Source organism: Prevotella sp. P3-122 (assembly GCF_002251365.1).
Classification (GTDB): Bacteria; Bacteroidota; Bacteroidia; order Bacteroidales; family Bacteroidaceae; genus Prevotella.
This window is the reverse complement of record NZ_NPJH01000020.1, coordinates 1-57,671: the sequence shown is the minus strand read 5'-3', so window position 1 is coordinate 57,671 and position 57,671 is coordinate 1. Positions and strand designations below refer to the sequence as shown.

At 45.7% G+C, this 57,671-nt stretch carries 61 protein-coding genes, 2 pseudogenes and 1 riboswitch; of the genes and pseudogenes, 40 read left to right on the top strand and 23 right to left on the bottom strand.

The genetic code is table 11. The features are described 5' to 3' along the window. Nucleotides 1–50: 50 nt before the first annotated feature. The 8 genes and pseudogenes from CIL02_RS16645 to CIL02_RS03720 form a co-directional block, all read right to left on the bottom strand. Entirely contained in the window at nt 51–491 is a 441-nt protein-coding gene (locus CIL02_RS16645) for a hypothetical protein (protein ID WP_240513518.1), read from the bottom strand. Nucleotides 492–566: 75 nt separating this feature from the next. Further along, a pseudogene (locus CIL02_RS16640) lies at nt 567–1,250 on the bottom strand (TIGR02452 family protein); the annotation flags it as partial. 113 nt (nt 1,251–1,363) lie between these two features. After that, nucleotides 1,364–1,969, bottom strand: coding sequence for an NADAR family protein (locus tag CIL02_RS03740; RefSeq protein ID WP_094399189.1), 606 nt, complete (start codon nt 1,967–1,969; stop codon nt 1,364–1,366). A gap of 5 nt (nt 1,970–1,974) precedes the next feature. Continuing rightward, nucleotides 1,975–2,640 carry a hypothetical protein gene (locus CIL02_RS03735; protein WP_094399187.1) on the bottom strand — a complete coding sequence of 222 codons (666 nt, stop codon included), beginning with the start codon at nt 2,638–2,640 and terminating at the stop codon, nt 1,975–1,977. A 6-nt stretch (nt 2,641–2,646) separates the two neighbouring features. Further along, on the bottom strand, nt 2,647–4,155 hold the full coding sequence (locus tag CIL02_RS03730; RefSeq protein ID WP_094399185.1) for a DUF2130 domain-containing protein: 1,509 nt from the start codon (nt 4,153–4,155) through the stop codon (nt 2,647–2,649). Nucleotides 4,156–4,164: 9 nt separating this feature from the next. Continuing rightward, entirely contained in the window at nt 4,165–4,521 is a 357-nt protein-coding gene (locus CIL02_RS16930; protein WP_371588908.1) for a 5-fold beta-flower protein, read from the bottom strand. A 418-nt stretch (nt 4,522–4,939) separates the two neighbouring features. Further along, a complete protein-coding gene (locus tag CIL02_RS03725; RefSeq protein WP_141210116.1) occupies nt 4,940–5,245 on the bottom strand; it encodes a hypothetical protein in 306 nt (101 codons plus the stop codon). A 20-nt stretch (nt 5,246–5,265) separates the two neighbouring features. After that, nucleotides 5,266–5,580, bottom strand: coding sequence for a hypothetical protein (locus CIL02_RS03720; RefSeq protein WP_094399181.1), 315 nt, complete (start codon nt 5,578–5,580; stop codon nt 5,266–5,268). Between the two features lie 195 nt (nt 5,581–5,775). Between CIL02_RS03720 and CIL02_RS03715 the strand changes: the two genes are divergently transcribed. From CIL02_RS03715 to CIL02_RS03695, 5 genes are all read left to right on the top strand, one after another. Next, nucleotides 5,776–6,024: a hypothetical protein gene (locus CIL02_RS03715; RefSeq protein WP_094399179.1), complete on the top strand. Its 249-nt coding sequence runs from the start codon at nt 5,776–5,778 to the stop codon at nt 6,022–6,024. Between the two features lie 87 nt (nt 6,025–6,111). Then, nucleotides 6,112–6,218: riboswitch (SAM-I-IV-variant riboswitch) on the top strand. Further along, the gene (locus tag CIL02_RS03710) at nt 6,218–7,282 is read left to right on the top strand and encodes a hypothetical protein (protein ID WP_141210115.1); all 1,065 of its coding nucleotides are present in this window, start codon (nt 6,218–6,220) and stop codon (nt 7,280–7,282) included. Its footprint overlaps the riboswitch before it by 1 nt. Nucleotides 7,283–7,297: 15 nt before the next feature. After that, nucleotides 7,298–7,606, top strand: coding sequence for a hypothetical protein (locus tag CIL02_RS03705; protein ID WP_094399174.1), 309 nt, complete (start codon nt 7,298–7,300; stop codon nt 7,604–7,606). Between the two features lie 24 nt (nt 7,607–7,630). Continuing rightward, nucleotides 7,631–8,242, top strand: a complete 612-nt coding sequence (locus CIL02_RS03700; protein WP_094399172.1) for a DUF4919 domain-containing protein — start codon at nt 7,631–7,633, stop codon at nt 8,240–8,242. Further along, nucleotides 8,223–8,939, top strand: a complete 717-nt coding sequence (locus tag CIL02_RS03695) for a metallophosphoesterase (protein ID WP_094399170.1) — start codon at nt 8,223–8,225, stop codon at nt 8,937–8,939. Before CIL02_RS03700 ends, CIL02_RS03695 begins: the two co-directional genes overlap by 20 nt. Before the next feature lie 368 nt (nt 8,940–9,307). On the opposite strand, the gene CIL02_RS03685 is transcribed toward CIL02_RS03695, so the two are convergent. From CIL02_RS03685 to CIL02_RS16250, 9 genes and pseudogenes are all read right to left on the bottom strand, one after another. Next, entirely contained in the window at nt 9,308–10,198 is an 891-nt protein-coding gene (locus tag CIL02_RS03685; RefSeq protein ID WP_094399166.1) for a leucine-rich repeat protein, read from the bottom strand. A gap of 596 nt (nt 10,199–10,794) precedes the next feature. Beyond that, nucleotides 10,795–11,421 (bottom strand): DNA-processing protein DprA, encoded by a 627-nt coding sequence (locus CIL02_RS03680; RefSeq protein ID WP_094399164.1) that lies wholly within the window; start codon nt 11,419–11,421, stop codon nt 10,795–10,797. Between the two features lie 565 nt (nt 11,422–11,986). Continuing rightward, on the bottom strand, nt 11,987–12,547 hold the full coding sequence (locus tag CIL02_RS03670; RefSeq protein ID WP_094399160.1) for a hypothetical protein: 561 nt from the start codon (nt 12,545–12,547) through the stop codon (nt 11,987–11,989). Between the two features lie 11 nt (nt 12,548–12,558). Beyond that, complete coding sequence (locus CIL02_RS03665; RefSeq protein ID WP_094399158.1) at nt 12,559–12,771, bottom strand: hypothetical protein; 213 nt, start codon at nt 12,769–12,771, stop codon at nt 12,559–12,561. A 467-nt stretch (nt 12,772–13,238) separates the two neighbouring features. Next, nucleotides 13,239–14,561 carry a hypothetical protein gene (locus tag CIL02_RS03655; RefSeq protein WP_141210114.1) on the bottom strand — a complete coding sequence of 441 codons (1,323 nt, stop codon included), beginning with the start codon at nt 14,559–14,561 and terminating at the stop codon, nt 13,239–13,241. 83 nt (nt 14,562–14,644) lie between these two features. Beyond that, nucleotides 14,645–14,791, bottom strand: a pseudogene (locus CIL02_RS03650) (RyR domain-containing protein); the annotation flags it as partial. 12 nt (nt 14,792–14,803) lie between these two features. Then, nucleotides 14,804–15,337: a hypothetical protein gene (locus CIL02_RS16635; protein ID WP_240513514.1), complete on the bottom strand. Its 534-nt coding sequence runs from the start codon at nt 15,335–15,337 to the stop codon at nt 14,804–14,806. Nucleotides 15,338–15,342: 5 nt separating this feature from the next. Continuing rightward, nucleotides 15,343–17,949, bottom strand: coding sequence for a protein kinase (locus CIL02_RS03645; protein WP_094399152.1), 2,607 nt, complete (start codon nt 17,947–17,949; stop codon nt 15,343–15,345). Between the two features lie 28 nt (nt 17,950–17,977). Beyond that, nucleotides 17,978–18,148, bottom strand: a complete 171-nt coding sequence (locus CIL02_RS16250) for a hypothetical protein (protein WP_170935006.1) — start codon at nt 18,146–18,148, stop codon at nt 17,978–17,980. Nucleotides 18,149–18,601: 453 nt separating this feature from the next. Here CIL02_RS16250 and CIL02_RS03635 point away from each other — a divergent pair, with 453 nt between their 5' ends. Next, a complete protein-coding gene (locus tag CIL02_RS03635; protein WP_094399148.1) occupies nt 18,602–18,781 on the top strand; it encodes a helix-turn-helix domain-containing protein in 180 nt (59 codons plus the stop codon). Nucleotides 18,782–18,994: 213 nt separating this feature from the next. Continuing rightward, a complete protein-coding gene (locus tag CIL02_RS03630) occupies nt 18,995–19,615 on the top strand; it encodes an HU family DNA-binding protein (RefSeq protein WP_094399146.1) in 621 nt (206 codons plus the stop codon). A 65-nt stretch (nt 19,616–19,680) separates the two neighbouring features. On the opposite strand, the gene CIL02_RS03625 is transcribed toward CIL02_RS03630, so the two are convergent. Both CIL02_RS03625 and CIL02_RS03620 read right to left on the bottom strand, forming a co-directional pair. After that, nucleotides 19,681–20,190 carry a hypothetical protein gene (locus tag CIL02_RS03625; protein WP_094399144.1) on the bottom strand — a complete coding sequence of 170 codons (510 nt, stop codon included), beginning with the start codon at nt 20,188–20,190 and terminating at the stop codon, nt 19,681–19,683. After that, the gene (locus CIL02_RS03620; RefSeq protein WP_141210113.1) at nt 20,187–20,561 is read right to left on the bottom strand and encodes a hypothetical protein; all 375 of its coding nucleotides are present in this window, start codon (nt 20,559–20,561) and stop codon (nt 20,187–20,189) included. Before CIL02_RS03620 ends, CIL02_RS03625 begins: the two co-directional genes overlap by 4 nt. Nucleotides 20,562–21,031: 470 nt before the next feature. On the opposite strand from CIL02_RS03620, the gene CIL02_RS03615 reads away from it, so the two are divergent. The 7 genes from CIL02_RS03615 (at nt 21,032) to CIL02_RS03585 (ending at nt 28,129) form a co-directional block, all read left to right on the top strand. After that, entirely contained in the window at nt 21,032–22,162 is a 1,131-nt protein-coding gene (locus CIL02_RS03615) for a site-specific integrase (RefSeq protein WP_094399140.1), read from the top strand. A gap of 5 nt (nt 22,163–22,167) precedes the next feature. Further along, the gene (locus CIL02_RS03610) at nt 22,168–23,313 is read left to right on the top strand and encodes a site-specific integrase (protein WP_094399138.1); all 1,146 of its coding nucleotides are present in this window, start codon (nt 22,168–22,170) and stop codon (nt 23,311–23,313) included. Nucleotides 23,314–24,466: 1,153 nt separating this feature from the next. Then, entirely contained in the window at nt 24,467–25,174 is a 708-nt protein-coding gene (locus CIL02_RS03605; RefSeq protein ID WP_094399136.1) for a hypothetical protein, read from the top strand. A 161-nt stretch (nt 25,175–25,335) separates the two neighbouring features. Further along, the gene (locus tag CIL02_RS03600; RefSeq protein ID WP_094399134.1) at nt 25,336–25,671 is read left to right on the top strand and encodes a helix-turn-helix domain-containing protein; all 336 of its coding nucleotides are present in this window, start codon (nt 25,336–25,338) and stop codon (nt 25,669–25,671) included. A 15-nt stretch (nt 25,672–25,686) separates the two neighbouring features. Next, nucleotides 25,687–26,139, top strand: coding sequence for a helix-turn-helix domain-containing protein (locus CIL02_RS03595; RefSeq protein ID WP_094399132.1), 453 nt, complete (start codon nt 25,687–25,689; stop codon nt 26,137–26,139). Next, nucleotides 26,136–27,239, top strand: coding sequence for an AAA family ATPase (locus CIL02_RS03590; RefSeq protein ID WP_094399130.1), 1,104 nt, complete (start codon nt 26,136–26,138; stop codon nt 27,237–27,239). Before CIL02_RS03595 ends, CIL02_RS03590 begins: the two co-directional genes overlap by 4 nt. Nucleotides 27,240–27,241: 2 nt before the next feature. After that, nucleotides 27,242–28,129: a toprim domain-containing protein gene (locus CIL02_RS03585; RefSeq protein WP_094399128.1), complete on the top strand. Its 888-nt coding sequence runs from the start codon at nt 27,242–27,244 to the stop codon at nt 28,127–28,129. 582 nt (nt 28,130–28,711) lie between these two features. Here CIL02_RS03585 and CIL02_RS03580 read toward each other — a convergent pair. Further along, nucleotides 28,712–30,130, bottom strand: a complete 1,419-nt coding sequence (locus tag CIL02_RS03580) for an ATP-binding protein (protein ID WP_094399126.1) — start codon at nt 30,128–30,130, stop codon at nt 28,712–28,714. Between the two features lie 546 nt (nt 30,131–30,676). Between CIL02_RS03580 and CIL02_RS03575 the strand changes: the two genes are divergently transcribed. The 25 genes from CIL02_RS03575 (at nt 30,677) to CIL02_RS03455 (ending at nt 53,682) form a co-directional block, all read left to right on the top strand. Further along, nucleotides 30,677–31,099, top strand: a complete 423-nt coding sequence (locus CIL02_RS03575) for a hypothetical protein (protein ID WP_094399124.1) — start codon at nt 30,677–30,679, stop codon at nt 31,097–31,099. Next, the gene (locus CIL02_RS03570) at nt 31,095–31,421 is read left to right on the top strand and encodes a DUF4134 domain-containing protein (protein WP_240513517.1); all 327 of its coding nucleotides are present in this window, start codon (nt 31,095–31,097) and stop codon (nt 31,419–31,421) included. Before CIL02_RS03575 ends, CIL02_RS03570 begins: the two co-directional genes overlap by 5 nt. Before the next feature lie 62 nt (nt 31,422–31,483). Then, a complete protein-coding gene (locus CIL02_RS03565) occupies nt 31,484–31,852 on the top strand; it encodes a DUF4134 domain-containing protein (RefSeq protein WP_094399120.1) in 369 nt (122 codons plus the stop codon). Nucleotides 31,853–31,856: 4 nt separating this feature from the next. Continuing rightward, on the top strand, nt 31,857–32,156 hold the full coding sequence (locus tag CIL02_RS03560; RefSeq protein ID WP_094399118.1) for a DUF4133 domain-containing protein: 300 nt from the start codon (nt 31,857–31,859) through the stop codon (nt 32,154–32,156). Between the two features lie 3 nt (nt 32,157–32,159). After that, complete coding sequence (locus CIL02_RS03555; RefSeq protein WP_141210112.1) at nt 32,160–33,626, top strand: hypothetical protein; 1,467 nt, start codon at nt 32,160–32,162, stop codon at nt 33,624–33,626. 26 nt (nt 33,627–33,652) lie between these two features. Further along, complete coding sequence (locus CIL02_RS03550; RefSeq protein ID WP_094399114.1) at nt 33,653–34,120, top strand: hypothetical protein; 468 nt, start codon at nt 33,653–33,655, stop codon at nt 34,118–34,120. Next, nucleotides 34,117–36,684: a TraG family conjugative transposon ATPase gene (locus CIL02_RS03545; RefSeq protein ID WP_094399112.1), complete on the top strand. Its 2,568-nt coding sequence runs from the start codon at nt 34,117–34,119 to the stop codon at nt 36,682–36,684. Before CIL02_RS03550 ends, CIL02_RS03545 begins: the two co-directional genes overlap by 4 nt. Nucleotides 36,685–36,696: 12 nt before the next feature. Next, a complete protein-coding gene (locus CIL02_RS03540) occupies nt 36,697–36,999 on the top strand; it encodes a hypothetical protein (protein ID WP_094399110.1) in 303 nt (100 codons plus the stop codon). 20 nt (nt 37,000–37,019) lie between these two features. Continuing rightward, nucleotides 37,020–39,554, top strand: a complete 2,535-nt coding sequence (locus CIL02_RS03535) for a hypothetical protein (protein ID WP_094399108.1) — start codon at nt 37,020–37,022, stop codon at nt 39,552–39,554. Next, nucleotides 39,551–40,291 carry a hypothetical protein gene (locus tag CIL02_RS03530; protein WP_094399106.1) on the top strand — a complete coding sequence of 247 codons (741 nt, stop codon included), beginning with the start codon at nt 39,551–39,553 and terminating at the stop codon, nt 40,289–40,291. The genes CIL02_RS03535 and CIL02_RS03530 overlap by 4 nt, the downstream gene beginning before the upstream one ends. After that, the gene (locus tag CIL02_RS03525; RefSeq protein ID WP_094399104.1) at nt 40,288–41,019 is read left to right on the top strand and encodes a DUF5045 domain-containing protein; all 732 of its coding nucleotides are present in this window, start codon (nt 40,288–40,290) and stop codon (nt 41,017–41,019) included. The genes CIL02_RS03530 and CIL02_RS03525 overlap by 4 nt, the downstream gene beginning before the upstream one ends. A gap of 43 nt (nt 41,020–41,062) precedes the next feature. Beyond that, a complete protein-coding gene (locus CIL02_RS03520) occupies nt 41,063–42,193 on the top strand; it encodes a hypothetical protein (protein WP_094399102.1) in 1,131 nt (376 codons plus the stop codon). 41 nt (nt 42,194–42,234) lie between these two features. After that, entirely contained in the window at nt 42,235–42,849 is a 615-nt protein-coding gene (traK, locus tag CIL02_RS03515) for a conjugative transposon protein TraK (RefSeq protein ID WP_094399101.1), read from the top strand. A gap of 2 nt (nt 42,850–42,851) precedes the next feature. Continuing rightward, complete coding sequence (locus tag CIL02_RS03510; RefSeq protein ID WP_094399100.1) at nt 42,852–43,223, top strand: hypothetical protein; 372 nt, start codon at nt 42,852–42,854, stop codon at nt 43,221–43,223. Further along, complete coding sequence (gene traM / locus CIL02_RS03505; RefSeq protein WP_094399099.1) at nt 43,192–44,415, top strand: conjugative transposon protein TraM; 1,224 nt, start codon at nt 43,192–43,194, stop codon at nt 44,413–44,415. The genes CIL02_RS03510 and traM overlap by 32 nt, the downstream gene beginning before the upstream one ends. A 4-nt stretch (nt 44,416–44,419) precedes the next feature. Further along, on the top strand, nt 44,420–45,214 hold the full coding sequence (locus tag CIL02_RS03500; RefSeq protein WP_094399216.1) for a site-specific DNA-methyltransferase: 795 nt from the start codon (nt 44,420–44,422) through the stop codon (nt 45,212–45,214). 5 nt (nt 45,215–45,219) lie between these two features. Then, nucleotides 45,220–46,059, top strand: a complete 840-nt coding sequence (gene traN, locus CIL02_RS03495) for a conjugative transposon protein TraN (RefSeq protein ID WP_094399214.1) — start codon at nt 45,220–45,222, stop codon at nt 46,057–46,059. An 18-nt stretch (nt 46,060–46,077) separates the two neighbouring features. Beyond that, nucleotides 46,078–46,569 carry a hypothetical protein gene (locus CIL02_RS03490; protein ID WP_371588905.1) on the top strand — a complete coding sequence of 164 codons (492 nt, stop codon included), beginning with the start codon at nt 46,078–46,080 and terminating at the stop codon, nt 46,567–46,569. A 135-nt stretch (nt 46,570–46,704) separates the two neighbouring features. After that, a complete protein-coding gene (locus CIL02_RS03485) occupies nt 46,705–47,364 on the top strand; it encodes a DUF1566 domain-containing protein (RefSeq protein ID WP_094399212.1) in 660 nt (219 codons plus the stop codon). A 13-nt stretch (nt 47,365–47,377) separates the two neighbouring features. Next, nucleotides 47,378–48,151 (top strand): hypothetical protein, encoded by a 774-nt coding sequence (locus CIL02_RS03480; RefSeq protein WP_141210111.1) that lies wholly within the window; start codon nt 47,378–47,380, stop codon nt 48,149–48,151. A gap of 3 nt (nt 48,152–48,154) precedes the next feature. Further along, a complete protein-coding gene (locus CIL02_RS03475; RefSeq protein WP_094399096.1) occupies nt 48,155–50,341 on the top strand; it encodes a type IV secretory system conjugative DNA transfer family protein in 2,187 nt (728 codons plus the stop codon). Further along, entirely contained in the window at nt 50,331–50,852 is a 522-nt protein-coding gene (locus tag CIL02_RS03470; protein ID WP_094399095.1) for a glycoside hydrolase family protein, read from the top strand. The genes CIL02_RS03475 and CIL02_RS03470 overlap by 11 nt, the downstream gene beginning before the upstream one ends. 222 nt (nt 50,853–51,074) lie before the next feature. After that, nucleotides 51,075–51,680 carry a TetR/AcrR family transcriptional regulator gene (locus CIL02_RS03465; protein WP_094399094.1) on the top strand — a complete coding sequence of 202 codons (606 nt, stop codon included), beginning with the start codon at nt 51,075–51,077 and terminating at the stop codon, nt 51,678–51,680. Nucleotides 51,681–51,758: 78 nt separating this feature from the next. Further along, a complete protein-coding gene (locus tag CIL02_RS03460) occupies nt 51,759–52,895 on the top strand; it encodes a beta-ketoacyl-ACP synthase III (protein ID WP_094399093.1) in 1,137 nt (378 codons plus the stop codon). Nucleotides 52,896–53,181: 286 nt separating this feature from the next. After that, the gene (locus CIL02_RS03455) at nt 53,182–53,682 is read left to right on the top strand and encodes a hypothetical protein (RefSeq protein ID WP_094399092.1); all 501 of its coding nucleotides are present in this window, start codon (nt 53,182–53,184) and stop codon (nt 53,680–53,682) included. A gap of 70 nt (nt 53,683–53,752) precedes the next feature. On the opposite strand, the gene CIL02_RS03450 is transcribed toward CIL02_RS03455, so the two are convergent. Both CIL02_RS03450 and tnpB read right to left on the bottom strand, forming a co-directional pair. Beyond that, nucleotides 53,753–55,762 carry an IS66 family transposase gene (locus CIL02_RS03450; protein ID WP_094399091.1) on the bottom strand — a complete coding sequence of 670 codons (2,010 nt, stop codon included), beginning with the start codon at nt 55,760–55,762 and terminating at the stop codon, nt 53,753–53,755. A 39-nt stretch (nt 55,763–55,801) separates the two neighbouring features. Next, entirely contained in the window at nt 55,802–56,167 is a 366-nt protein-coding gene (tnpB, locus tag CIL02_RS03445; RefSeq protein WP_170935005.1) for an IS66 family insertion sequence element accessory protein TnpB, read from the bottom strand. Here tnpB and CIL02_RS16245 point away from each other — a divergent pair. Then, nucleotides 56,153–56,410, top strand: a complete 258-nt coding sequence (locus tag CIL02_RS16245) for a hypothetical protein (RefSeq protein ID WP_170935004.1) — start codon at nt 56,153–56,155, stop codon at nt 56,408–56,410. The two genes, tnpB and CIL02_RS16245, sit on opposite strands and share 15 nt — an antisense overlap. A gap of 957 nt (nt 56,411–57,367) precedes the next feature. On the opposite strand, the gene CIL02_RS16240 is transcribed toward CIL02_RS16245, so the two are convergent. Beyond that, the coding region (locus CIL02_RS16240; RefSeq protein ID WP_170935003.1) for a hypothetical protein at nt 57,368–57,671 on the bottom strand (304 nt) is incomplete at its 5' end.

The following is a 57,671-nucleotide window of genomic DNA, read 5'->3' as shown; positions in this document are numbered from 1 at the left end:
AAGGTAATATACACACACCATGCAGCAATAAGTGGTAATCACTCGAAATGTCAGATGAACCTTTTCTTTTCTATCACATCAACGAATTCTTTTGGCAGTATTATGTTTCTTACACTTATTGCATCTGCAAACAGAGGTGCAATTTCTTCTATGGAGAATCCTGCGCTGCCACAGGCAATTTTTGTCACAAGGAATTCCTTTTCAGGATGAGCTAATGCATAAGAGATAAATTCCTCCACTTTCTCACCAATATAACTGGTGCCTCCTTCCATGGTAGGAATAGCATAGCATTGACCTGTCATGCCTTCACCAACACCATATTCTGCTCCGAATCTTTGGTGGGCTAATCTTGCTGCGCCACCACCATGCTTTCCTTTGATATTACTTCCAAAAACGAACACCTGATTAGGGAGCAGGCTGCTGATGTGATTGTCTGTATATTTGCGGTTGTACTCGCTATTGGGCTTCTTGGCAGAATCGCAGGTATTCATCAGAGCACGCGCAAAGCTGTTATTGCTCAAATCCCCACGATGTGAAAGCGCGTATTCTACAATGGCGAAATTGTAATTCTTAAGTTGTTCGCGGAATACTCGTGCCACGATGTCTGCCGGATTTCTGAACGCGCCACAGCCCCAAGCACCGAGGACAAGAACGTCTGCGTTCGCCAGTACTGCAGCCGCATCAAGAATCTGCTTTATGCGTGAAGTTATCTGAGCTTCATAATCTGATGGCATACGGTTGCCATGCCACAATTCTGGAGCAGCGCAGGTAATGACATCCACCTCGAACCATTCATTCGTCATCTTTGGATATATAGGGTCTGTAAGCTCGTCAGACTTAAAAACGACAACACATGGTGTATAAATCAGGTCATCATTGCCCATATAATTCATTTCGCCTTTCTCATACGCTATGCGATGTCTGTCGTAGAATTCCTCCTTCATAGCCTGCAGGCAAGGATAAAGCGTTGAGCAGCGGCATAATGACTCTTCCTGAGCGCCAGCACTGAATGGAGCACCGCCAATACTATGGTTATTGGCGAAGTTCAACACTGCGACTTTTCTCCCCCTATAGGCCTTTGCGGCTTCAAAGGTTCTCTTGCCTGAGATGACGAACTGAGTTTTATGTTCTTGTATGTTTACATACTCAAGGTCATAACCATGCTTTACAATCTGCTGGTTTTTAATGGAATGCCATATAGCATCTTGAAGTTCGGGATTTGTCTGGCACTGATGTACAGTGTCCATCATAACTTTACGATTAATTTGTGCGTAACTTGCCATAATTTTCGTATATTTGGGTGTTAATTAGTGTAGATATGAAATTTGTCAGACCAATTATGATACCTGTAACAGGTGGTATATTATGATTCCTTTATTATACGTATAAACTCCAGAGCATCTTTTGGCAGGTTGTACTCCAGTTTGCCGTTGTTACGGAGTTCCATGAGCAATCTGCCTGTGAGATTTGAACCTACCCACTTGTCGCCTTCGAGTTTTGCGCTCCAGGTGTCGGCAGGTTTCTTAGGGTTAGCCTGTTGCTCTACAATAATCTTGCCCTTGCTTCGCTCCAGCTCGTTACGGAATGCTTCGCATTGCTCGTACTTCTGCTGCATGGCAAACTTCAAGGCATCAACTATCATGCTGCCCCAATCAGTGCGACGATGATCAGGCTCATAGCTCTTGGCTGTCATCTTTATGAAGTTACTCTTCTTGCCAGGGGCAGTAATACCATTCCAAACCCTCAGGACATACTGAGGATCGTTGAACTTCATCATCTGAAAGATATGTTCGGCACTCTTAAACTTCACACCGTCAATGGTTATAGGAGTAGCAGCCATATTGCCCAGTACTCCCCATTCTTCATGAGTAGAACAAAATACTACGCAATCCTCTGCTGGATAGGACTCCCACTTGTAATACTGAGGATAGAACTCCTCTATCAGATGTCTTACACTTGTTCTTGCCATATATTTTATAAAGCGTCAATATCTATTGTTATTCTCTCGGAATTCTTCTTCTCAATGCAGGTGACCTTATCAGGAGTGTTCTTGCTTTTTGCCTTGAACTCCACCTCTACACGCTCTACCTTTGTGATGTGTATGTCACTGCCATGGAACATTGCGACATTCAGATTCTCTACAGGCATCATTAGACCACGTTGTGGCCATTTGCCTTGTGGCCAGGCAATTCCGATGATGCCATGCTTGTAGAACCAGTCGGCACAAAGTTTCTGTGCTGTTCCCACTTCACTCTTACCCTTTGGCTTTCGACCATATTCTCTAATAAAAAGCATGGTTTCAAGCTCTGTACGAAAATCGTTACCCCATTCTAAGGCAGAGCGATCTTTTATCTGTCCTATTTCTTTTTCTACTAGTGAGGAAACCTGACTTGGCACTGGCTTATGAAGAACAAAGTACTTGGATTCGTTTGTTACTGGGTTAGGAATCTCAACAGAGTACACGTAATGACCGGCAGCTTCACGTCCCGGGCCTTTGCCACTGTAAAGTACTGCTGTGGCAAAAGCTGAGGTTAAATAAGTACCCCATCCGAACTTCGACTTACCTTCACCAGTTCCTATTGTATCTTGTGGGCGAAACTCTTTGAAAAGTTTGGTTGTCCCGTGGAAAACAGTAATCATATATGCTTAATCGTTAATCACTTCTATTTTATTAGCTTTACGAGCTTCATCAAGCTTAGCTCTCATTGTAGGATTCTTGTAGGTAAGCTTACGAATAGTGATATCTTCGAAGTTGTTTTCTGCCTTGTAAAGGTGATCAACCCAAAGGCGTAGATTTTCCTTCATGTTCTGCAGTTGTTTGATTGCCTTGTCTATGTCTTCAAGCGCACTGTTGTATCGGGAGGCAGCATCTTTAACGTGTTTGCCAAATACTCCCTTGAAGTTTTCAAGTCTTTCCTCGAAGTGTGTCACATCAATCTCACGATTCTTTGCATCTGCAAGTTCCTTCTTCACTTTTACGGTGTTTCTGCCTGTCTGAACAAGAAGGGAAATGATGGTCAGGAACTGCTGAGGACGAACGACATACATCTTTTCATAACCTGGTACGGCATAGATGCCATTGTTGTACAGATCATTGTCGAGTTCCAGCAGAGATACCAATACTGCATATTCGCAGTTCTTCTTTGTGCGATCCAAATCCAGTTTCTTAAAGAAATCGGAGTTTTTGTGCTTTGCCTGAGTTTCATCCGCTTCATTCTTCATCTCAAACATGATAGATACTGATTCTATGCCGTCAACGATGTCGCGGAACACAAAGTCACCTTTGGTTCCATCAACAATATCATTATCCTTCCCAAACTCAGCTGTTGGCAGATAAGGATGTACCAAAGTCTCAAATTGGTTGTTGCAATACACTTCCAATGACTCACCAATCATCTTGGTAGACAGTTTCGCCTTGAAGTCCTTGTACTGAGCAATCACTTCGTCCTTCATCTCAAGCTCACGTTTGTGCTGCTCTTCTGTCTGGATAATCTGATTCTTATACTTTTCGTGAATAGCCATCTCGCTGTTCTTTGACTTCTGCTCATTTAGTTCAGCCTCATTCTTCAGACGAGCAATTTCATTTTCCTTTTCACGAAGATTCTCACTGGCCATCTCTTTAGCGTGCTGTAATTCTTGATTTGCTTTGTCCTTTGCAAGCATGAGTTCCTCACGAGCTTTCTGTTTTGCCTCCAAAACAGCCATCTGCTTCTCCGTGTCACTCTTTGAAACTTTTGCAGTTAATTCGGTTATCTCGTTAGTTTTCTTTGCTAACTCGTTGTTCAGGCGCTCCTCCTTTTCTGCGTATGCTTTTGCCATTTGCTGTTCCTTCTGACTCTGTGCCGTCATCAGTTCCTGCACCTTCTTTGATACAGCCAACTCAACCTGAGTGCTCAATGACTTTTCTGCACTCTCCAATTTTTGTTGTAGTGACAGGATAAGGGCTTCCTTTTCTGCCTTCTCCTTTTCACTTGCACGAGACAGTTCTGCCAGGGCAGCTTTTCGTTCTGCTTCCTTGGTTTCCTGCATCTCTGCAATTCTGCGATTCAATTCCTCATTGAAGGAATCGGTACGTACCTGACTGAGAAGTTCTGCATACTCGGATTCATCAACACTGAATACCTGATGGCAATGTGGACATTTTATTTCTTTCATAACTTTGAACTATCTTAAATTGAAAACTCCGTAAAAAAACACCAATGCAACTATGTTGTTCGACACGTCTTTTGATCGACCAATCGTAGAACCTGATCGGTCATAAACTTGTCCATTACTTATGCTGCCTATGTATGAACCGCTTCTGTCATAGTAACGTCCATTATTGCAACAACCTATATAACTACCAGAGCGATCGTTGAATTTGTCATCCTTCATATAGCCTATATAGCTATCATAATGGTTATACCATTTATCTGACTCTATTTTGCCTTCATAAGAGCCAGAACGGTTGTATATTTTCCCAATTTCGTATTTCCCTATCAGTGTACCTGAATGGTCGTAGATTTGCTGACCGTATGCCATTAGAGGAAACACAAGGCTTAAAAGCAGATTTCGGATTCTATTCATAAAGATGTGGCTTGTAATCTAATATGTGAACAATATTAATAAAATTCTTTGAATTTTAAGTCAAAAAGTTATTGCTTAATTGTGTTTTTTTTGATTTTTTATAGAAAAATATCAATTACACATACAATTTGGTCTATCTAATGTAAAACATTGGATTCCTAATGTACGCTCGTGCTTCTTCAATTTTGTCAGTCCGTTCTCCGTTTTTATCCATAAATCCCCATTTGCCATTAAGCATAAATCTAATGAAAGATAGAGAACGTCCAATCTTGTATTGTTCAAATCTCGGAGCTGCGTTAAATTCAGTATCATAGAAACCAAACCTATTACCTGTTCTGGTGATAATGTGATGATAGTCCTCCTTTTCTATGAGTTAATTGTATATTGGTTCTAAAAGATATTTGTCTTCAAATGTGTCATACAATCCATACTTCTCGTTTTCACAAGTAATAACTGCAATGTCGTCTTCTTCAGTATATTCGTGATAGTCTGATTCTGACGCATCCTCCACAAACGGCTTTTCAAACAAATTATACTTACAAAGCAGATGACGATAATACTCCTGTAATTCATTATTTTCTGAAGGATCATGGCACATGTCTAGCTCCATATCTAATATTGTAGCTTCTGTTACCACCTTGCGGTCAATCTGCTTGAAATCATCATTTTCGTTGTTCATATCTAATATGATTATCTTATTCAAATTCCTTTAACATTTCTTTCTTGTAATTTTGCCCATTCGTCTATAGACATACAGCCATGCTTCAACCACATATATAATGATTCTTGCCAATATTTTGCAAATGAAGGCTTTTTCGCCTTATACATAATATCTGCATAGTATATACTATCATAGGCTGCTACTGGGGCTAAAATTGGAATGATTGAGAAATTCAATGGCCATCTCAAATCTTGTTTCTTTTTTGTTAATATCCAACTGCCAATAATCTCAGCGCAGGAAAATATATAAACCACGCCACACAAGGAAATAAAGACATTCAAAATCATACTCATTCTTATTTACTTCTAATTTCCGGCAAAGGTATTGAGAACTTTTCAGCTATAGAAGCCTATTATACGTATAGTGTTATAAGCGTTACAGAACATCATGATGTTTGTTTCGTTATACGTATATAGAGATTGATTTCACCGGCAAAATTTCGTAATTTTGCACTCAAAATAATAACGAACCATCAATTCTGGACTGTTATGAAGTTTGACATTGAAAACGAAATTTGTCTCGGAGTCTCACATTCCGGTGCTGTTAAGACAGAAGGTATAGGCATCCTTGAATTGGATGACAACGAAGTTTCTCTCCTTATTGATATTATTAAGGAAAAGAAAAATTGTGACGTGGATGAACTTGAAATCGAAGAGTCGCATCCTGATCTATATGAGAAACGGCGTCAGGCTTATTATGATATGGCTTACAAAGCAGAAGAACTGCATTGGCTATGATTACTTCATGGCTGTTTCTTCAGTGCTATGTGTGCTTGTCCAAACTGTTCTGGCTTTTTATCTATCATATCCAGATTTATAATTTAATAGCATCATCAAGAGTTCCTGTAAGACGGGATGCCAACCGAGCAAATGCCAATGCTACGGTGGACAAGTTATGATGAGAATGTTTAACATTAAAAATTTTAGAATTATGGCAATAGTTGATTTAGATGCATTATCTACTGAGTTTCCTGACAATCGCATAGTGTTAATTAATGGTTCGGAACTTGTATGTTATCCGAAAGTGGTCCAACCTGAAATCTATAGTGAAGATAATCTTTCACTTGACAAATCCGAAGAATACTTCACAGTAGGCTCAAAGCCTGTAGTAAAGAACGCAGAGACTGGCAAAGATGAAATGAAAGACTTTTTCTATAAGAATGCTTTCCTCTTCTTCCGTAATGCTCATCGCATACTGAATGATAGCCGAATGTTCTTGGCCCCAGTACCAGTACAGAATGGTTTGGCATATACGGGAACGTCAGGTTTTTACTATCCAACACTCGGAGTATATATAGAATGGTGGCTGAACTGTGATGCTAACGTTGCAAAGGACCGGAAGGGTAGGGATGCTCTGACATGCCGAATAGCAGGAAGCCCTCTAAGTGGAAGCAATCATTGTACCTGCGTATATCCTGATGGTAAAATAGGTGACATTTCTCATTCCCCTTTCATTAATGTGTGGAGTACGTTCATGAAGATCAACAAGCGTTACACTAAGGCAAAACAGATGTATGAAGCCTATACTCTTCCTGAGGTGGTTGATCTTTTGCTGGCTGTAGGTCAAAGCCGTGAATCTGAGTTGGAAACGCAGTTGGATATTGCAGAAGGAAACACCAATATACTTAAAAGATTGTATTGCAGTCTTAAGGAACAGTATTACAAGTTACAGAATCAGTATAAAGACCTTGGAATATTGCATTACAAGGAAGAACTGGAAGCGTTTCGTGTCGAGTATCGTACAAGAAAACACAATGCGGAACTTGAGATAGAGTCTCTTGTTGCAGCAAGGGGTGAGTTCAAATCACAGATGAAACAGGGAATCATCAATAATGTTGAATACCAACACGCTATCACTCCTTTGACCAGACGCAGAAAAGCCATAGAGCATGATTTGATTACGTTCAGAGCAGAAAAAGAAGTTGCTCTCGTAAAGAAAGGACATATTACTTATTCACAAATTGATAATTACTTGAATCAAGACGATGAAAAATAGCATGACTGAAGAAGAATGATGGCCGTAAATTGCTCATTCGAGAGACATCGAAAAGCGATGATACGTGCAGGGAGAGATAAAAAGCATGTTGTTGAACAAGCTGGCAAATCCTTGTTTATCCTGGAACGTACCCACAATGACAATATGATAAATCGCTGGATAAGCACTCCGATAGCTGTTTCTGAGTCAAAAGACGAACTTATTGCATTTTGCCATAAGTTGTATGGAGCAGGGGTTGAATTTGATGAGAAGGATCGTTCAAAATCCTTTGAAACCGATATGGGAGAGGCCTATTTTCGTATTGAGATAATAGCATTAGTATAACAATCATAATTATAATAATATACAATGAAAGAATTCAAAAAGGTAGATTACACTAAGTACAAAGACAAATACGACGAGGATGTGAAGCTGAAGCTACATACATCTCCTGCTGATATTGACGTTGAAACTATGCGAGCTTATATCTATGGCTACACTTTTACGGATAAATACGCAGAAGGAATATTGCCAGATGAGCTGAGCATGGACTATTGGGCATATGAAAGCGAGGATGTGGCGGATGAGGAGTACGAAGAATTCAATCTTCAGTCTTTGGAAGATTTTGAAAAGGAAGTTATGGATTCTGTCACCAATGGTACTATAGATATGTATGATGTATCGACGGTACAGGAGAGACGAATCTTGGAAGCCATCGATAGTACAGGTGACGGCAAAACTCCTGAGACTGCTCTTTGTGTTATAGATGTTGGACAGGAGTATGAATATATTAGCAGAGTGTTTCCATATTCAGAATTAAGACAGTTGAAACAAAGCGTTTGTAATGGAATAGACTGTCTGGAATTTGAACCTGCCTATGGTGTGGATAGAATCTATTTTGATATAGGACGACGTTTTGAAGTAGGCTATCCTGGTATTGATGAACATTTAAACTTAAACGATGATGATAATAATCCCTGATATACACGGAAGAAGTTTCTGGAAAGACGCTGTAAAGGGACGTGAGAACGAGAAGATAATTTTTCTTGGTGACTATACTGATCCTTATTCCCATGAGGGTATTGAGTTCTGGGAGGGATTACAATCTCTTCGGGAAGTTATAGAGTTTAAGAAACAACACTTGGATAATGTAGTTTTACTTTTGGGAAATCACGACCTAAGCTACATTAGTAACTACCTTCCACAATGCCGTCATGACGATGATAATCATGACGAAATAAAATCTCTTATCAAAGATAATCTCTGCTTATTTGATATTGTTCATGAAGAAAGGGTAGGGAAGAAACGTGTTGTTTTCTCTCATGCAGGAATAATTCCCGACTGGCTGAAGGAGAACGAAATGATATTCGGTCAGATTAAACGTGGAAATGAAGTCAAACATCTCAATAAGATGTTCCATGAAGATCACATATATGCTGCGTTGGGTGATGTGTCTTGGTATAGGGGCGGTCACCTAACTACAGGATCGTGTGTATGGGCAGATATAGAAGAGTTTATCGATACTCTTCCGAATCATCTGCCTGGATGTTTTCAGGTGTTCGGTCATTCACAGATGCCAGAACCGATGATTACGGATTGGTTTGCTTGTCTAGATTGCCATACAGCATTTATTCTTGATGATAACTTTCAATTTACGCAAATAGGACATGGTCAGTAAGAATTATTATTTCCATGGTTTGAGCGATTCTTACCATGGATTAGCAGAAAGCGTTACAGCCGTTTCATGGGGCGTATTCTTTCGAGTAAGTCCTTAATAGCTATTGATAGAGCTGACTTCAATTGCCTATTTGAAAACTCAAAGTATATCTTCTCACGCAAGTATTCAATTTCTGCTTATGCTCCTGACCGAATGAATTTGCTTGTGTCTGAAGCCAAGAGTGATATACAGAAATTATCATCTGATCGTTGTAAATATCTGCTGTTTTACATCTTTTCTCCAAAATGTAATGAAGTGATGATGGATGAGATGTACGAGATATACAGAGCATGACAAACTCTTCCAATATACTTCCATATTCTTCATCGTCAAACAGATACACTTTGTGTGCATTCTATATTGTAATTCTGCCAGAAAGAATGTTTTTTATAATCGTCCAGCAAGTTCGAAGGTACAATGATTTTGCAATCGCGAGGCACATCGTCAAAATCAACGGAAGCATCAAAAACGTGATTAGTTCTGATGATGATGGTCTTAAGATTAGAACAACCGTAAAGACTGTCTGTTAGTTTTTTTAGTGTAGAAGGCAAGTCAAGATATTCAAGTCCCGTACAATCCATCAGACCTTGTACATCAAACGTTTCAAATCCTTCAGGAAATACCAATCGCCTTATATTGGGGTTATTTGACAAACCATTATCACCCACGACTTTCAACGTACTTGGAAGAATAACCTCCTCCAGTATTTTATTCCACCACATTGCACAAGCGTAAATCCTTTCAACCCCTTCTGGAATAATATAACTGCGACAACGCTTCATTGTACACAATACAGTTTTACCATCACCTGTTAGTATTAAGTTGTTCTGTGTTTTAAGATACAGATTTTTAGGATTAATCAAAAGTGGCACATTACTTTTTTCTCTTCGAAAATGCCAATCTGTTAGATGCTTTAATCCTTTTCCTATATATATGCTTCTTAGTTTGGACATAAATAGGAATTCATCTTCGTCAACATACTCAATACTGTCAGGAATGGAAAGATGCCTAAGGGTTCTTGGATTGTTGAATGCCCCCATTTCTATACTGGTAATTGTATATCTTTTGCCATCAATATCAACACTATTAGGGATTTTGTATCGCTTGCATCTTCCTATGTGCCCCTTGGCAATCCATGCAGTTTTATCATCATCGTCAAGCAGATAGCTCCAATTCTTGAATTTAAACAAACGGCGTTTGTTATATGGCTTACTTTGCATTATTCTTATATCAAATTGAACATTTCTATTACGACATGTATTTTCTGCATCTTTTGTTGGTATGAAAGTCGTTCGTCTGACATAACAGAATTAATAAATTTCTGTCTTCTTGCTCTTCTTTCTACCTCATATGGGGAATTATACTTTGAAATAGGATAATAATTGGTGCAAGATTTGACTGGTGCTCCGTTGTTCAGTCGAGACATTTCATAATCTCCACACTTATCATTCCGCTTAATACATTTCCTGCATCTCTTTTTTTTAGTCAATTTTTCTTCCATATTTAGTGATTAGGATTGTTATCAACAAACTTTGGCTTAACTGATATTGGTATTCTTGGGTGTAAGTTCTGACAGTTCCGTTCCTTTGTAGCAAGAAGTCTGTTCTCTTGCAAAAGAATTTCGTCAAACCACCCTATAGGATCTTTATAGTTCCAATATATCTCAATACCTATGTCATCACCAGCAATAAGATGTGATTGTATCAGGACATGATCTCTTTTTGATTTTACCTTGTATCTAGTTTCATCAAGATGTCCTTTTATATAGGCAATAACACGTCCTATTCAGCACAAGTAACATTCTGAACTGTTCTTGTTAAATGCCTTCTCCGATACCTGAGCTGATGATGAATCTGTTACCAGAATTTTCCTCTGCAACATGCTTAAAGATGGCAGCCTTAACCTTTTTGCCATATTTTTGAGCGAACCTGACGGTATGCATGGTTCCACTATGTTCTGGACATTCTGCCACAATAACATCGGATGAAAGGGCTGCCTGAAGACGGTTACGTGCAACCAATCGTGAAGGATTTGCCTTAGTACCAAGTGGCTGTTCAGACAAAATGAGACCTCCATTGTTTAGGATCTGTCTTTGTAACGGCTCGTTCTCTCTTGGATGTACAAGGTCAAGACCTGTGGCAACAATGGCTATTGTCTTTCCTTTTGCAGCAAGACAACCAAGATGTGCAGAAGCATCACATCCTAAGGCAAGTCCACTGACAACAACAGCACCTTGTTTTCCGTATGCCGCCCCGAGCTCGTATGCCTTAGAGTTACCTGCTCTTGTTGCTTTCCTAGCTCCAATAATAGCCACGTAATTGGTTTCTTTAAGGAGATTCACGTTCCCCATCACGTAGATTTGTGAAGGGCAATCGTCGCCAATGGCTCTGAATGCCTCTGGGAAGAGTTCGTCGTCTTTCTTAATTGTAATAATTGTATTCATATTCAATCTGTTTCTAACTTATTTCTAAAAGTTCATTCTTTAAACGTTTACCAGTTTCTTTGTCAAATACGGCATTGATCTTATAGCGAGTGGGATGAGTATAGCCCCAACAGAAATATTCCTCTACACTATATGAAATGCTATGGAAAGTTTCGCATGTCTTATAAATCTTCAGGGAATCTCTTTGTGATGCTTCACCTTTCCTCACATCGTTTCCACAGCTGCTAAGATCTTTGTCGTATTGAATAGCCGAGCGATATGCATATATGCATATTTCCGATATTGAGTTGCAAAATCTTTTGAATCATATCGCAGCGGTGTTGTCGAATCAGCATAATATGCCCATCTCAAATGGTCGTTTACCACAAGGTCTAACCATTTGTTAATAGAATCACGAACGCATCCATTGCCATTGTACTTCTCAATACTGACATAATAGTGTGCAATGACTCGATTGTAGATAAATCTTTCCTTCACAACTAGTTCTCTTGCGTCTGTAGAACAAGAGAACAAGATCAGAAGAAACACAATGAGCAATGATGCTTTAATTCTTGACTTGGTCATATTAATTGTCTTGATTCTTAGACACATCGAAGTATGTCATTTCTCCATTTTGAATCGAGAACCATACATAATAATTGCCAGAGGGATAGGAGATAGAGATATAAGGATCCATTTCCTTTGAATCTTCATCGTTGAGTTCTATGCATATTTCCTCTTCTGCAATCAATGTGTCCTGTCCGTCTTTCAACGCATCTTTGTAAACATCGTTATTGTGAATAGCTTCGATGATGAACTCAATATTCTGCATAGCCTTTTGATACTCATTGACCTTTTCTGTAAGGAGTGTCTCATTCTTCAGCAACTTTGAACTTACACGAATCTCTGCTTCATTCCAATGAGGAATCTTAATGCGTCCTATCCATTCCTTGCAATCTTTCTCCTTGATGCCTCTCGCCTTCAACTCTCCAAGACCCTCCACGTTTTTTGTGAAGTCTTGGTATTTTCTGCCCAAAGCTTTGTTGAAGAGTCCGGAAACGACTCCGAAAATCATAGCGAAAGGCAAACAGATACATGCAATTCCAATAAAAATCCACTCAATGATTTTTCCAATAAGTTTTGTCATAGTTTCTTAATTTATGAATTAAATCCAACAATAGGTTTACACTTTTTCTTGTCTTCGAGGAGTTCGTTACGGCAATATGTCTCAATGCCCTCAATGTCTGCGAACTCACCCGAGAGGATGAAATCAATGGTACGCTTGCGAGCAATATTCTCAATCTGACCACCTGAGAAATCAAACTTTGAAGCGAGTGTCTGTGCATCATCATTGCTAATATTCTTGAGCATCGAGCTCCATATCTTTCCTTTACATCAGTTGCAGGCTTATGAAATTCTATCTTGAAAAGAAATCTACGCTCAAAGGCAGAGTCGAGATTAGAGGTCAGATTGGTCGTTGCAATGAGTATTCCTTCCAAGTCTTCAATCTCCTGAAGGATAATGTTCTGCATAGCATTGTCCATCTTATCTACAGAGTGCGAGATGTTCTCCGTACGCTTGTTGATTTTTCCTGTTCCTGGACCGCGATAAAACGCAAGCAAAACTTTTACGCATTCCTTGATCTTCAAGGCGCTGCTGAAGAAGATCCATGTCATCCATTGGATTCAAGCGACCTTTTGATAGTTTTTTAGAGATTCTTCTGCTCATTGTTCTTTGTATATTTGACCGTTATAATAAAATTTCTCCGCAAAGGTACGAATAAATACCCATGCGGAGAATTGCCATATACGTATAAGAAAACTATCGAGCGGTCTTCTTTAGATTCCCATCAGATCATTGAACTCATCAATGAGAAACTGCATGTTTTCTGGAATGACAATCTTCTCAGGATGAATCTTTATATCATAGAATGAGTCACCAATCTCATCTTCCCTTGTACTTACAGAACAGAAATATATGGCAGATGACTGTGAATCAAGAATCTCTTCAATACGCTTGGATGACTGAGATTTGCCTTGATTCAGTGGACGGCCACGCGTCTCTCTGACCTTACCAATCCAGTCGCTGAATTCTCTTGCATCATTAGGGAAGATAGCTTCATAAACAGCTTTAAGCCATTTTTCAGACTTGCCCCTCTTGAACTTTGCCTTGCTGCTACAGCCTTTTGAGTTATTGAAGAATTCGTGCAGATACATCTTCTCGCCCATCTTCTGTCTGAGCAATGTGCAAGCATAAAGCATCGTTTGGTCCTTGCTGCCAAAGCAAACCGGGAATACTTCATCATTTACCGTGAATACAAAGCCAAATTCCTTCTTTTCCCTTCCACTCTTAAGCATGGTTTTAACGATAAGCTTTAACTCAACAGAGATTGCAGGCTTTTCTTTTGGTTGAGTACGTCTGCGTTGGTCACGCTTTAGTGATGGAGCGTATTTCTTGTTGTAGTAGCCTTTGGCTATCTCGTCTGATTCTTCTTTGCCAGGAGCGCCTGTCATACTTTCAAGCCATGACCACAGATATTGCGGATTATTGTTCTTGGCAGCTTTCTCAAACTTCTCTGTGAATCCCTTAGGCATTTCCCGAGCATTCCCATCTTTGGTGATGCTTGCTATAGGACGGGTTTCGAGGACCTCTTCACCCAACAGTCTTGCCCATAATCCATGTTTATACCCTCTTAGAGTCATTGCTTCACGGAATGATTGCTGCATTTGACGAACTGCCGTTTGTTTTTCCGGAGATACACCATGCAGTGAATACTCAGTATCTCGCGAAGCCAGTTGCTTGATGTTTTGCTTGCATACCTCCACAATGAATTTCTGAATAGAATATTCCACTTCATCAGCACTCAAGTTGAAGTTTACGTTGTGTACTGCATAGTAGAATGCGTCGGAATTGTCATCGACAAGTCTGACAAACATGTTGTAACGTTTGATGGCATCAGTCAATTCTGAAGACACCTCCTCACTATATTTTCCAACATGCTCGATGGTTTGGAACTTAAAGATACCACGAGTGAATCCCTGGTACTTGTTAAGTTTGTTCAATGCTTCTGCCCTTTCCTTTGAGTCTTTTGAAGAAAGGACAAAGTAAATGACAAGAGGATACAGATTAATCTGCCTTTGTTCGTCTTTTATTATTTTCATAAAATACTTTTTATAGACTATAGGCTGCACCTCGGCATAAGAATACATTCTTCTGCTCTCGGTTTGCACTATAGTTCACAAGCTTATTGTTTTTTCTTTATTTCAAAACCTAACGACATGATTAATTTCAGTGTGTTTGCAGCTGTGTTCCAGTCGTATGCCTTCTCCTCGTCAGAAAGTTCTTCATAGGGAACAAGGCATGGTGTCTTACGCATTTGGTCGTTGCGAACAGGCCCGTAGGTCTATCCTTCGCTCATTCGACCGGCTGACCACACCTCATGTACATTCTTGCTAATGAGCAGCACCAAATCCTTGCTGATCACTCCTTCGTTTACGAGGTCAATGATGTCGTTTGTAGTCAAGAGACCTTTGTAATAGAGGTGGATGGCTGCAACGCTCCAGTCAATGAAAGGGGAGGCGGCACCTAAGGTTGGATGTGGAGTGTCATCTTCCTTCAGTGGCGCACCGAGTGCTCCGTCATCAATATAGACATTGCCATATACCTTGGGTGATGACGTCCATTCCTTTTGGGTCGGGTTCTCATTGATGCCGAAGAGAGGGATGTTGCGTTCTGCGAACCAATCTATAGCAGGTTGCAGAGTGTCCACTCCTTCAGAATCATGGCTTCTCATGGTGTTGAGCAATATGTGGTGACCGTTAGCCACGAGCTTGCGGAGAACTGGCAATGCACCAATATCCTCTCCAACGGCAGGGTAGCGATGTTTCACTACCGTGCCGTCAAAGTCGAGTACTATGTAATAACCGTATTGTGCCATATGCATTAGAGTTTGATGTTTTCGCAACCAGGGAAGAGGTTTAGGAATGCTTGAGCATTAGCTGGACGTGCAGGAGCAGCAGCTTGCAGTCCGGCAACAATTGCTTCAATGAAACCAACGGACAATCCTTCTTTTCCCATGAAGAAACGTAGATCGCCGTCCTCGTCACTATGATATTGTATTGGATGTGGGCGACGTTGGGTTGCCAAATTATATAGAGTTGCAGCAAGGGCAAATATATCAGGCTCGCTTCCAAATGTTATCATAGCGCCATCTGGTCTCATTTCTGGTGCGGCATACTCGCTTCTTCCATGCACTCCTTTTCTGTTGATGATGTCACCCTCGTTATCATACTGTTTGGCAACTCCAAAGTCTGTCAATACTGCTACACCGTTGTCGTCAACGAGAATGTTTTCTGGCTTAATGTCCAAATGCAGAACCTTACATTTGTGGGCAATGTGTAAGGCCTTGCAAATAGGCTTGACCACATTGTTTACAAGCATCTCCTCAGTGAATTGTGTTCCAGAATGCTGCAGGTCTTCCAGGGAACCAGTGTGATAGAAAGGCATTACGTAATAAGTGGTTCCTGTATTCTCGCTTTCGAATAACTCCTCTGCTGGTACAATATGGCTGTCAGGTGTATTGCCAAGTTTATGCATGATTTCTGCTTCCTCACGGAATTTTTGTCTTTCAACATCTATATCGAAGCGAGTATTCTCGTTTGGAACAGCTTTCATATTCTCTCCCTCACGATGGTAGTCTTTGCACGGGAAGAATTCCTTTAGCACCACTTCCTTTTCTTCTCCTGTAACGAGGTTTTTCGCAGATGCGCTGTAGGCATAGCCAAAGCTTCCATGTCCAAGGAATCTGTGAATTGTATAGACTGACTTGTTACCTGTTAGTTTAAATCCTGTAGGAAGTTCGCCTGTAATATCATCGTCAAATCCATCTAAATCGGTTTTCCCCTCAATCTCCTTATACAACTTCAAACCAAGAATTTGGTCCTCTGTTATTGCCTCTGGCACCATCTTGTCCATTCCGTAAGGATGTAGCTGGCGCAAAACGTATGGCTTGTTCAACTGTTCAAGTAACCATTTCTTGTCAAATCCATTCTGTATCTCAAAAGCATAACCATCCTGGAAAAATGCAGATCCATTATCTGCAACAAAGAGACGTGGTTCCAATCGTCCACGAATATTTGTAATCAAACAGTCACATGACAGGTGATATGCTGGAGCGAACAAGGATCCAATTCTGGATTTCTTTATGCCGTTCATCCAGACTGTCTCATACATGTTGTATGTTCTCTTTCTGTCGATGACAGCCAGCACCCTCTCGTCCTCAGGAACTCTTGCCAAAGAGTATGCTTTGCGTTGCATCTTCTTTACAAGACTACCCAATGTAACGATTTCGTAACCGTCACGTTCCTCAAATTCTGGTACAACCAAACTTCGAAGATAACTTTTCTTCTTCACGTCAGATACACGCAGAATGTCAGCAAAGTCATCGTCAGATAGCACCATAGGTATAGGATGACTTCGAAGCATAGGATGGGACAGGTCATAGAAACGAATCTTTGACTTCATTGCCTTTTCCTTCTTGGCATTGACGAGTACTGCAACTTCTCCGAAAGGCAAAAGCACAATCGTTTCAATCCAGTCACGCTTCAATGCTTCTTTGAACTCCGGTGACTGCTTCTCGAATATGTCTTTTGGAGCAATGATGCCAGCAAACTTGCCGTTATCTGTCAAAGTGTCGAAACATTTTGAGAGACAGAAGTCAAATGCCGATAGCCCGTTTACATACCCACGGTAAGTTGACATTACGTAGTCGAATTTACCGGCGTCAGTCCATTTTGTTGAATCTCGTTGAGCATAGTGTTCATTGCTTCCTCCCATGCCATAGTTGAGTAGTCGTGCAACAGCAAACAGTTTGTCGTTTGCATTGCCGTCAGCATACATGTTTCCACTTGCATTCATGGCAGCTGCAGCAATGGCGCAACCGGCAAACGGATTATATATTTTACCTTCTCCGTCATAATCCAGCAATGTACATAACGCGTATGCAACCTGCAAGCGTGGACGTTCCGGCTGCAACCCCGATTTGACAAGCATGTGGTTTGCGATTTGTAGGAAACACTTGGAGAGCCATTCCATTGGCGCATCAATCATGACTTCTGCCAAGCATATCATCGCATATTGTCTGTGGGCCTTGTCGCAGGCAGAGTTGTTGGAATGCTCGTAGAGAATACCGATTCTGTGATGATATTCCTCGTTGACTGTGAATGTGTCATAGTAGTGGAACGTATCATAAATATCCATGAGAGTTGGATTTATATCTCCCTCGATGCTGAATGTTGTTCCGCCATTGGCAATCGCTGTCTTTACTCTTCTTTTGAGTGATGGGTCAAGCCGAACCCAGTCATAACTGATTATCTCGCTCAATGAGACTTCACAGAACACATGTGCAGAGTCGTCGTGATTGGTGCTTAGTTTAATCTTATCCTGAGTTGCCAACGCCAGCATCAATAGTGGCATCAGCGTGTCAGGGTTATACTGATAGTAGTTCTCCACTGCATCATGGAGTCTGCTTGAAAACTTGTCTGTATCCATAATGTTATAGGAATTTAGGAATTATCCATTATTTACCCATGTAACCGTACATGCCATTGACATCCTTATGGTGATACCAACTCTTACGGCTCAACCATGTGAAGCCGTCGTTCTTCGTGATGACAGCAACGTCAACCGGGCCACCTACGCCTTCCAGCCGATGTGACCATTTCTTCCATACTAAACGTATCGATACCAATGTTTACCTCGTGGAGTATTCGACTTGAAGCTTTCTCCACGTTCCCACAAGGAAGTATAGCCATTGCATTGAAATTTTCAAGATCATCGTTGGGTATCTTGCTGTGGTCAAACGCAAGTTCGGGGAGTTCGTCCAACAGCCTTTGAAGGGTTCGCCACCCCGTTCTATGGTCAGAACTTTTCGGGGCTCTTTTTGCGTTATGACCAAAGCGTCAGCAGTGACGGCCTGTCGAGGATGTTTATACTCATAACTCATAATTTGCGCACTTTATTGATTTTCACAGTATGACAAGTGCAAATTTACTGTTTTTTTCTGAAACAAGTGAGAATAATTGCAATAAAATGAGTTTTCTTTTGAGAAAAAACCGAAAGAAAGTGCCTAATTTTCAATAAAAAGCAGTAACTTTGTCATCATATATTAAAAATTGCATACGATGGATAAGAAAATAACCGAATTAAAGTTGTTTTGGCAGAGAAGCAGAAAACGAACAAGTGGTTGGCGGAACAATTAGACTGTGTTCCAACAACTGTCTCTAAGTGGTGTACCAATGCGTGTCAACCACCAATGGAAACATACATCAAAAACTCAAAACTGCTTGATGTCGAACTCACAGATCTTGTGAGATTAGAATAGAAACGAAGACCCTGTTTAGCCCAGATGTCTTGCATGAACAAAATGCGTTATATCATGAAGCAATATGATTGTTTCAAGTTGTGATACTGTCGTTTCAAACCATGATACCATCATTTCATGCTGCGTTCCGATTGCAAGAACAGGGAGAAAGAGTTAATAACTCTACTTAATCAGGTTGTAAAACCTAGGCAACAAACTTGTTAAACCGTAGTTATGGCAGAATACATCAAAAGAGAAATGCCGGACATGAACGGCACAGGAGAGCGGAAAGCTTACTACAAGGTCAAAACCTATAGCAATCTCAGCTCCGAAGACTTTGTCAAGAAGATATGTTACCCTGGTTCAGGATTGAATCAGGGCGATGTGGCTAAAGTCATGTGCCGTATGGTTGATGAGATGAAACGTTGGCTTGCCGAGGGTCATACCATCACAATTGACGAACTTGGCACGTTCAGTCTCTCCATTGGCGTGATGGACGATGATGAGGTAGAGGACTTTGATGGCAACGGAAAGAAAGTTACCGCCAAGCGCATTGGTGTTCGTGGTGTCAACTTTCGTCCGGACAAACAACTCGTCCGTGACATCGGTCGCAAATGCAAACTGCATAAGGGATATGAATCCCCAAACAACCGTTCACCATACACTCGCGACCAACGCCTGAAGATGGCACAAGATTACATTGCCGAACACCATTTCATGCGAGTCCATGACTATGAAGCAATGACCCTCCTCCCTCATTCCACAGCCGCCAAAGAGCTCCGTGATTTCTGTGTGCAGCCAACTGGCATAACATCAGAAGGACGAGGGAATACGAAGGTGTATGTAAAACGATAATACTCATTATATAAATTATGTTTTTCTTTGGTGCTGATTTTCAGTTAATTACAAATAGATGAATTTTATTTGCTGAAAATTTGCGGTTGCAGCAAGTCAGGGATGCCGTCACCGTTCACGTCCAAAGGTGCATCATGGCGAGTGAAACGGACATCTTTTGCTGACATCGTGAGAGTCATTGATTGGCCCGTCACATTCATTGCCAATTCCTGTAATACCAAATGGGCGTTGAAGTCAGCCACAAACTCCGTTTCATCTTCAAACGTAGCCGACATTTCCATTTGCCCGGCTGATTGCCCCACGGCCACATCAGAGTTGCCCGTATAGATGTAAGTGTATGATGGCCATTTGCCAGACGTGCTGAAGCCCTGAGCGTAGAACCGCGACCCATCGGATTGCCAAACCGTGAATTGATGGCATTGGCCATCCCTTACATCAACCATCAACAACTCAACGTCATTGACGGCCACAAACAAGGCCGTTGGTGGCGTTGTTTCGCTATTTGGTAGTGTCTCATCATCCGAGCATGAGAAAAGGCCACAGAGGGCAAGCAAAAGGGCAAATCGGTGTTTCATTTGGCTGCAATAATCTGGAGTAACTGATTTATCTGTTTGTCTTTTTCGGCAAGTTGGTTGGCCAACAGTCGCACGGCATCCGTATCGTTTACTGTGGTATTGCGGTTGTTGGCCACATTGTTATTGCCGACAACAGCCGCCCCATCAGAGGCATACATTGAGCCAACCCCACGCATGAGCCATTCAGCACTCACAGATGGATACGTTTCCAAGAACTTTGAAAGCAGCCCAGCAGACACGCCACGGTTGCCATTCAAGATGTTGCCAAATGTGCCAGCGTCCACGCCTAACTCGCGACTCATTTCTGCCTTACTTTTGCCACTTTGTGCCCAAAAGTCATTCATTTTGCCAATAATTTCTTTTTCAGTCATTTTGCTCTTAATTTGTTGTTATACAATGCTTTAGGTTGTATTAGACGGCACGGCGGCAAAAATTTCTTTCGTGTATTAACATAGTTTAACAGGCAAAATGAATGTAGTTATCTTCAAAATGCCTATCTTTGCACCCAGATATGAGTGAGTAACGAAGTATCAGGCGCACAAAGAAAGCCGTCGAGCCATCTTTAGCACAACCGTACAAATCCACCGCAAAGATACGACGGTTTTTCTTTTCCGCCAAAGGTATACGTGTTAAAGTGAAATGGCGTAAATGAGAGAGGAAATTTATAAGTAAGTGCAAACAAAAGCCTTTATTTATAAGGCATTGCATAGAAGCGATTTTGATTTGTTTTTGGTGGGGTATAGGTTATTTTTTGTTATTTCTGCTATTTATGTTACTTTTTTGTTAGTCGTTATGAGCTATTTTTTGTACCTTTGCATACGAAATAAAGCATTGGCAGAGAATGGCAAGAACAAAAAAATCAGAATCGGTACCTGTCCGCATCCGCTTCAAGCAGCTTAAGGACGGCAACCAATCCATATATCTGGATATCTATACCGACCGCAAACGCAGATATGAGTTTCTTAAACTCTTCCTTGTCCCTGAAATATCGCAGGAGGCAAAGGAGAGGAATGCCAACACGCTCAAGGCTGCCAATGCCATCAAGGCACAGCGTATTCTTGACATCACCAACAAGAAGCCGGCGACAATCCTTTCGGACAAAGCCCGGACACCGCTGATAGAATGGCTCGATGAATACGCTGAGTCCGGAGAGAAAAAAGGGCGCAGAGCCCTTGTCGATCATGTACACGCAGTATCAGTGTGCCTGAAGGCTTATAATCCGCGGATAAGATTGTATGAGGTCGATAAGGACTTTCTTCAGGGATTTATAGAATATCTCGGCACCCGGATGACGAGATTGACAAAAAAGCCGCTGGCAAAGAAAACCATATCCGGTTACTGCGGATATATACGGGCGGCCCTCAACTATGCCGTGGATCTGGAAATTCTTGGCGACAATCCTTTATTGTCATTCGACTGGGCTTCCATACAGGGGGAACGCAAAAAACGCGAGTATCTGACCATTGAAGAGGTGCAGACGCTTATTGACACTCCATGTAGGAGTCCAAGGGTGAAGACGGCGTTTCTTTTTTCTTGTTTTTGCGGGCTACGTTACAGTGATGTCAAAGGACTGCGTTGGAAAGACGTAATCGAGGAAAACGGCAAGACTCATTTGGAATTGCGTCAGCAAAAGACGGGGAAGGTAATCTACCTGCCTTTGAGCCTACAGGCGCAGAAGTTCATGCCGGGAGAGAAAGGAAATCCTGACGATGCCGTCTTTGATGTCCCCACGCTGAGCGATTGCGACCATGTGCTGAAAACGTGGACTTCCAAGGCCGGCATTACCAAACGGGTGTCCTATCACGTGAGCCGTCACGCCTTTGCGACGATGACGCTGACAATGGGCGCAGACCTCTATACCACCAGCCAGTTGCTCGGACACTCGGATGTGGAAACGACCCAGGTGTACGCAAAAATCGTGGACAAAAAGAAGGTGGATGCAGTTTATTTGATTGACAGACTATTTGATTAAGAGATATGGGCAGACTGAAGAAACAGGTGGTGATGAAGGAACCGATAAGGCTCCGGGAGCAAGTGCTGAAAAACGGCAACCGTTCGCTGTATCTGGATATATACCATAACGGCAAGCGGACTTACAAGTTCCTGAAGTTGTACCTTGTGCCGGAGACCGACACACCGTCAAGAATAATGAATGCCAACACGCTGGCACAAGCGAACGCCATCAAGGAGGAAATGATACTTGACCTTACCAACCGTATTGCGGGCATAAAGGACAAATCACACAAGGCCCGGATGCCGTTCTGCGCATGGATGGGCATTTATGCCGAGAATGCGAAGAAAAGCTGTGCGGAATCATCAAAAGCGTGGATAGACCGAACGGTCAAGGAGGTCACGGATTATGATTCTGAGACTACACTTGCCGATGTGGACAAGGAATACCTCACGAGGTTTATGGAGTACCTTGTCAGCCGTTCCGCACATAATACAGACCGGAAGAAAATGACAAAAAGCACCGTATTCCTGTACCTGTGCTATGTCAGAGCTGCGCTTAACTATGCGGTACGTGAAAGCGTGATACCCAAAAGCCCGTTCAAGGGAATAACCAGAGCCTCGCTGTCCATCAAAGAGCACAAACGCGAGTATCTGACCGTAGAGGAGATAAAACGGCTTATCGCCACTCCCTGCTGCCGTGAGGACATCAAGGGTGCGTTCCTGTTCTCCTGTTTCAGCGGGCTGCGCATCTATGACATCATGAATCTCCATTGGAAAGACATTGTGAGAACCGCTACCCACTGGCAGGTTGAGATAATTCAGTACAAAACCGGTGTCGAGCTGTTTCTGCCGCTGAACATGAACGCCCGGAAATGGCTGCCGGAAAAGCCGGAGGACGCCACGGCGGAGGACAGGGTGTTTCCCCGGCTGACAAGAAACTACGGGCAGAGCCTCGGAACGTGGATGGAGAATGCCGGAATCACGAAAGACATCACTTTTCACGCGGCGAGGCACAGCTTCGCAACGCTCTGTCTTACAGCGGGTATAGACATTTACACTACCAGTCAGCTGCTCGGACATACCACCATCCGGCACACCCAGCGTTACGCCCGGATTATCAATACGAAGAAAGACGAAGCCGTCTCGTTGTTTGACGGTGTATTTGAATGATTAATTAAGTCAGTCGGTCAGAGGGCGTATATATTTAGAGTGACTAACCAAAATGTTGCAGGCGGGCTATCAAGGTCAGTCAGTCAAGGGGTGTATATATTTATACCGACCGAACCATCCTTTCACTTATTGCCGACATTTCTGTTGAGTCTACATCTATCATATTTGAAGGGTCGGATTAAATGTATGTAGTTTTTGGGGAATCAAACTTGTTTATGATAATGATTTCAAACGACATTTCTTTACTGTGAGAAATTTATATCTTACACGTGTCACGCAAAAAAAATATCCATTACGTCCCAATCTGGATTATAAGGAAAAATTAGAGTACATTCGTTATCTATTTGTGTTACACCTCATTTCTGAAACTGCCAAAGTGTAAATATTACCGTTTTGCAGAGATGAAAACACAGCTGCTACATACCCTTATAAAGCCACATATATGACGGGTGATGGCTGATTTATAATAAAGAAGCCTTGGATGTATTTACCTTTGTGAAATGAGATTTTTGCTTCCTAATGAATCGTATTTAACGATTACCGCTTTAATGCAGGTTAAATTTCAGTGATTACTTTCATTTACATAACGATTGTTATGTAAAATTTCGTATATTTGCCACCGGTTCCTGATGAAGGACGGATTCGCAGGCAACTGAGACCTGCAAGACAGCAGCCGCAATGCCGCAGTCTGAAGACGGGATCCAGCTGATAAATAACTATAATAATATGAACTTCAATTATAATCGAACAGGTCAAGAACTTGATACATTTATTTTAATAGATTCTATTCTTTCGGAAATTTCTTCATATAAGATACATATTTCAACATGCCAACATTAAGAGAGCCGCGTTCATACATACAATAAAAACAACAATGTTGTTCGTGTGAACATCAAGCGCAGAATGAAGTTAGCTTATGAAGTAAGCTCATCTATAATGAGTAGATTATATAAGAATGTCTGACTGAATACAGATACAAAAAGTCCTCAAGGTAGATACTTTGAGGACTTTTGCTTTTACAAATTATTCATAAACAACATCCGAAGTATGGAAGTAAATCCATTCATCCGAAAACTTATTCCTTTTTTTTACAGGGAAGTTTTCACCCCGGCCCGTAAATGGTGATGCAGGACTGGACCACCTGCGCCAACTGTTGCTGGAAGCGCACAGAGAGTATCAGGATTATGTAGCCACAGGCGTAATGACGCTACGGGTGTTCGCCCTGCAGTTTATCGACGGTCATCATTATGCCGAAGATGAAGATGCTGTGGGCAAGAACATCCACCGCAAGGCGTTGGGTGCGATCGGCATCCTCCTGTTGGAGCGGACAGACCTTGTAAAACGATTCTTCACCCGGCCTTCACTGGAAGCCCCGGACATGGATAAGGTGATATTCCTTGTCTATACGGAACGTCGTGATGACGGAAAGCAAAATCCGGGAACATCCGGAACCGCCTCCGTGAACCGGGTGCAGGAACAAAGACTCTCGTGTGCAATCCGAGCCGAGGATATGCCACTGCTTGCTGACTGCGCCAATGACGCAGGCTTCTTCCAGAAGAAAATCACAGTCCAGGAAATGAACGGCCTGATGCATGGTACACTCACCACTCCGTTGGTGGCAGTAAATCTTATGGGCATCGCCTATTTCTTTGACTGTCTGAGTGCCATGAACCTTGTCAGCCGCTGCTGGCAGACCGTCCTTGAGCGTAGCGGCTCCATCCTGCTGCAAGGGAAGAACAAGCCGCAGGCACGTTCCAATTTCTCGTCCGCGCTCAACCGTGCAAGGAGCAACGGCATCTTCAGCTACAAGAACGACATAGACATTCTGATGAAGCATATACGTGAGAAATATGTCCGATAGAGAACCGAAATCCTGAGTGACAGTGCTATTTTGAGTGATACTTTGCAGGTGTCACTCAAAATATTGCTTTCAACGCCCTATTACATTGTTACTTTGCAGCCGAAAGCTTTCAAGACACGGGGCGACGGCTCTGAAAGTGGAATCAAAAAAACAAAGTAACAATGAATGAACAACAGACCATCACAGATACCCAATGGGGAGAACGGTGTTCCGTCAAGCTCGACAAATTGCTGTCGCGCGTTGACCAGCTCATCGGTATGCTTTTCCATCTGAAAGGCACGTTCACGGTCGAGGATGCAGCCCTGTATCTCGGCATCACCTCAAGCCATCTTTACAAACTGATGCGCAAGTATGACATACCCCACAGCCGTCCAACCAACGGACGTATTTTCTTCAACAAGGAAGATCTTGACAAATGGATAAGGTCACACATGGTCATCGAGCCGGAAATAGGTATGCCCGATGGGTCGGAGCAACCGCATGAATGCTATTATTAACAAAAAGGACAGTTTATGACATCGGAATTTATAGCCACCCTACAACGGGTGGAGAACGTGAGCCATCTGCTCTCCAAGATGGGAGAAAGCACGGTTGACGAAGCGGTGCAGCGCATCGAATCCATCTGTGCCTTCATGGAGCGTTATGGCGACCTCGGCGAGATATTCGAGCATTTCAAGGAACTGGAGTCCAAGCTCTTCATGTGCCGTGAGATGCTGACCGTCGAAGAGGCGGCGGAATATATAGGGGTATCGAAAAGCCAGATATACCTTATGACTTCCAACAGGGAGATTACCCATTTCAAACCTCGTGGAAAATTCATATACATAGAGCGAAAGGAACTTGATGACGTGCTGCGCCGCAATGTCATCTACTCCAAGTATGAGATGAGCCGCAGGGCGGCGGCTGAGACCATGATGGAGCTTCCCAAGGGGAACCGTAAGGCCAGGAAAGGAGCGGAGAAATGAAGATAGAAGAAATCCCGTTCGACAGGATATTCCCGGCACCGCAGGAACTTACGCCGCAGGAAAAGGCCAACCGGGAGAAATTCAAGAAATTCCTCGAGTATGTCAAAATCCGTGCCACCGACCGTTATGTATTCCCGCCGGAAATACTGACGGTCGATGAGATTACGGTGGCGACAGTAGGTAATTTCAGTGCATCCGTGGGCAAGCCAAAATCGAGAAAGACATTCAATGTGAGTGCGATAGTGGCGGCATTGCTGTCAGGGAAAGAAGTGCTGCATTATCGTGCCAAACTGCCAGAAGGCAAGACAAAGGTGCTGTATATAGATACAGAGCAAAGTCGCGTGCATTGCTTCAAGGTGCTTCACCGCATACTCAAAATGTCCGGACTGCCCTCCGACTGTGAGGTGTCGTCATTGGATTTCCTTATGCTCAGGGAGTTCACGCCACAGCAACGCCGCAACATCATAGACTCCGCTCTGGAAGTTGATGATAAGATTGGTTTTGTTGTTATCGACGGCATCCGCGACCTTATCAATGACATCAACTCTCCCGGAGAGTCCGTTGAGATAATCAACGACCTCATGCGGTGGACCAACATGTACAATATCCACATCCATACTGTCCTGCACCTTAACAAGAGCGATGACAATACGAGAGGCCACATCGGTACAGAACTGAACAACAAGGCGGAGACCGTGATGAAAATCATCAAAAGCGAGATAAATCCTGATGTGAGCGAAGTCCGTCCGATGATTACCAGGGAAAAGGAGTTCTCAAACTTTGCCTTCCGTATCAATGAAGACGGTTTGCCGGAGGATATACCGGGATTCAGCAGCGATGAAGAGGAACGGGTGACATTCGAGAATATCACCGTATCGCAGCACAAGGAGATTCTTGACAAGGTATTTGCCGAAGGTCCGGTCAAAGGTTACAATACGTTGGTCGGCAAATTGCGGGAAATGTATGCGGAAACCGGCTATAGGCGTGGACGTACCTCGTTTGTGATGTGGTTGAAGCATCTTATGTCAAAGGGCATCATCGTCAAGGATAGCCGTGAATACAGATATGAGCAGAATAAATTAACGGAGTTAAGAAATTGAACATGGCAGTGAATTTCGGAGAAATCAAGCGAATCGACATCATCGGTTATCTTGAAAAAATAGGCATACGCCCTGTACGCAATTATCAGACATACGTGCTTTACCATGCCCCGTACAGGGAGGACCGGCATCCGTCGTTCAAGGTCAGCCGTAAGAAGAACCGCTGGTACGATCTCGCTACAATGCAGAGCGGTGACATCATAGACCTTGGCAAGATGATGTATAATACCAACGACATCATGGAGGTAATCCGGCATATCCAGAACTACACCACGGCGGAGCTTGTCATCAGGGAGCGGATACCGTCTGAATTGCAGGATGAACGAGCCGGCACATTTCGGGATGTGACGGTAAAGCCGCTTACCAATGACAAACTTCTGTCCTATATTGATTCCAGAGGCATAGACAGTTCAGTTGCCGTGGAGTTTTGTAGAGAAATTCATTTCTCGCTTGGCCATCGGCACTATTATGGTATAGGTTTCGGGAATGTCCTGGGCGGCTATGAGGTGAGAAATCCGTTCTTCAAAGGAACTGTCGGGCAAAAGGATGTGTCGCTCATACAAATGGGCAATGGCAATGAACTGTGTACCATATTTGAAGGGTTTATGGACTTTCTGTCTTATATGACCTTATGCCGCCGTTCGGATTTCACACCCTTTGCCGAGACAATGGATTTTGTGGTGTTGAACTCCGTTTCCAATCTCCGCAAGGCGATGAAATGGCTTGCCCCTTATCCGACTGTCACCTGCTGTCTTGACAATGACGATGCCGGGCGCAGAGCTGTGGATACTCTCAACGAAACTCGTGACGGAATACATGACGCTTCGGGAGTCTATAAGGGCTACAAAGACCTTAACGACTTTCTTCGTGGCAAGCGTTTTTGTCCCTGACTTTTATTCTCAATACAGATACAACGATTCCCTGTTTTACTTTTCCACCAGAAAAATAAGACAGGGAATTTTATGTTTATAGAATTGACTTCAGGACAATTTGGGGTAAAGTTTGGGGCAATTGAGATTGGAAACTATGGGGAACCGCATCAGTTCTCCAAATTCTGCCGCAATCAAAATTATCGCACACCAATACGAATCATACCAATACACCCAATCCGGTTTTTTACTTGGGTAGCGCTTAGGTGGTACTTGGGTGGTACTTAGGTGTTGCTTAGGTGGTGCTTTTCCAACCACTACCCTTGTATAACGAAATACGACCCATCAACCCCGCTGTCGGCATGAAATTCATGCGGATTTACAAACAGGAACGGACACATAGTATCCATTATTTTGTTATTGCTGGGTAACTGCTGGGGAGCTGTCGGGTAACTGTTGGGTAACTGTTGGCTTGCCCCACAGTTTCAGTATAAGGAATACATTCATATAAGTCCGTTGTCAGCATGAATTTCAAAGTCGGGATTCACATACTACAAGAAATAAGTCTGTCAGTGTCATAGTAGTCTCCGTCTCTATCGGTTATTATTCTATGATTTCCCAATAACCCTTTCTATTAGTTCCGACACGGCGTATAGACCCTGATTCTTTCAAAAACTGGATGTAATATTTGGCCATGCGTTCAGAGAATCCTGATTCTTTTGATAATTGTGGGATAGTTCCCCCGGGAAACAAACGGAGCACTTTCAAGAATTTTTCGATGCTATCTGAGTTTGGGGCAGTTTGGGGCAGTTTGGGGCAATTTGGGGCAATTTGGGGCAATGATTCCGTTGCCCCATTCTCGATACCGTAGTTCAGATTATAGAGCGTCAGCGTAAAATCATAACTGTCGGAATAGAATTTCGGATGCAGTTCTTCCCGATAGTTGGTTTGCAGGCTATAATCCTGACAGATTTTCTTGAAACCGCTGCCCCGGCGTTCCATATATTTGAGGCGGCTGAAAATGTCTGCAAGCACAGGGTTACGGCGGCGCGACTTAATGCTCATGATGTCACAATCCTGAACAGGTTTGTTTTCGTACATTCCTCCGGGAGAGGAAATCTCTATGCGGTTGTCGAAGATGTCAATGTGTACCTCGCCGCCGATTTCAATGTAAGACCTGTGTATGAGAGCGTTTACCAATCCCTCAAGGATGCTCTCTTCAGGATATCCGGGTAATTCCACACGCCCATCCGGGGTCTTGTACCACATCTTTTTTGAATTGCGGCGGCAGAAATCCAGTCCTTCCTGTAACAAAATGACAAGGCTACCTGAAACTTCCGTATCATCGAGGGCATCCATTATGCCGTGTGCCTGGTCGAGGCCGTTCCAACGGGTACAGAATATCCGAGAATGTCTGACAGGGCTTTCGTCTGCCAGCAACGCACCAGCGTTGGTCAACCGTCCGTCCGCGTTCACGATACCCCATGATTCGTAATCGTCATCAGTAAACTCCTTACCCGTCCTGGCATGGAAAACGGAACGCAGTTTTGTGAATGCGTAATTCTCAAACTTATAGCCCGACAACAAACTGTCATACGACTGGTGGGAACCACGTAATACCAGCTCCCTGAGCATATTGGCAGTCGCCGGAACACTCTCATTACCGATACGGCAGAATGCAATCTGCTGTCCGTCGCCCATATAATAATATGGGGTTATGGTTCCCGGTTCGATACGGACAATCATCAGTGTCTTTCCGTCCACCTTCTCGAATGAGAGCGAGAATTCCGGTACCGGATCAAGTTTTGACTTGACTATTTCGCTGAATTTCTCGGAAACGTATTGCGGATCTTCCAATCCAATCACAGTATCATCATCGGCCACGCCAAAAATCAGAGAACCTCCCCGCCCGTTTGCGAAGGCGGAAACGCTCTTGCACCAGCTTTTCGGCTTGTTTACCTCAAGCTGCTGTTTCTTGTCGTAATCGGTAGTCTCTCCGATTATATGTACGAGGTCTATCATCTTTTAATTGAGAATTTGGTTGCAAAGTTAGCAAAAATAATCCACAAAATCTTGATTTACAGAATAAAATTGATGAAAATGGCTAAATTAAGCAACGATACATTTGTTTTGATCCCCATTTAGAAACTATTTTGGAGATAGAATCTGTGATAAAATAAATTATCGCCAAATATTTAACTGAAAAATATCACTCTTTATAAAAAACGGAATATTTGACAAAAGCGGACAAACAAGGGCTGTATTCACGGCATTTTCTCTATTGTTTTACTTTAGCGCATCCTATATGCGCCCGGAATAAAGTAAAACGATGAGAGGTTGTTCTTGGTGCTTCAGTGGTTAAAAATACTACATAATCATACTGTGATATAATCATACTCTATTTGCGGTTAAATTTCATTCAGAGTATGAAAGTAAGTTTGAAATCAGCGTCTTATACTAATTACGGTTAAGAAAAGAAGATTTGTCAGGATATAATTTTCACGCACATAATCTTCAATGTTACTTTGCGGAAAAATTAAACTCAAACCCAATTAAACGCAAACGACAATGACACCGTATGTAATATTTGTCATCGTGCTGACGATAGCCTATATCATCTATTACGGCTACCATATCAGCAAAGACCTTTACGGCAAGAAAAACGAGAAAGAAACCTCGGTAGAGGAATTTGATGTCAGCGGGATGCAGGATGAAGTTGTGGCCACTCCGGTCAGGGAAAGCGGTAACGGATTCTCTCTCGGGGAAGAGACTGCCCCTGACAATGACCATTCAAGGGTTGCCGCCACGGAAGTGGAAACCCCATCAGGCGGCACAGGCCGTTTTGACAACCTTACAGACAATATGGACGAGACCGACGTGACGAGCGAGGGTGGTGTCTCGTTTGAAGAACTTGAACAGATGCTGTATGACAAGAAATCAGACATTGCTTTCCGTAAATCCACAGTCAGCCATACCCGTGAGACATATTGATCCTATAAGAGTGGTACTGACGGCAATCCTGTCCGTTTGCTGCCTGTCCGCTTCCGCAAAATGCGGCGGAGTGGATTACAGTTGGGGTGCGGACGGACTGGCGAAAGCCCATGACTTCGTGATTACCATGCTACTGTATGTGGTGTATATCTGCTATGCGGTGGCCGGAATCGTGTCCGTCATCGCCAGCCTGCAGATTTACTTCAAGATAAACGCCGGAGAAGAAGGCTGGAAGAAAGAGATAATGATGGTGGTGGGAGCCATCCTGTTCATTATCGGAGCGACCATCGTGTTCCCCGCCTTTTTCGGCTACCGTGTATAAAAGAGACTCAAATGCGCAAATGAGAAATAAGAGAACCGTAAAACAATTTTGAAACAAAACAGATGAACAAATTACAGAAAATCAAGAATTCCATCAAGAAATTCGTCACATCACCTCGATTCAACTCACTGGCGGTCATGCTGCTTGTCGGCACCGTTGCCTGTCTCGCCCAGAACACCGCAGGCAACTACGAAGCCGGTACTACGGCCCTGACCACGGTCAGCGAGGAAATCGCCAAGTATGTACCCATCGTTGTCAAGCTCTGCTACGCCATTGCCGGCGTCGTGGCCGTCGTAGGTGCGATCAGCGTCTATATCGCCATGAACAACGAGGAGCAGGACGTGAAGAAGAAGATCATGATGGTGGTCGGAGCCTGCATCTTCCTGATTGCAGCAGCTCAGGCACTGCCTCTGTTCTTCGGAATCTCCTGACCTTATGGCAGAGAACGCAGACAACGGCTATACTGCATACCCGGTTTTCAAGGGGCTTCAAAAGCCTCTTGAATTCCTGGGTATCCAGGGCCGCTACATCTACTGGGCTGCCGGAGCAGCGGGCGGTGCGATAGTCGGATTCATAATCGGCTACTGTGTACTGGGCTTTCTCGCCGGACTTGTCGTACTGGTTATGGCAGTCAGCACGGGAGCCGGTTTAATCATGGTGAAACAGCGCAAAGGGCTTCACACCAAGAAAACAGACAAAGGGATATTCGTTTACACCTGTTCAAAAAAGATTTGAAAAATGAGACACTGCGGATTGATATTCTTTCTTGCCTTGTTCCTTGCCGGATGTTCGGGGAACACCCGTAAAGGGGACGCATTGTCCGCCCACCAAACGGCGGAAAAGGTGAAAGACAGTTGGTCGAAGATGTCCAAGCCCCTTGAGATAGAGGTCACGGGGCGGACAAAGGGCGAGCTGGAAGCCATAGGCTCGCTTGCCGTATGGCTTGACGGCATGGAGGGCGGCAAAGCCGTGGAGTTCCGTTTCGACGGCAAGGTGTTCAAGCCCACTGTCCCTGTTCTGGCCGACAGTACGGCATCACCCCATGTCTGTTATCCGTTCCTTCCGTCACTGCATCCGGCCGACACTGTTACGATTAGCCATCCGCTCGGCGAAAGACTCGCCGGACAGATCCAATCCGTGACACAGACAAATGACAAAACAAAGATTACAATGAAATTAGAAGAACTTACCGCACTGCTGCGCCTGATACTGAAAAGCGACAATATCAGTGATGTGATGCAGATTCTGGAGATACAGGGGGACTGCGTTTCAACAGCAGCCTTCCTGATTCCGCTTAAGGGGAAACTGGCCGGGACACGTGCCGATGCCGGCAACGTATGTTCTCCCAACAAGGACTGCCTGTTGAACAACGGCATCCCGCACGACTTCAACCTCATTCCTACGGAGGATTCCGGAGAAATACAGATATTCCTCAAAATCAACGGGAAGAAATTGTCCATATCCACCACGCTACCGCCTCTGAGACGGGGAAGCATCACCGAACTGCGCCTTCATGTCAGCAATGGCAAACTTTCCGTAGGCAGCAGCTGGGTAGATACCAAACATCCGTTTGTGAAACCGTCCGTTTTCGGCACGGACTCTGTCCGCATCGGACATTTCCTGCAAAGGAATGGAACTCTGACCTCCAAATTCGATGAGAATACCCTTGCCTGTGTCATCCAGACAGACGGGCGACACGGCAAAGCCGTTGCCTTGGACGACAACAGTACGAGCAACTGGTTCGGGAAGAAGTCTTTCCGAACCGGCCATATCTTCGATACGGCTGACGGCAAGTTGCGTGAGGGCTATTTCGGACAGCCGCAGGAGGATGAGGAACATATCGTGTTTAGTCCCCGAATCCGATATCCGGGCAGTTGCGCATTGGGTTTCGACGACGGAGCCGCACTCACACAGGGCATACTCCGCCATGCGGACAGCCATGCCCTCAAGAACTTCCAGGACAAGCGTGTGCTGCCGTCGGCCTACATACCGTCGCTTGCGGAGATGGCCCGGCTTGCCTACCATCTTGAAAAGCATAAGGACAGCATGCCTGCCTTTTTCAAGATGCCGGAAGGCATCTATGCCACCTCCAGCGAATCCGGCGAGGACACTTTCTATTCGATTGACATGACCGGATGGTTCGTCACCGCCTACAATTCCAAGGAGCACAGCGATATGAAAACAAGGCTCTTTTATCTATTCTAATCCACATCAATAAATATAAAAGAACAATGGCAGACAAAACAGGCACATTCATTCTTCGGTTACGGGAGTTTGGAAGTAATTCCGTATCTATGGTTCCCCTCCCGAAGCATTTTGAAATAAGTGCGGAATTAACAGATAATTATGAAGATGGTAAAGAACCAACCCAGCTATATCTGGTGATAAGCATTAACAGTGTGGAAGACCATGAAGGCAACGGGGATAGCCATGTGCATATTTTCTTATTCCCCGAAGTCAAGATTCCCCTGAAATATTTCGGTGAGTTTGTCATCGAAGAAGCAGGTGAAAGGGTAATAGACGAAATGATTGATTATATCAGTTGGGACATCGCTGCGTACCTGATAGATGATGACGAGGACAAAGAACCCTATTTTGACATCATAGAGTATGAGCCATACTGGAGAGAGCATCTGAACAAATGTATCAGCAACGAGCTGAAAGAATGGGGTGAACAAAACACGGATAAAGACAAATGACTTGGTACGTTATCATATTCTTTGCAGCAGTGCTTATCGGTATGGCAATCTCGGTGGCCGCTTTCGGAACGGGAGGCAAACGCAAGCGTGTCTTCCGTGACATCTATTTCTCCGTGGAGGACAATGACGGCATTGGTGTCATTTACACCAAGACCGGCGAGTATTCCGCCATACTTGAAATAGAGAACCCCGTGCAGAAGTATTCTGCCGATGCCGACTGCTATTACGATTTCTGCCATCTGTTCTCGGCGGTGGTACAGACCCTCGGCGAGGGCTATGCCATACACAAACAGGATGTGTTCTCCCGCCGTGGGTTCGTGCAGGCGGACGCAAAGGAAAAAGAGTTCCTGTCAAGATCCTATTTCTCATATTTTGAGGGCCGTCCTTATACCGATACGCGCACATGCCTTGTCATTACGCAGGAATCGAAGAAAGGGAAGCTGTATTCCTTCGATTTGAAGAAATGGAAGGACTTCCTTGTGAAGATACGCAAGGTGAAGGACCAGTTGCGTGACAGCGGCATGAAGGTGAGGTTCCTGACGGCCGACGAATGTGACAGCTATGTTGACCGGTATTTCACGCTGGACTTCAATAGTCCGGTCGTCACCATGAATAATTTCAAGGTAGATGACGAGGGCATCGGCATGGGTGACCGCAAATGTCGCGTGTTCTCCCTTGTCGATGTGGACTGTGCCGGGCTTCCTTCCCTTGTCCGTCCTTTCACCAATGTGGAGGTGAACAACACAGGGATGCCCCTTGACCTCATGTCCGCCATCGACAGCATCCCGGAAGCCGAGACCGTCATCTACAACCAGATGATTTTCATTCCCAACCAAAAGCGGGAACTTTCCGCTCTTGAAAAGAAGAAAAACCGTCACGCCTCCATCCCCAATCCGAGCAACCAGATTGCCGTGGAGGACATCAAGCAGGTGCAGGAAGTGGTGGCACGCGAGGGCAAGCAGCTTGTATATACACACTTCAACCTCGTTGTATGCTGTCCACGTAATGCAGATATGCAGAAGCCCGTGAACCATCTTGAAAACATGTTCGGGCGCATGGGCATACATATCTCCAAGCGTGCCTACAACCAGCTTGAGCTGTTCGTGAACTCGTTTCCCGGCAACTGCTACAACATGGATCCCGAGTACGACCGTTTTCTCACCCTGTCGGACGCCGCCACCTGCCTTATGTATAAGGAGCATGTGCAGCGCAGCGAGGACACCCCGCTGAAGATATACTATACTGACCGGAAAGGGATGCCCGTAGCCATCGACATCACCGGCAAGGAGGGTAAGGTCAAGATGACCGACAACTCCAATTTCTTCTGTTTAGGACCATCGGGAAGCGGCAAGAGCTTCCACATGAACTCCGTCGTGAGGCAGCTTCATGAGCAAGGAACGGATGTTGTGATGGTCGATACGGGAAACTCCTACGAGGGACTATGCGAGTATCTCGGCGGCAAGTACATTTCCTATACCGAGGAAAAACCCATCACCATGAACCCGTTTAAGATTACCAAGGAAGAGATAAACATCGAGAAAATCAACTTCCTCAAGAATCTTATCCTGCAGATATGGAAAGGCTCGGAAGGCATTGTGACAAAGACGGAGGACAGACTTATCGGACAGGCTATCGAGGAATACTACCGCAGTTACTTTACGGGTAAAATTGATGCGCCGCTTTCGTTCAACTCGTTTTTCGACTTCGCCGTCGTCCGCATCCCGGAGATTATCACCAAGAACGAACTGAAAGGCATTGACACGGCAGACCTCAATTACCAGCTTCGGGATTTCTATAAGGGCGGCAGCCACGAGACCACGCTGAACGAGAACATGGACAGCACCCTGTTTGATGAGACCTTTATCGTGTTCGAGATTGACGCAATCAAGGATGATGCCACGCTGTTCCCGATAGTCACGCTGATTATCATGGATGTCTTTCTGCAGAAGATGCGTCTGAAAAAGAACCGTAAGGTCCTTGTGATCGAAGAGGCGTGGAAAGCCATCGCCACCCCGCTCATGGCCGAATACATCAAGTACCTCTACAAGACGGCCCGTAAGTTCTGGGCATCGGTCGGTGTCGTGACACAGGAGATACAGGACATCATCGGCAGTGAGATTGTGAAGGAGGCCATCATCAACAATTCCGATGTGGTGATGCTGCTTGACCAGAGCAAATTCCGTGAACGCTTCGACAATATCAAAGCCATCCTCGGACTCACCGATATGGACTGCAAGAAGATTTTTACCATCAACAGGCTTGACAACAAGGAAGGACGCTCTTTCTTCCGCGAGGTATTCATCCGCAGAGGATCGACCAGCGGCGTGTACGGTGTGGAGGAATCGCACGAGTGCTACATGACCTATACCACCGAGCGTGCTGAGAAAGATGCCCTCAAACTCTACAAGTCGGAATTAGGGTGCAGCCATCAGGATGCTATCGAAAGATATTGCCGTGACTGGGACAACTCCGGCATCGCCGCCCCGTTGGAATTTGCCCGACGGGTGCATAAGGTCGGCCATGTGCTCAACCTGCCCACAAGGAACGATAAAAATAACCCATAAACAACATTCATTATGAACGAGAACAAACTCATTGAGGAATTTTGGCGCGATTGCGACAACAACAATTTCAGCAAGGAAGCCACCGTGCTGTTCTTTTACCTGCTTTACCGTCACAAGCGTGACCGCCAGGAAACGATCAGCATCAATCCGGCCGCATTGCTCAGTCTTGTCAGCGGTTACAGCGTCACGGCGATGAAATCCGCCAGCGAGGAACTGCAGTCACGCGGATATGTGGAATACACACCCGCCAACGAGAGCTGCACTTCCGGAAAATACCGTTTTCTCAAGACGGGGACGGTGAAGAAAGGGAAATAAGAAACGACCAATCAACAAGTATGTACCGCCTCCTGCTCATATTGACCGTACTGCTGGCTGTAGCGTCCGACGCTGCGGCCTCGGTGTGGTATTCCGTCAACTACGATAAGAAAACGGTGGCCGCCATGACCGCCGCTTTCGGCACGGAGACCGCGACGGAAATGTATTACAGCGAACAGGTCAGGAAGATACTTGACCGTTACAGTGCCGCCGAAGTCGCCACAGCCGGTATCTTCATGTCCAAGTACCTTGACCGCAAGGCACTGACCGACCTCGGTATCTGGAGCAGTGCAACGGAAAACTATTATTACCGCCGCATCTATTCATTAGTAAGTGCGAAAATCATGCCGAAGATATGGATTGTCGCCGGCATGATGCTCCGTTCACCACAGACCGCACTCTACTGGGGAAGCTACCTGTTCAAGGTCTGTCACGAGGTGGAAACGCTCTGCATGCAGTTCGAGTCCATCGTCACCAACAGCTCGCTGTCGTTCCGTGATGTGGTATTCCTGCAGATAGCCCCGCAGTTCCAGCCGCTGTTCGACCTTGCCGGCAGTGGCAATGTGGACTGGAAGAGGTTTTTTGATGACCTCGGCAGTATTCCCAACCATTTCAACAAGGAGAATCTTGAATCCGACATTAGCACCCTGTATGACATGGGAGTCAGCATCGCCGGAGCGGGAGCCGAGAATATGATGGGGGCCCTGCTCGGCGGCAGCTCGTTCAATGACATCGCCAAAGGAAATGTAGCGGCGATTGTGAACGCTGCGGAGAGCAGTTACGGATTCTACAAGTCCCTTGAGCAAAATCTTGGAGGCACTTTGCTCTCGATGGTCGGTGGACCGGAGAATGTCGCCCGGCTTTTCAACATAGACAGTTACAACATGACCTCATGGATGACCGACTATCTCCGTGAGACTATGGGGCAGTATTACACCCAGCGGTGGTACATCTACCGCCGGGACAGCGGCAGCGAGACAATTTGTGACTATATGCCGCCCACCGATGACAACAGCATCCTCTACGGCGGTGCCTGGACACGTTTCAACACGACCGACGCAAATTTCTATCCCTCTTCGGCACAGACGGAGCAGATACTCTCCAATTCGGAGAGTTATGCCGGATGGTCGAGGGCGAAGGTGAAGCAGATGAACGCATCGGGAGACGGGTACCTTTATAACCTGTCTTATTCCCGATACGCCTATATCTTGTCAAAGAAGAACAAACAGTACGCCAAAGCCTATGCCTATTCCATCCGGGTCACCAAAAGCTGGAACCGGACGGAAGAGGTTTACGAGGATGTCTTTGATTCCTATTCCATGGACTTGGGCACCTTCCAAAGACAGATGCAGGCACGGCTGTCGGAGTACAATGACAATGAAGAGGGATTCGTCTATTACATCGGTTCGGATGCCCGAAATTATTATCAGGCGACCGATGAAGCCAAGATGAAAGGCACGGAGAGCGTGATTATCTCCGTGACCTGCCATGACGGATTCACCATATCACAGGGAAGCACCCAGTATAAATGCCGCAGTTGCGGCGGTTCACTGAACGCCCATTCCAAGGAGTGCGCCATGCAGACCACACTGACTGACAATAACCTTGATATGTCGGAGTTTGACCGCCTTGAGACGGAATACAACAACCGCATAGCGGAGCTTCAGACCCAGATAGATGTGCTCAACAGCGAGAACAGGACGCTGATAAAGCAGATTTCCACAGCTACAGTGGAGGAAGCAGCCGTGCTCCGTCAGCGGTACAATGTCAACAAGACCCGGATAGATGATCTGACAAGGGAACAGGAAAGTGTCAGGAAACAGCTTGCCGACCTGCGGGCGGCACGTGAGGATGCCGTCGGCGGCGAGGAAGTGCCGACTGATGACTACTACCGCATCCCAGCCATCATGAATGACTGCAAGACCGCTTTCGACCTCACCTGGCAGGGATATGGACACTGGGAAGGCTACAGCTACGTGCGTACCGCCACCTCCGGGAGCATGGATGCCGTCATCACGTTCAAGGCGACACTGAGCATCGCCCGCAAGCCGAAATATTTCCTCGGCATCAAGATACACAGGGCCATCATGCAGATAGAATGGACACTGACGGCGGATTACAGCAACACCCAGGTCGTGGATGTGATGCAACTCGACCCGAACAAGAGCGACCGGGAGAATGCCGCCGCCGTGAACAACCGCATCTCAGAGATTGCAAGGGATTATCCGTCCTGCACAATCAGCACCGAATACATCAAGAACAATCCGATGGAACAGGACAACAGCACGGACACCTACCACCTGCTGTGGTCGTCGGACCGGTTGGAAATCGCGCGTGATGTGGATAGCCGCCTGACACGCATCTATGCCGACCTCGTATGTCTGGAGAAGATGATGCACTATAAACTGTCTATCATTGATGTGTTGAAAAAGGCCGCTCCTTATGTCAATGACGAGCAAGGACGCAGACGCACGCTGCTTGACGAGAGTTTTGCCCGGTGGATGAACAGGGCCGGAAGTAGAAATTACAAACCAATGGAAGAAACGACAGAATGAGAACACCTATCCACATATTGATGACGCTGCTGATGCTGGCCATGCCGGTCATCGCCAAGGCACAGTTCGGTTTTGATGTAGGCTCGGTGGAAGCCTATATCTCCGACCACAAGAGCCAGCGCAGCCTGCTTCTTGCCCGTGCCACACTGGAGCAGAGCAACAACCTCCTGCACGAGTACAGCGCGAAGGCCGCGGAAGATTACAAGGTGCTGAACTTCGACCTTGACAAATATACCAGGGCTTTCGATGTGATAGACGTGCTGTACCAGTCGTTGCGAACCTCCATGAACGTGTATTCCACCTACCAGACGGTCAGCGACCGCATCGGTGACTACAAAAAATTGCTGAGTGATTACAACTCCAAGGTGCTGAAGCGTAACAAACTCGCCCTTCAGGACACCATCATCATCCGGATAAGCCTCAGGTGCATCGACCGCATCTCGGTCGAGGGAAAGAGCCTGTACCGCTCGGTCAGCGACCTGGTGCTGTATGCTACCGGAGCCGCCGCCTGTTCGACATCCGATCTCATGCTTGTGTTGGAGAACATCAACACCAGTCTTGACAACATCAAGAAACTGCTCAATGCCGCCTATTTCGATACATGGAGGTATATCCAAGTGCGGATAGGCTATTGGAAAGAAAGTATTTACACACCCCGTTCACGGTCACTCATCATCGAAGATGCCTTCGGACGATGGCGGCAGAGCGGGCTTAACCCATATAGAAACAAGAAATGAAACGGCTGATACTCTATCTGATGACAGGACTGTGCATGGTTTCGGCCACTGCGCAGAACGTGACCTACAACCATGATGCCGCCAAACAGAACCAGTTTACCGTGGCGGAGATCGGTTCCGGCTCCCTTACTCCGGACTTGTACTACACCTTGCTGCACAGCAACTACAGGAAAACCGCCGCTGCAAAAAACAAGCTGTCGTTTCGCACGACGGTGGGGATTGCAGGCTACTGGCAGGTGGATGATGCGGAGAAACTGGACTCCGCTATGACTAAACGTGCCGAGATAGAGGCGTTGAACGTGGCTGACCGTACAGGCGGCGCACTGGATGTCGCATGGCTGGCGGAGGGTGACAAGCTCAACTCCAAGATGGCGGATTTCAAAAAGAATATCGACCGCATCCTGCAACTGGGTGGCACTCCCGGACAGCAGACGGTGTGGAAGGAATACTATAACGTGTTCAAATCGGCCATCAAAGCGACGCAGGAAGCCTATATGCCCAACTCGCAGCGCAAGAAACAGTATCTGAGCATCTATGCCGACGTGTCGCACAAGAACGAGGAACTGGTACGCTATCTCGTCTATCTGGCTAACAGCAAGACGACCACCTCACTATTGGCATCAAGCTATGAAAGGGAAAACAAGAACGCCGTGTATGCGGCGGAAGCACTGGCCCGGTGGCGCGATGCGTGCTGGAGTGCGATGGGAAACTGTGTCAATCAACCATAGAAACAGACAGATTCTGAAATAAACAACTAATAAACAACATTCAATGGCAGACAATATTCTTAGCGACTTTGGCATCAACTTGCTTGAGGAAGAGGTGGATGACGTGATTTTCCAGACCAACGAGTTCCTGTGCGATGCCACGTTCACCGGGTCACAAGGTCCTTTTTGGTGGATTCTTCAGATGTGTATGGCACTGGCTGCACTCTTCGCTATCGTGATGGCGGCAGGCATGGCTTATAAGATGATGGTAAAAAACGAACCGCTCGATGTGATGAAACTGTTCCGTCCCTTGGCGGTGGCCATCGTGATGACATGGTGGTATCCTCCTGCGGACACCGGGATGCACAACAGCGGCAGCAGCTGGTGTGTGCTTGACTTCCTCTCGTACATCCCCAATGCCATAGGCTCCTACACCCATGACCTGTATCAGGCGGAAGCCGCCCAGATCGGGGATAAGTTCGAGGAAGTGCAGCAGCTCATTTTCGTCCGTGACACACTCTATACAAGCTTGCAGGCACAGGCGGATGTGGCCCGTGCCGGTACGATGGATCCCGCACTGATAGAATCGACCATGGAACAGACCGGTGTCGATGAAGTTACCAACATGGAGAAGGATGCCAGCAAGTTATGGTTTACTTCACTGACCTCCGGTGCGGTGGTCTGCATAGACAAAATCGTGATGGTTATTGCGTTGATTGTCTTTAGAATAGGCTGGTGGGCGACCATCTATTGCCAGCAAATCCTGCTCGGTATGCTCACAATTTTCGGTCCGATACAGTGGGCGTTTTCACTCTTGCCCAAATGGGAAGGAGCCTGGGCGAAATGGATGATACGTTATCTGACGGTGCATTTCTATGGAGCCATGTTGTACTTCGTTGGGTTTTATGTGCTGTTGCTATTTGATATTGTGCTTTGCATACAGGTGGAGAACCTGACCGCCATTACCCAGAACGAGGCGACGATGGCAGCCTACCTGCAAAACTCCTTCTTCTCGGCAGGCTATCTGATGGCTGCAAGCATCGTTGCTCTGAAATGCCTGAATCTTGTGCCTGACTTGGCGGCATGGATGATTCCCGAAGGAGACACGGCTTTCAGTACGAGAAACTTCGGCGAGGGTGTGGCACAGCAGGCGAAGATGTCAACGACCGGCGCGATTTCATCCATGATGCGATAATATATAATAAGGTATAGGAAACCAATCAAATAAGCAAAACAATGGTCATTAAAAATTTAGAGAACAAGATCAAGCTCGTGATGATAATCTGCGCCCTGTTTCTGGCAGGTTGCGTTGTTATCAGCCTGTCGAGCATCTGGACAGCCCGCTCAATGGTAGTGGATGCCCAGCAGAAAATCTATGTGTTGGACGGCAATGTGCCCATCCTCGTGCAACGCACCACGATGGACGAGACCCTCGATGTGGAAGCCAAGAGCCATGTGGAGATGTATCATCATTACTTCTTCACCCTGGCCCCGGACGACAAATACATCAAATACACGCTTGACAAGGCGATGTACCTTGTGGATGAAACGGGACTTGCCCAGTATAACACCCTCAAGGAAAAAGGATTTTACAACAACATCATGGGCACCTCGGCGGTATGCTCGATATTCTGTGACAGCATCAACTTCAACAAGGAGAAGATGGAGTTCACCTACTATGGCAGACAGCGCATAGAACGCCGTACCTCCATCCTTACCCGAGAACTGGTGACCTCCGGGCAACTGAAACGAGTGCCGCGCACCGACAACAACCCCCATGGGCTGCTTATCGTGAACTGGCGCACCCTGCTGAACAAAGATATTGAACAGAAAACCAAAAACAGCTATTGATTATGGGATGGAAGAAACTGATACTCGGAGAGAAGATGCCGGACAAGAACGACCCCAAGTATGCCGAAAGATACGAGAAGGAGGTCAGTGCCGGTCGGAAATGGGCCAAGTTTCTGAAAATTGACAAGGCCGCCGGATATGCGCAATGCTTCGCTTGCAAATACCCCAAAGTGTTCCTCACGCTGGTATTCGGCATCGTCATCGGATGCCTGACGCTGAATATCTGCCGCATGGTACAGATATACAACCGTCCGAAAACCGAGCAGACGGTCACGGCGACACAACATCAGGAGGAGCTGTTGAGACAGAAACGTAACAAACAAATCATAAATATAGAGAGCAATGACGCTGAAAGAACTTACAAGCAGGATTGACTGGCGTGCGCCTAAATACAGGCTGCCGGCTATCCTTTATCCCTTACTGCTGATTGCCGGGTACCTCATTTTTGACGTATTCGATGTGGAACTGGCGGAAAAACCGTCCCACATGCAGACCACGGAGTACCTTAATCCGGAACTGCCGCAGGCGCAACTCCGCACCGACGAGATTGGCGGCAAGTATGAGAACATGGCCAAGTCATACGGCAAGATCCAGGACTATTCGGCCGTGGAGAACATCGACCGTGAACGCGGTGGCGATACGGAAGCATACGATTCCAAGTACACGGAACAAGACCTTGCCATGCTCGATGAAGAGGCAGAACGCCGTCTGCAGGAGATGCAGTCCCGGCTGGACAAGAGCCGTGAGCGCGGCATGGAGATGGCAAACGACTCCCTTGCCGAGCCGATGAGCGAGGATGAACGTCTCCGACGTGGCGCACAACGCCAGCAGGAAGCCCTCGACGAACTGAACAAGGCTTTGGCGGAAGCACGCCTGAACGGACAGAAAGGGCTTGAGGATGTAAAGGAACCCCAGGTACCTGCCGAGGAAACACCCAAGACAACAGGCAATGTGACGGAAAACGAGGATGCCGTCACGCAACCACCCGAAGATGCCACCACACAATCCGTGGTAAAGGCCAAGAAGCCTAACTCCGCCTATTTCAATACCCTTGCGGAGAATGAGCCTGAGCCGAACCTTATCAAAGCGATTATCGACGAGGATGTGAAAGCCGTTGACGGTTCGCGTGTAAGGCTGCGTCTGCTCGACGAGGTGGAGATAAACGGTGTTGTCCTCGCCAAGGGATCGTACATGTACGCCACTATGAGTGGATTTGGGCAGCAGCGTGTGAAAGGCACGGTCAAAAGCCTTATGGTGGGTGACGAACTCCTGAAGGTGAGCCTGACACTCTACGACACCGACGGCATGGAGGGGCTTTATGTGCCCAATTCCTCTTTCCGTGAGACCACCAAGGACATAGCATCCGGAGCAATGAACAGCAATATGAGCATTAACAACGGCAGTTACGGCAATAACTTCACACAGTGGGGCATGCAGGCCATACAGAACGCCTACCAGCAGACCACCGGGGCCATCTCGAAAGCCATCCGCAAGAACAAGGTGAAACTCAAGTATGGCACCTTTGTCTATTTGGTCAACAGCAGGGAAAACAACAAAAACAAGTAGGATGATGATACAGATTGACAACATCTATAACGAGGACTGCCTGAAGGGGATGGCACGGATAGCAGACAGAAGTGTCGATGCCGTCGTGTGCGACCTGCCTTACGGCATCCTGAACCGTCACAATAAAAATGCCGGTTGGGACAGGCAGATACCGCTGGAACCCCTATGGGAACAATATCGGCGCATTATCAAGCCGGACAGCCCCGTCATCCTGTTTGGGCAAGGGATGTTCACTGCAAGACTGCTGATGTCGCAGCCTGAATTGTGGAGATACAACCTTGTCTGGTATAAGGACAGGGCCAGCGGTCATCTGAACGCCAATCGTATGCCGCTAAGGAAGCATGAGGACATCCTTGTGTTCTACGAGCATCTGCCAGTGTATCATCCGCAGATGGTTCCTTGCGACAAATCGCAGCGCAACCACGGACGGCGCACCAGCCAGACATTCACCAACCGGTGCTACGGCAACATGCGTATGACCGATGTCCGCATCGCCGATGACAAATACCCGACCTCTGTCATTCAGATTCCTAAAGAACATAAAACCGGGACTTTCTTCCACCCGACGCAGAAGCCCGTTGCCCTCGTGGAGTATCTTATAAGGACATACACCGACGAAGGGGATGTGGTGCTTGACAACTGCATCGGTTCGGGAACCACGGCGATAGCCGCCATCCGAAGCGGACGTCACTATATCGGCTTCGAGACCGATGTCGGTTATTGCCGGATAGCCGAGGAAAGGATAAAGGCCGAGAGACTCACGGAAACAACAAACGAAAAACAAGAATATCAACAATGAGAACAATGCTTTCAAAAATTCTTGCGGCATTCTTAATCACCGCCGCATTTCAGCCCATCCATGCGCAGACCACCTATCAGGAAATGGAGCAGCTTACCGTCAATGAACAGGTGACGACCGTCATCACCGCCTCCGAACCGATACGTTTTGTGGACATTTCCACAGATTTGGTTGCTGGCGACCAGCCTATCAACAACACCGTCCGTCTGAAACCCAAGGAAGCCGGACATGAAGACGGCGAGGTACTTGCCATCGTCACCATCGTGACCGAACGCTACCGCACCCAGTACGCCCTGCTATACACCACACGTCTGACGGAGGCCGTCACCAGTAAGGAGATAGAACTGTCGGAGCGCAACGCCTACCACAATCCCGCCGTGTCGATGTCCACGGAAGATATGTACCGCTATGCACGTCAGATATGGATATCGCCTGCAAGGTTTCGCAACGTAAGCAGCAAGAAGCATCGCATGAACATGCGGCTGAACAACATCTATTCCGCCGGGGACTATTTCTTCCTTGACTTCTCGGTGGACAACCGCACCAACATTCGCTTCGACATCGACGAGGTAAGACTCAAACTCTCCGACAAGAAGGTGTCGAAAGCCACGAACTCGCAGGTCGTGGAGCTGAAGCCGGAACTGGTACTGGAGCAGTCCCGGTCATTCCTGCACGGCTACCGCAACGTGATTGTGGTGAAGAAGCTGACTTTCCCCAACGACAAGGTGCTGACGGTGGAGCTGACCGAGAAGCAGATTTCCGGGCGCACCATATCCGTGAACATAGATTATGAGGACGTGCTGTCGGCCGACGGCTTCAGCAGCGCATTACTGACGGAGGAATAAGCCATGAGGAAGATACTGATGATTCTTGTCGCTGTGCTTGCCATGTCATCCACAGCGTTTGCCGGAGACCATGACGGGCGTGTGTCCTTTGGTATCGGCTTCCTGTATGAGAACGGGCTGGACGCCACACTCAGCTATGAGCGTGAGAACGCCTACCACAATGCTTGGGAGTTTTTTGCCAACGGGTATCTCAAGTGGGACAAATGCGCCTCGTGTGGCCATGTCTGCCCGGATTCGTTCTGGAAGAACTACCGTTCGTGGAGCATCGGAGCCGCCTACAAGCCGTGCGTGGTACGCGGTCGTAACCATTACGGTAGCTTCCGTTTCGGCGGTTCGCTCGGCTCGGACACCCACAGGGTGCTGGGAGGCGTACATGCCGGCTACGAGCACAACTACCGTCTGCGCGGCGGCTGGCAGGTGTACTGGCAGGTGAAGTCAGACCTGATGATAAAGGGCAAGGACCTGTTCCGCACAGGCTTCGTGTTAGGCGTAAAACTACCTGTAAAATAAGAAGTCATGAAAACCAATTATGTAAAAATACTGAACCGTATGAACAAGATTATCAACCGCGCCAATGCCCGCAGGCAGACGGACAGCCGTTCCAGGAGCAAAGGGTTGAAGGTGAAATGGCGCAGGACGTGGAAAATGCTGAAGTGCAACTACTTCTGTCTGTTCGCCCTTATGCTGACCGTGACTCTCGCGTCATGCGACGGGCATCACGAGTTTCCCGACACCTCGATGAAAGTCGGACATGTGCTCTGCACCGACGGCCGTGTCATGGCCTTGGAGGAGTGTGACCGTCAGGGCAAGGAGCCTATAGCCGTGGTGTTCCATCTCCACAATGATGAAAAGATGGAAGGGAACGGGTATGCCGTGTACCTCCGTGACCTGCCCGATGAAGCCTTCGCCGACAGCGTGGGTGTGGCACAGGGGACATCCGCCGACCTGTACGCGCATGACGGCAACGCCAACACCTACGAGATGTATGCCAACAGCGGCTGCGGTTCGCCGGCGGCCAATGCCGTGTTCTCCATGTGGCGTTACGGGCAGAGTGCCTATATCCCCTCGGTGGCCCAGATGCGACTGCTGTATGTGGCCAAGCCGTACATTACCCATATCATTGAAAGATGCGGCGGAGAACCGTTACCCGACGATGCGGACGAGGTATGGTACTGGACATCCACGGAAGTAGCCGGCCAGGAGACCTCGAAAGCATGGCTGTACTCGCTCGGCAGCGGTGCCGTGCAAGAGACACCGAAGCTCCAGTCACACAAAGTGAGACCCATTGTAACATTGAACGATTAGAATGAAGAACGACATGAACATTATACATATCCTTTTCGGCATTGTGCTGATATTGCTGGTGCTGATACAGACCTACAACTCCGTGAAGGCGGAATCCCACCGTCAAGAACTGCAGCAGCTCTGTGATTTCCTGCAATCACGGAAAGACACGATGGATTCCCTGCTCAACCGCTTTGACGGTATTCTTGGCGACATGGCATCCGACAACGAGAGAAACACCGTCCTGAAAAAACATGCGATAGAGCTGGACAAACTTGTTAAAGGACTCAAATATGAACAGGATTGTCTTGAATCCGGGAATCGGTCGATGAAAACGAAACGGAAAAGGATGCTGACCCAAAAGGAGAAGCTCATCAACGAGACTAACGAAATAAAGAAAACCATCCGTCAGAGAATGGATACGATAGCGCAGCTTGAAATCCGGATTGACTCGCTGAAAAGAATCAAGGCCGGGCTGGACATCGACACGGGCCTGACACAGGCGGAAGAGGCAACCAATCTCTCGGAGCCGGTGTCGGTTCTGAATATTCCGCCGTCAGTCAAGTCAATTCTGGAAGACCATAACATCACGTGCATCGGAGAGCTTGCCTGTCTTGACAGGGATTACCTGCAAGGCATCAGCGGTATTGGCCCGGTAAGCGTCGAGCGTATAGATGCCGCCCTGCAGGAAAAAGGCGCATATCTCGGCATGGAAGCGGTCAAGGTCAACGACCGCTGGTACAGATTTGGAGCAGAGGAGACAGAAGAACAGGCGGCAGAGCATACACAGGAACAGATAACAGAATAACTTATGGAAGAAACGAAAGAGATACAGGGACTTTACAAGATATTCCGTGCGGCGGTCTATGTGTCGCTGCTGTTGGAATTTTTCGAGTACGCCGTCGATCCGGAGACCCTCGACCACTGGAACGGGGTACTTGTGGACATTCATGACCGCATCAAGACATGGTTCATCTACCATGACGGAAACCTGATATATGCCAAGGTAACGACCTTCTTGCTCATCTGCATCACCTGCGTGGGAACGCGCAACAAGAAGCACCTTGAGATGGACGCGCAGAAGCAGGTGCTCTATCCGTTGCTCGGCGGTGTCGGACTGGTCATACTGTCCGTGTGGTTCTTCGGTTTCTCCATCATGCCGCGCATCTACACGCTGAAGGTCAATATCTGGCTCTACATGATACTGTCCGTCGTCGGGGCGGTACTTATCCATGTTGCTCTCGACAATATCTCGAAGTTCCTGAAGGACGGTCTTCTCAAAGACCGCTTCAACTTCGAGAACGAGAGCTTCGAGCAGGCCACCGAAGCGGTGGAGAACAAGTATTCGGTGAACATCCCCATGCGCTTTTATTACAAAGGGAAATTCCGCCGGGGGTGCGTGTCGGTCTCCAATCCTTTCCGAGGCACCTGGGTCGTAGGTACTCCCGGTTCGGGTAAGACATTCAGCATCATCGAGCCGTTCGTCCGGCAGCACTCTGCCAAAGGCTTCGCTATGGTTGTATATGATTACAAGTTCCCTACCTTAGCCACCAAACTATATTATCACTATCTGAAAAACAGGCGATTGGGTAAGACTCCGCCGAACTGCCAGTTCAACATCATCAACTTCGTCGATGTAGAGTACAGCCGGCGCGTGAACCCTATACAGGCGAAATACATCCCGAACCTTGCCGCCGCCAGCGAGACCGCAGAGACCCTACTGGAATCCCTGCAGAAAGGCAAGAAAGAGGGAGGTGGCGGTTCCGACCAGTTCTTCCAGACATCGGCTGTGAACTTTCTCGCCGCCTGTATCTATTTCTTTGTGAACTATGAGAAAGAGCCGTATGATGCCTTCGGCAGACAGCTCTATGCCGACAAGGTACAAGACCCGGTGACGAGGATATGGAAACCTACCGGCATCGTGCGTGAATACAAGAACGGCCCGGTGACGGAACCGGCTTACTGGCTCGGCAAGTACAGCGACATGCCGCATATTCTCTCGTTCCTGAACCAGAGCTATCAGACCATTTTTGATGTGCTACAGACCGACGACGAGGTCGCGCCGTTGCTCGGCCCGTTCCAGACCGCCCTGCAAAACAGAGCAATGGAGCAATTGGAGGGCATGATAGGTACGCTCCGTGTCTATACTTCGCGCCTTGCCACCAAAGAATCCTACTGGATATTCCATAAGGACGGTGATGACTTCGACCTCAAGGTTAGCGATCCGAAGAACCCGTCCTATCTGCTGATTGCCAACGACCCCGAAATGGAAAGCATCATCGGTGCGCTGAACGCTCTTATCCTAAACCGCCTTGTCACACGCGTGAACACCGGACAGGGAAAGAATATACCTGTGTCAATCATCGTCGATGAGCTGCCGACCCTGTATTTCCATAAGATAGACCGACTGATAGGTACTGCCCGAAGCAACAAAGTGAGCGTGACGCTCGGCTTTCAGGAACTGCCGCAGCTGGAGGCCGATTACGGGAAGGTAGGCATGCAGAAAATCATCACGACCGTGGGCAATGTGGTGAGCGGTTCGGCAAGAAGCAAGGAGACCTTGGAATGGCTCTCCAACGACATCTTCGGCAAGGTGGTACAGCTCAAGAAAGGTGTCACCATAGACCGGGATAAGACGAGCATCAACCTGAACGAGAACATGGACAGCCTCGTGCCGGCAAGTAAAATATCCGATATGCCGACAGGCTGGATATGCGGACAGACGGCGCGTGATTTCGTCAAGACCAAGACCGGGCGCGGCGACAGTATGAATATACAGGAGTCGGAAGAGTTTCAGACCACCAAGTTCTTCTGCAAGACTGATTTCGACATGGCGGAGATAGCCAAAGAGGAAGCCGGGTATGTGGAGTTGCCCAAGTTCTACACCTTTCCGTCTAAAGAAGAAAGGGAACGTGTGCTGTACAAGAACTTTCTGCGTGTGGGAATCGAGGTGAAAACGATGATAGCTGAAATACAAAGGAGAGCCCATGCGAAATAAACTTCGAATATTTGTCATAGTCCTGTTTGCCTATATCTATATAGGTTCAAGTTTTGCCCAGCCTACGTTACGGAGGCTTATGGAACTGCCGCCGTTTGAGCGGGCAATTCTGATAATCAAACATTACGAGACCCTGCATCGCCCGGAGCACTGGCCGACCATCGGCTACGGTCATGTCGTCCAGCCGGGCGAGCCGTACCGTAAAGGCGTGCTGCTTACGGAAAGTCAGGCAGACGCTCTGCTCAGGAAGGACTTGCGGAAATTCTGCGCCCTGTATCGGTCATACGGGGCGGACAGTCTCCTGCTTGCCTGCCTGAGCTATAACTGCGGTTCGGCAAAGGTTCTTGGAGGACAGGGATATAAGAAAAGCCGTCTATTGCGGAGGATAGAAGCAGGTGACAGGAATATCTTGGCTGATTATCTTTCTTTCTGTCATTACAAAGGCAAGCATCATTCCGGGATTTGGCGTCGCCGATGGATGGAATATCAGTTGCTTTGTGCAGATTTGTAATGGATATGAATAATAACAATTGTATTGGAAAAGGTAGTCCAAGACATATTCCACAATCAAAATTTCCACATTCTCACTGTTATGCCCCGGGCTACCTTATATTAGTTTACACTCGTAATGTAATACAAAGGTACACAAATATAACGAATTATTTGCCTTCTCCTAATTAATTTATTACTTTTGCGCAGTAATTACATGTCGAATTATCTGAATCAGAGCTAAATGAATAAAAACAACCGTAAAGAACAGCTCTATCATGAAGCGTTTAAGCTGTTCCTATCCAAACCATTTGAAGCCGTAAGCATAGCTGATATAGAGAGTGCTTCCGGCATGACGCGCGGTGCCATAACATATTATGCCAAAGACAAATTGGGCTTGTTCTATTCTGTGGTAAAACACTATTTGGTTGATACGCAGAATTTGAAACAGAAAATAACTCAAACAGAATTTGATTCAATGAAAGATTTTATAGAGGCTTATGTGAATGGCTGTCAAGAGACTATGAATCGTTTTAACGATGTAGGCAAAAACGTGCAAAATGCAAGTAGAGCATATATGTCCTTGATTTTGCAAATATGCAAATATTTTCCAGATTTACACTCTCAGTATCTTGAAAACAGGAATCAGGAGGTTATAATTTGGATTGGAGTATTACAAAAAGCCATTGAACGTAAGGAAATCAAGAGCGATATTGATATAATGAATACTGCTCGTAATTTTATGAACCTCTTTTATGGACAATCATATATAGACTCATTGTCTGTCGGATTGAACACAGTTGAGCTGAGAATGCAGTTGATGAATCTCTATAAGTTACTCAGGATTTAGATTTTAATTACGGAAATATTTCTCTAATTCATAAAAATACCATATCTTTGCCAAAAGATAACAAACATTATGTAATTTATGAGTTTAGAAGTATTCATTACCAAAACCTCTTCATACTTCCCGAATAATCCGGTAGGGAATGATGAAATGGAAGAGTATCTTGGGCTGATTGATGATCACCCGTCACGTGTGAAATCCATTATCCTGCGTCAGAACGGCATAAAAACCAGGTATTATGCCTTGGATAAAAAGCAGCGGATTACACATACGAATGTTGAGCTTGCCAGTTCAGCCATTAACAAATTATTTATAAGCGAAGACGAAAAACACAAAGTACAGTTTCTGTCATGCGCGACATCAATGCCGGATCAGTTGATTCCTTCCCATGCGTCAATGGTTCATGGAGCAACATTTGACCACTCCTTAGAAACAGCGTCATTGTCGGGTGTTTGCATGACAAGCCTTATGGCACTCAAGACAGCATGGATGTCCGTCCTTTCAGGAAATAGTGACAATGCCGTCTGTGCTGCTTCAGAGTTGATTTCCCCGACTATGCTATCACGCTTCTTTAAGGAAGAGATGGAGTGCCAACATTTAGTAGAAGAATATCCACATCTCGCTTTTGAGAAAGATTTTCTTCGCTTCATGCTTTCAGATGGTGCCGCTGCACTTCTTCTAAAAAATGTTCCCGACGGGGAAATCAATCTGTCAATAGACTGGATTCATACATTTTCGTATGCGAATCGTCAACCGGTCTGTATGTATATGTGGGCTGATAAAAACGATGATGGCAGTCTGACCGGATGGAAATCATTTGAGGGTCGTGAGCTTGGGGACAAATCTATATGGAGTCTCAAACAGGATGTTCGCCAACTCAATGAATATGGCATACCGTATTTTGTAGATGCCATTGAAGCAGCCTTTGCAAAAGGTAAGGTGGATCCAGATGAGATAACTTATGTCATTCCGCATATATCATCCATGTATTTCTATAAGCGACTTGATGAAGAACTACAAAAGCGCAATATTCAACTGCCGACCGACAAATGGTTTACGAATCTAACTTGGGTGGGTAATGTTGGGGCGGTGTCACCTTTTACCGCGCTTGATGAACTGATTAGGACAAAACCGCTAAAAAAAGGAGACAAAATCGTACTTTTAGTCCCAGAAAGCGGTAGATTTTCGTATGGAGTGGCCTTATTAAGCTGTATTTGATATATTATTTAAAAAATATTTGTTACCTTTGCAGCTGTAAAATAAGAATTTAAGGGTTCATATTTGTCTTTCTCTGTGAAAATGTGGAAGTTTTTAACTATGGAAGCAGATAGGTATGATGACTCTTCGTACATAAAAGTACGGGGGCGTTATGTCTTTTCCATAGGGTATCCACAACCTTCACAGTAAGACGTAATAGTCCCCGTACCCTTTTTTATGTATGAACAAGCCACGGCCACAGACCCAACAGAACCGAATAGACATTCTAAAGCAATGTTATCGCCTAATGGCTCAGGGCACATGGGATGCCATATCAGTCACTGAGCTAGAGAAGAATATATCTCAAACGAGAGGTGCGATATTCTATTTTAATAAGAACAAGAAAGATTTGTTCTTGAATATGATTGATGAATTGTTTTTTCCGGTGTTTGTGTTATCTGATGAAGAAAAAGCGAGATTGTCTGCGTGTTCCGTGTCTCAGTTTCATGCGACCTATAAAACTCCATTTGATAGACTTAAAGAAGACTTATCCAACAACTATTGTTTGCCTAATGCAGCACAAGCAGTATTCAATATAATTGTCCAGGCGCAGAAACATTATGTAGGCTTTAGTGTTATGCTAAAGAAGGCTATGGATAAAGAATTAACCTTTATAGATGAACTGACTGGTGCTTCAAATCACAAATTGTTGAGTTATAACAACTTCATGACGCAAAACATAGGGAATCTGTTTGTGGATTCCTTAGAGGTATTTCAAGAGGATAAGAGCCATCAGGAACAAAAGTAAGCGGTCATTTAGGACCCGTAGGCCCGGTAAAATGAAGTATTTTATTGTTTCTTAAGAAAACTAGGTCTTATCACACCCATGCTGAGACGGTAGCCAGCTGCCATCTGTGGGGCAGCAACTCAACCAGCTTTTCCTCTGCAGTAGTTCCGATTCGACGGAACACGTCGCATAAGTAAACGATGGGGTCCAAGTGATGGGACTTGATGTTTGCGAAGACTGACATGAGACGTGCGAAACGGGCACCTGACTCAGGGCTACCCACAAACAGGCTGTTGTTCCTGTACTTTGCAACTCTCCGGATCTGTCGCTCGCAGATATTGTTCGAGAGGTCAAGTCGTCCATCCTCCAGGCAACGAAGCATGCAGGGATATTCCTTAAGGGCATAGTTGACTGCCTTAAGAAGTTCCGGTTCATCCTCCTTCTTAAGGTTATTGCTAAGCCTATCCAGGTAATTCTTCAATTCGTTGAACATCGGGACCAATCTTACTCCACGTTCCCTGCGTATGTCGTCCACGTCGCTGAACGCTTCTTTTATTTTTCGGTCTTCATGGAAGATGGAATCGAACAGCTTCATTATCAGCATCGCATCTTTCGAGAACTCTTTCAACTTGAAGAAGGGCCTTCGCATGTGGACCAGACAGGCAATCCTCAATATAAGCTCCCCTACATCATAGCATTTATAGAGGGGAGCACCATCACTGTGCAGGTAAAGCTTCTCTATCACGTCCTCAAAGTACTTCTTTACTGCTTCCTGCGTCCGACGACCCCGATCATGGAAAACGAACTGGGTCAGACTGTGAAGCGGGGCATAATAACAGAAGATCCACCGCTTGAAGTAGTGAAGGTCATCCTCTACATCCTCCGCCTTTTCATCCTTGTCAGGAAGCCTCTTGTCCTTGCACCCCACGGTACTCTCATCACCATGGGCCTCGCCCGAAGAGATGATCTCCTTATGAAGCGGTTCGTCCAGAGGTTCCAGTATCTTGGCTCCCAACTCAATCCAGTGAATGACGGTGGTATGGGCAAAATTCAGGCCCATGCCTTGCAGCCATTCCTCAATATCTGAAACAGTCATGTTGTAATAGAAGTGCAACGTCAGTATCTGTGCTATCAGGCTTTCAGTAACCTGCGTCCTTCCCATACAGTTCCTGTACTTTTCAGGAAGGTTGACGTGGTAATATTTACCTCTCGGGTCCTTGTACTTCTTCCTCCGGATGAGAAGCGTTCGTAAGTAGCCTTTGACGTAGGTATAACGGACGGTGACATCCTCACCAATATACTCCGCATCCTCAGGAAGGCCTTCCGGAACCAGGACGATGTCATTCTTGGTATCTTTTGCCTGCTCCACCAGCGGCTGATCACGTCTGGGCTTGTCAACGCCCTTCATGTTCTTATGTTCCCGGAGCTCACGGGCTATCTCTACCACCTTTTCCGCAGGGACATCCTCACCATTCAGGTCCAGGTCATCAGCATGCTCTATCTGTTGTGAGCCATGAAGGTATTTCTCAGACTCAGTATGCTGGCCATAAGAGTTCACCTGGAGACTGGCCTTCTGCTGCTCGAGCTGCTTGTTTCTGGCAGCCAGTTCTTCTGGCGTGAGTGGAGCAGAGAAGCCGGGAGCGGTCGTGGACGGGGGCTGACCATCCTCATTACCGTCCTCTCCCTTAAGACGGGCTATCTCATTATCCTTGGCTGCCAGCCTGGCATTGAACGAGGCTATCAGGTCCTGCTTCTCCTTCTCATGCATAGCCTTCAGTTCCTGTATCTGACGGTCAAACTCCGCACGTATGGTGCCGACCAGTTCCTCTTTCAGGGATTCCGGTAGAGACAAGGCACCACCACCCATCAGCATGGTCGTTATCTGCTGGACCATCTCGGCGACCTTGTTGAGCTGCGCTTCAAGTCTCGATTCCAATTCAGTGTTCCGGGTTGTCAGGTCAGAGACGCGAAGGTCCGCGTCGTGCGCCTTCTTCTCGGCTGCACGACGCGCACGCTTCTCCGCATTCAGCTGTGAAACGAGTATCTGCTGGCTATGTTCCTCTGACTTTAACATGCTACAAAGGTACTCATTTTTATTCATATATACAAATGTTATCTAATTGATTGTCAGATATATAAGTTAATTGTTGCTAACACCAATATAGGATAAATCCTCATCTTCATCCTCTGTCTCACTGAAGTAATCGTTTTCATCAACCTCGTCAATTTCCTCTTCCTTGTTCAGTTGCCGCAAGGCCTCCATGAGATATACGAAGCTCTCCCAGGAGATGTGGTAAACGTGTTTGTTCGGGTCTTTGAAGATGGGACAGACAAACCTCTCGTCAAACAGGATACGGTCGGTGAGCACTTCACTGTTGCGGTAATGGTAGTAGAGACGTACACGGCGGAAGTCACGGGAAAAGAACAGGAAGACATCCCCGTTGCAGGGGTCTTTGTGGAGCTTTTCTCGGATATAACCCCGCAGGCCTGCATGTCTGTAACGCAAGGTAACTTCATCTGTACATACATAATAGTGGTAAGTAGCGGACATCCCCATCATAGCGTCACCTCCATCTCCTTCATTAAGGTGACCAATGTACTTACTTCACAAGACCCAATCCTTACATTAAGCCGGCCGGAAAGGGTAAGTGCGACGTCGGACAGGGTACCACACGGTGACGACTCTTTTGTATGGCGTCTTTTACCAGGCACGGGAGTAGCCGACGAGGATGACGTTTCTGCCGGTTGATTGGGCAGGTCAACAACCAGAGGCTGCAAGTCAATGACTGGCAATAGGGTATCTGATACATGTGATTTATCTCCTGTTGAAACTGTTGGCGTGGCTTTGGGCTTACGGTAGGCCGGCCGCCCAAGGCAATGGCACATCTTGGTATAACTGACATTTTCTGCATGGCAGAATTCCTGCAAATTCTCGCCGCCGTACTCATTCAGGAACAGGCGGACTTTCGAAGCGTAAAAGTTTCCTTCCTTGTTTTTATTATTCATACTTTACTGCGTATATAAATTATCGCAGCAAAGCTATGCCTTTATCTTATCCCCTACAATACGGCCCAAAATGACTGCTTACGAACAAAATGCTTTGTAGTAGGAATAATTTGCAATACTTCGACTGTATGTTTATAAATGACAATCATAATCGTATTGCTATCCCTTTCTGATGTCAATGTCACTATAAGCACTTTTCAAAAGATTGTGGAAACGAGCCACTTTGGAAACAAAACAATAGCCCCAAATAAGTTTATTACTGTTTCCAAACAAAACCTTTTGAAAGAAATTGATGGATTGTAATAAAAGTGTTATTTTGCACCCAATAAGACCTGTCAAGCCTCTTTTCAATGCGTACCAAAGCAGAACGCTTGCATTTATGCCTCGTTAGAATATACCCAATAACAAAATGAAAGCAATAAATATATGTATAAAATAATTTACTTTCAAATTGTGTATCTTAATTTGGAAGAGGTATTATCTGGAATATAATACTATATGTATAATTTCAAAAATACAGTAAGTTACAAGCAATTTATTAAATTTTACAAACGACAGTCGATGGTGTTTAGATACATAATTATTATGGGAAAGAAATCCAAATAAAAAATCCTTCCCATAATACTTATAAATTACTTACAAACAATACCGCATCGCATAATGTTATCACACAAATTTCATTCCAGTCCTAATAAGAACATTACTCAAATATCTTTTCTAAATCACCTTGTTTGATAGGGTTATTTACAATTGCGTTTTTTAACTTTTTGTCCAAAGCTAAGATTCTTAAAAAGTACGAGTTTTTGTTCACATCCATATTCTTCCAGTCAAAATGTCTGCTAAAATCATAATATCTAAATATGTCTTCAGGAGAATGCATATCTTCTATAATATCGTTGGCTATCACTTTACCATATTTAGTAATAAGCGTTGATTTTATATCATCATCTTTTACATTTTTTAAATATCTGAGCAATATATATTCTGAGGCAGCAAAATAATAT

Coding starts and splice junctions, on each gene's coding strand:
- CIL02_RS16645 (WP_240513518.1), bottom strand. CDS start 491: ATGAATACCTGCGATTCTGCCAAGAAGCCCAATAGCGAGTACAACCGC.
- CIL02_RS03740 (WP_094399189.1), bottom strand. CDS start 1,969: ATGGCAAGAACAAGTGTAAGACATCTGATAGAGGAGTTCTATCCTCAG.
- CIL02_RS03735 (WP_094399187.1), bottom strand. CDS start 2,640: ATGATTACTGTTTTCCACGGGACAACCAAACTTTTCAAAGAGTTTCGC.
- CIL02_RS03730 (WP_094399185.1), bottom strand. CDS start 4,155: ATGAAAGAAATAAAATGTCCACATTGCCATCAGGTATTCAGTGTTGAT.
- CIL02_RS16930 (WP_371588908.1), bottom strand. CDS start 4,521: ATGGCATACGGTCAGCAAATCTACGACCATTCAGGTACACTGATAGGG.
- CIL02_RS03725 (WP_141210116.1), bottom strand. CDS start 5,245: ATGAACAACGAAAATGATGATTTCAAGCAGATTGACCGCAAGGTGGTA.
- CIL02_RS03720 (WP_094399181.1), bottom strand. CDS start 5,580: ATGAGTATGATTTTGAATGTCTTTATTTCCTTGTGTGGCGTGGTTTAT.
- CIL02_RS03715 (WP_094399179.1), top strand. CDS start 5,776: ATGAAGTTTGACATTGAAAACGAAATTTGTCTCGGAGTCTCACATTCC.
- CIL02_RS03710 (WP_141210115.1), top strand. CDS start 6,218: ATGGCAATAGTTGATTTAGATGCATTATCTACTGAGTTTCCTGACAAT.
- CIL02_RS03705 (WP_094399174.1), top strand. CDS start 7,298: ATGATGGCCGTAAATTGCTCATTCGAGAGACATCGAAAAGCGATGATA.
- CIL02_RS03700 (WP_094399172.1), top strand. CDS start 7,631: ATGAAAGAATTCAAAAAGGTAGATTACACTAAGTACAAAGACAAATAC.
- CIL02_RS03695 (WP_094399170.1), top strand. CDS start 8,223: ATGATGATAATAATCCCTGATATACACGGAAGAAGTTTCTGGAAAGAC.
- CIL02_RS03685 (WP_094399166.1), bottom strand. CDS start 10,198: ATGCAAAGTAAGCCATATAACAAACGCCGTTTGTTTAAATTCAAGAAT.
- CIL02_RS03680 (WP_094399164.1), bottom strand. CDS start 11,421: ATGAATACAATTATTACAATTAAGAAAGACGACGAACTCTTCCCAGAG.
- CIL02_RS03670 (WP_094399160.1), bottom strand. CDS start 12,547: ATGACAAAACTTATTGGAAAAATCATTGAGTGGATTTTTATTGGAATT.
- CIL02_RS03665 (WP_094399158.1), bottom strand. CDS start 12,771: ATGCTCAAGAATATTAGCAATGATGATGCACAGACACTCGCTTCAAAG.
- CIL02_RS03655 (WP_141210114.1), bottom strand. CDS start 14,561: ATGAAAATAATAAAAGACGAACAAAGGCAGATTAATCTGTATCCTCTT.
- CIL02_RS16635 (WP_240513514.1), bottom strand. CDS start 15,337: ATGGCACAATACGGTTATTACATAGTACTCGACTTTGACGGCACGGTA.
- CIL02_RS03645 (WP_094399152.1), bottom strand. CDS start 17,949: ATGGATACAGACAAGTTTTCAAGCAGACTCCATGATGCAGTGGAGAAC.
- CIL02_RS03630 (WP_094399146.1), top strand. CDS start 18,995: ATGGCAGAATACATCAAAAGAGAAATGCCGGACATGAACGGCACAGGA.
- CIL02_RS03625 (WP_094399144.1), bottom strand. CDS start 20,190: ATGAAACACCGATTTGCCCTTTTGCTTGCCCTCTGTGGCCTTTTCTCA.
- CIL02_RS03620 (WP_141210113.1), bottom strand. CDS start 20,561: ATGACTGAAAAAGAAATTATTGGCAAAATGAATGACTTTTGGGCACAA.
- CIL02_RS03615 (WP_094399140.1), top strand. CDS start 21,032: ATGGCAAGAACAAAAAAATCAGAATCGGTACCTGTCCGCATCCGCTTC.
- CIL02_RS03610 (WP_094399138.1), top strand. CDS start 22,168: ATGGGCAGACTGAAGAAACAGGTGGTGATGAAGGAACCGATAAGGCTC.
- CIL02_RS03600 (WP_094399134.1), top strand. CDS start 25,336: ATGAATGAACAACAGACCATCACAGATACCCAATGGGGAGAACGGTGT.
- CIL02_RS03595 (WP_094399132.1), top strand. CDS start 25,687: ATGACATCGGAATTTATAGCCACCCTACAACGGGTGGAGAACGTGAGC.
- CIL02_RS03590 (WP_094399130.1), top strand. CDS start 26,136: ATGAAGATAGAAGAAATCCCGTTCGACAGGATATTCCCGGCACCGCAG.
- CIL02_RS03585 (WP_094399128.1), top strand. CDS start 27,242: ATGGCAGTGAATTTCGGAGAAATCAAGCGAATCGACATCATCGGTTAT.
- CIL02_RS03580 (WP_094399126.1), bottom strand. CDS start 30,130: ATGATAGACCTCGTACATATAATCGGAGAGACTACCGATTACGACAAG.
- CIL02_RS03575 (WP_094399124.1), top strand. CDS start 30,677: ATGACACCGTATGTAATATTTGTCATCGTGCTGACGATAGCCTATATC.
- CIL02_RS03565 (WP_094399120.1), top strand. CDS start 31,484: ATGAACAAATTACAGAAAATCAAGAATTCCATCAAGAAATTCGTCACA.
- CIL02_RS03560 (WP_094399118.1), top strand. CDS start 31,857: ATGGCAGAGAACGCAGACAACGGCTATACTGCATACCCGGTTTTCAAG.
- CIL02_RS03555 (WP_141210112.1), top strand. CDS start 32,160: ATGAGACACTGCGGATTGATATTCTTTCTTGCCTTGTTCCTTGCCGGA.
- CIL02_RS03550 (WP_094399114.1), top strand. CDS start 33,653: ATGGCAGACAAAACAGGCACATTCATTCTTCGGTTACGGGAGTTTGGA.
- CIL02_RS03545 (WP_094399112.1), top strand. CDS start 34,117: ATGACTTGGTACGTTATCATATTCTTTGCAGCAGTGCTTATCGGTATG.
- CIL02_RS03540 (WP_094399110.1), top strand. CDS start 36,697: ATGAACGAGAACAAACTCATTGAGGAATTTTGGCGCGATTGCGACAAC.
- CIL02_RS03535 (WP_094399108.1), top strand. CDS start 37,020: ATGTACCGCCTCCTGCTCATATTGACCGTACTGCTGGCTGTAGCGTCC.
- CIL02_RS03530 (WP_094399106.1), top strand. CDS start 39,551: ATGAGAACACCTATCCACATATTGATGACGCTGCTGATGCTGGCCATG.
- CIL02_RS03525 (WP_094399104.1), top strand. CDS start 40,288: ATGAAACGGCTGATACTCTATCTGATGACAGGACTGTGCATGGTTTCG.
- CIL02_RS03520 (WP_094399102.1), top strand. CDS start 41,063: ATGGCAGACAATATTCTTAGCGACTTTGGCATCAACTTGCTTGAGGAA.
- traK (WP_094399101.1), top strand. CDS start 42,235: ATGGTCATTAAAAATTTAGAGAACAAGATCAAGCTCGTGATGATAATC.
- CIL02_RS03510 (WP_094399100.1), top strand. CDS start 42,852: ATGGGATGGAAGAAACTGATACTCGGAGAGAAGATGCCGGACAAGAAC.
- traM (WP_094399099.1), top strand. CDS start 43,192: ATGACGCTGAAAGAACTTACAAGCAGGATTGACTGGCGTGCGCCTAAA.
- CIL02_RS03500 (WP_094399216.1), top strand. CDS start 44,420: ATGATACAGATTGACAACATCTATAACGAGGACTGCCTGAAGGGGATG.
- traN (WP_094399214.1), top strand. CDS start 45,220: ATGCTTTCAAAAATTCTTGCGGCATTCTTAATCACCGCCGCATTTCAG.
- CIL02_RS03490 (WP_371588905.1), top strand. CDS start 46,078: ATGATTCTTGTCGCTGTGCTTGCCATGTCATCCACAGCGTTTGCCGGA.
- CIL02_RS03485 (WP_094399212.1), top strand. CDS start 46,705: ATGCTGAAGTGCAACTACTTCTGTCTGTTCGCCCTTATGCTGACCGTG.
- CIL02_RS03480 (WP_141210111.1), top strand. CDS start 47,378: ATGAACATTATACATATCCTTTTCGGCATTGTGCTGATATTGCTGGTG.
- CIL02_RS03475 (WP_094399096.1), top strand. CDS start 48,155: ATGGAAGAAACGAAAGAGATACAGGGACTTTACAAGATATTCCGTGCG.
- CIL02_RS03470 (WP_094399095.1), top strand. CDS start 50,331: ATGCGAAATAAACTTCGAATATTTGTCATAGTCCTGTTTGCCTATATC.
- CIL02_RS03465 (WP_094399094.1), top strand. CDS start 51,075: ATGAATAAAAACAACCGTAAAGAACAGCTCTATCATGAAGCGTTTAAG.
- CIL02_RS03460 (WP_094399093.1), top strand. CDS start 51,759: ATGAGTTTAGAAGTATTCATTACCAAAACCTCTTCATACTTCCCGAAT.
- CIL02_RS03455 (WP_094399092.1), top strand. CDS start 53,182: ATGGCTCAGGGCACATGGGATGCCATATCAGTCACTGAGCTAGAGAAG.
- CIL02_RS03450 (WP_094399091.1), bottom strand. CDS start 55,762: ATGAATAAAAATGAGTACCTTTGTAGCATGTTAAAGTCAGAGGAACAT.
- CIL02_RS16245 (WP_170935004.1), top strand. CDS start 56,153: ATGTCTGTAACGCAAGGTAACTTCATCTGTACATACATAATAGTGGTA.